Origin of the sequence: Glaciecola sp. 2405UD65-10, from assembly GCF_048820975.1 — a bacterium.
Taxonomy (GTDB): Bacteria; Pseudomonadota; Gammaproteobacteria; order Enterobacterales; family Alteromonadaceae; genus Glaciecola.
On sequence record NZ_JBMEUF010000001.1, the window covers coordinates 2,652,888 to 2,710,558 of the forward strand.

At 40.2% G+C, this 57,671-nt stretch carries 53 protein-coding genes (2 of these 53 cut by a window edge); 17 read left to right on the forward strand and 36 right to left on the reverse strand.

Features of this window, described 5'->3' with window-relative positions; all coding sequences use genetic code 11:
• The 12 genes from atpD to mnmG all read right to left on the reverse strand — a co-directional run.
• Window positions 1-958, reverse strand: partial view of a F0F1 ATP synthase subunit beta gene (gene atpD, locus ACOI22_RS11700; RefSeq protein WP_420672209.1) — the 5' portion only. It extends 425 nt beyond the left edge of the window; only the first 958 of its 1,383 coding nucleotides appear in the window; it begins with the start codon at window positions 956-958; the stop codon falls past the left edge of the window.
• 65 nt (window positions 959-1,023) lie between these two features.
• A complete protein-coding gene (atpG, locus tag ACOI22_RS11705) occupies window positions 1,024-1,884 on the reverse strand; it encodes a F0F1 ATP synthase subunit gamma (RefSeq protein WP_420672210.1) in 861 nt (286 codons plus the stop codon).
• A 59-nt stretch (window positions 1,885-1,943) separates the two neighbouring features.
• Window positions 1,944-3,485 carry a F0F1 ATP synthase subunit alpha gene (gene atpA / locus ACOI22_RS11710; protein ID WP_420672211.1) on the reverse strand — a complete coding sequence of 514 codons (1,542 nt, stop codon included), beginning with the start codon at window positions 3,483-3,485 and terminating at the stop codon, window positions 1,944-1,946.
• Window positions 3,486-3,499: 14 nt separating this feature from the next.
• Window positions 3,500-4,033, reverse strand: a complete 534-nt coding sequence (gene atpH, locus ACOI22_RS11715; protein ID WP_420672212.1) for a F0F1 ATP synthase subunit delta — start codon at window positions 4,031-4,033, stop codon at window positions 3,500-3,502.
• A gap of 12 nt (window positions 4,034-4,045) precedes the next feature.
• Window positions 4,046-4,516 carry a F0F1 ATP synthase subunit B gene (atpF, locus tag ACOI22_RS11720; RefSeq protein WP_420672213.1) on the reverse strand — a complete coding sequence of 157 codons (471 nt, stop codon included), beginning with the start codon at window positions 4,514-4,516 and terminating at the stop codon, window positions 4,046-4,048.
• Between the two features lie 48 nt (window positions 4,517-4,564).
• On the reverse strand, window positions 4,565-4,789 hold the full coding sequence (gene atpE / locus ACOI22_RS11725; RefSeq protein ID WP_297348786.1) for a F0F1 ATP synthase subunit C: 225 nt from the start codon (window positions 4,787-4,789) through the stop codon (window positions 4,565-4,567).
• A 58-nt stretch (window positions 4,790-4,847) separates the two neighbouring features.
• A complete protein-coding gene (gene atpB / locus ACOI22_RS11730) occupies window positions 4,848-5,681 on the reverse strand; it encodes a F0F1 ATP synthase subunit A (protein ID WP_420672214.1) in 834 nt (277 codons plus the stop codon).
• Window positions 5,682-5,876: 195 nt separating this feature from the next.
• Window positions 5,877-6,251, reverse strand: a complete 375-nt coding sequence (locus tag ACOI22_RS11735; protein WP_420672215.1) for an ATP synthase subunit I — start codon at window positions 6,249-6,251, stop codon at window positions 5,877-5,879.
• Between the two features lie 207 nt (window positions 6,252-6,458).
• Window positions 6,459-7,367 (reverse strand): ParB/RepB/Spo0J family partition protein, encoded by a 909-nt coding sequence (locus ACOI22_RS11740; RefSeq protein WP_420672216.1) that lies wholly within the window; start codon window positions 7,365-7,367, stop codon window positions 6,459-6,461.
• 87 nt (window positions 7,368-7,454) lie between these two features.
• Complete coding sequence (locus ACOI22_RS11745; protein WP_420672217.1) at window positions 7,455-8,240, reverse strand: ParA family protein; 786 nt, start codon at window positions 8,238-8,240, stop codon at window positions 7,455-7,457.
• A 118-nt stretch (window positions 8,241-8,358) separates the two neighbouring features.
• A complete protein-coding gene (rsmG, locus tag ACOI22_RS11750; protein ID WP_420672218.1) occupies window positions 8,359-9,006 on the reverse strand; it encodes a 16S rRNA (guanine(527)-N(7))-methyltransferase RsmG in 648 nt (215 codons plus the stop codon).
• The gene (gene mnmG, locus ACOI22_RS11755) at window positions 9,006-10,907 is read right to left on the reverse strand and encodes a tRNA uridine-5-carboxymethylaminomethyl(34) synthesis enzyme MnmG (RefSeq protein ID WP_420672219.1); all 1,902 of its coding nucleotides are present in this window, start codon (window positions 10,905-10,907) and stop codon (window positions 9,006-9,008) included. The genes rsmG and mnmG overlap by 1 nt, the downstream gene beginning before the upstream one ends.
• A gap of 635 nt (window positions 10,908-11,542) precedes the next feature.
• Here mnmG and ACOI22_RS11760 point away from each other — a divergent pair.
• Window positions 11,543-13,810 (forward strand): EAL domain-containing protein, encoded by a 2,268-nt coding sequence (locus ACOI22_RS11760; RefSeq protein ID WP_420672220.1) that lies wholly within the window; start codon window positions 11,543-11,545, stop codon window positions 13,808-13,810.
• Here ACOI22_RS11760 and ACOI22_RS11765 read toward each other — a convergent pair.
• The 9 genes from ACOI22_RS11765 to rpmH form a co-directional block, all read right to left on the reverse strand.
• Complete coding sequence (locus tag ACOI22_RS11765; protein ID WP_420672221.1) at window positions 13,807-14,670, reverse strand: ATP-binding protein; 864 nt, start codon at window positions 14,668-14,670, stop codon at window positions 13,807-13,809. The genes ACOI22_RS11760 and ACOI22_RS11765 overlap by 4 nt on opposite strands.
• Window positions 14,671-14,688: 18 nt before the next feature.
• Window positions 14,689-15,336, reverse strand: coding sequence for a DnaT-like ssDNA-binding domain-containing protein (locus ACOI22_RS11770; RefSeq protein WP_420672222.1), 648 nt, complete (start codon window positions 15,334-15,336; stop codon window positions 14,689-14,691).
• A 48-nt stretch (window positions 15,337-15,384) separates the two neighbouring features.
• Window positions 15,385-15,825 (reverse strand): flavodoxin domain-containing protein, encoded by a 441-nt coding sequence (locus tag ACOI22_RS11775; protein ID WP_420672223.1) that lies wholly within the window; start codon window positions 15,823-15,825, stop codon window positions 15,385-15,387.
• Window positions 15,826-15,835: 10 nt separating this feature from the next.
• Window positions 15,836-17,215 (reverse strand): tRNA uridine-5-carboxymethylaminomethyl(34) synthesis GTPase MnmE, encoded by a 1,380-nt coding sequence (gene mnmE, locus ACOI22_RS11780; RefSeq protein WP_420672224.1) that lies wholly within the window; start codon window positions 17,213-17,215, stop codon window positions 15,836-15,838.
• 6 nt (window positions 17,216-17,221) lie between these two features.
• The gene (locus ACOI22_RS11785; protein WP_420672225.1) at window positions 17,222-17,704 is read right to left on the reverse strand and encodes a YajQ family cyclic di-GMP-binding protein; all 483 of its coding nucleotides are present in this window, start codon (window positions 17,702-17,704) and stop codon (window positions 17,222-17,224) included.
• A 140-nt stretch (window positions 17,705-17,844) separates the two neighbouring features.
• Window positions 17,845-19,530, reverse strand: coding sequence for a membrane protein insertase YidC (gene yidC, locus ACOI22_RS11790; protein ID WP_420672226.1), 1,686 nt, complete (start codon window positions 19,528-19,530; stop codon window positions 17,845-17,847).
• Between the two features lie 11 nt (window positions 19,531-19,541).
• A complete protein-coding gene (gene yidD / locus ACOI22_RS11795; RefSeq protein ID WP_420672227.1) occupies window positions 19,542-19,832 on the reverse strand; it encodes a membrane protein insertion efficiency factor YidD in 291 nt (96 codons plus the stop codon).
• The gene (gene rnpA, locus ACOI22_RS11800) at window positions 19,823-20,182 is read right to left on the reverse strand and encodes a ribonuclease P protein component (RefSeq protein WP_420672228.1); all 360 of its coding nucleotides are present in this window, start codon (window positions 20,180-20,182) and stop codon (window positions 19,823-19,825) included. Before rnpA ends, yidD begins: the two co-directional genes overlap by 10 nt.
• 17 nt (window positions 20,183-20,199) lie before the next feature.
• Window positions 20,200-20,334: a 50S ribosomal protein L34 gene (gene rpmH, locus ACOI22_RS11805; protein ID WP_420672229.1), complete on the reverse strand. Its 135-nt coding sequence runs from the start codon at window positions 20,332-20,334 to the stop codon at window positions 20,200-20,202.
• Window positions 20,335-20,839: 505 nt separating this feature from the next.
• Between rpmH and dnaA the strand changes: the two genes are divergently transcribed.
• The 9 genes from dnaA (at window position 20,840) to rhlP (ending at window position 31,002) form a co-directional block, all read left to right on the forward strand.
• Window positions 20,840-22,336 carry a chromosomal replication initiator protein DnaA gene (gene dnaA, locus ACOI22_RS11810; protein WP_420672230.1) on the forward strand — a complete coding sequence of 499 codons (1,497 nt, stop codon included), beginning with the start codon at window positions 20,840-20,842 and terminating at the stop codon, window positions 22,334-22,336.
• Window positions 22,337-22,356: 20 nt separating this feature from the next.
• Entirely contained in the window at window positions 22,357-23,484 is a 1,128-nt protein-coding gene (gene dnaN, locus ACOI22_RS11815) for a DNA polymerase III subunit beta (protein ID WP_420672231.1), read from the forward strand.
• 40 nt (window positions 23,485-23,524) lie between these two features.
• Complete coding sequence (gene recF / locus ACOI22_RS11820; RefSeq protein WP_420672232.1) at window positions 23,525-24,619, forward strand: DNA replication/repair protein RecF; 1,095 nt, start codon at window positions 23,525-23,527, stop codon at window positions 24,617-24,619.
• Between the two features lie 2 nt (window positions 24,620-24,621).
• Window positions 24,622-27,036 carry a DNA topoisomerase (ATP-hydrolyzing) subunit B gene (gene gyrB, locus ACOI22_RS11825; RefSeq protein ID WP_420672233.1) on the forward strand — a complete coding sequence of 805 codons (2,415 nt, stop codon included), beginning with the start codon at window positions 24,622-24,624 and terminating at the stop codon, window positions 27,034-27,036.
• 380 nt (window positions 27,037-27,416) lie between these two features.
• On the forward strand, window positions 27,417-27,797 hold the full coding sequence (locus ACOI22_RS11830; protein WP_420672234.1) for a hypothetical protein: 381 nt from the start codon (window positions 27,417-27,419) through the stop codon (window positions 27,795-27,797).
• A gap of 117 nt (window positions 27,798-27,914) precedes the next feature.
• Window positions 27,915-28,436 carry a hypothetical protein gene (locus ACOI22_RS11835; RefSeq protein ID WP_420672235.1) on the forward strand — a complete coding sequence of 174 codons (522 nt, stop codon included), beginning with the start codon at window positions 27,915-27,917 and terminating at the stop codon, window positions 28,434-28,436.
• Between the two features lie 563 nt (window positions 28,437-28,999).
• On the forward strand, window positions 29,000-29,476 hold the full coding sequence (locus ACOI22_RS11840) for a hypothetical protein (protein WP_420672236.1): 477 nt from the start codon (window positions 29,000-29,002) through the stop codon (window positions 29,474-29,476).
• Window positions 29,477-29,628: 152 nt separating this feature from the next.
• Complete coding sequence (locus ACOI22_RS11845; RefSeq protein ID WP_420672237.1) at window positions 29,629-30,015, forward strand: hypothetical protein; 387 nt, start codon at window positions 29,629-29,631, stop codon at window positions 30,013-30,015.
• A 147-nt stretch (window positions 30,016-30,162) separates the two neighbouring features.
• The gene (gene rhlP / locus ACOI22_RS11850; RefSeq protein ID WP_420672238.1) at window positions 30,163-31,002 is read left to right on the forward strand and encodes a rhombotarget lipoprotein; all 840 of its coding nucleotides are present in this window, start codon (window positions 30,163-30,165) and stop codon (window positions 31,000-31,002) included.
• A gap of 41 nt (window positions 31,003-31,043) precedes the next feature.
• Here rhlP and ACOI22_RS11855 read toward each other — a convergent pair whose 3' ends face one another.
• Together ACOI22_RS11855 and ACOI22_RS11860 are read right to left on the reverse strand one after the other, a co-directional pair.
• Window positions 31,044-31,649 carry a peptidoglycan-binding domain-containing protein gene (locus ACOI22_RS11855; RefSeq protein ID WP_420672239.1) on the reverse strand — a complete coding sequence of 202 codons (606 nt, stop codon included), beginning with the start codon at window positions 31,647-31,649 and terminating at the stop codon, window positions 31,044-31,046.
• Window positions 31,650-31,750: 101 nt separating this feature from the next.
• Window positions 31,751-33,232, reverse strand: a complete 1,482-nt coding sequence (locus tag ACOI22_RS11860) for a choice-of-anchor L domain-containing protein (protein WP_420672240.1) — start codon at window positions 33,230-33,232, stop codon at window positions 31,751-31,753.
• 438 nt (window positions 33,233-33,670) lie between these two features.
• Between ACOI22_RS11860 and ACOI22_RS11865 the strand changes: the two genes are divergently transcribed.
• Window positions 33,671-34,009 (forward strand): P-II family nitrogen regulator, encoded by a 339-nt coding sequence (locus ACOI22_RS11865; RefSeq protein WP_420672241.1) that lies wholly within the window; start codon window positions 33,671-33,673, stop codon window positions 34,007-34,009.
• A gap of 58 nt (window positions 34,010-34,067) precedes the next feature.
• Window positions 34,068-35,276: an ammonium transporter gene (locus ACOI22_RS11870; protein ID WP_420672242.1), complete on the forward strand. Its 1,209-nt coding sequence runs from the start codon at window positions 34,068-34,070 to the stop codon at window positions 35,274-35,276.
• A 187-nt stretch (window positions 35,277-35,463) separates the two neighbouring features.
• Here ACOI22_RS11870 and ACOI22_RS11875 read toward each other — a convergent pair whose 3' ends face one another.
• Entirely contained in the window at window positions 35,464-37,446 is a 1,983-nt protein-coding gene (locus ACOI22_RS11875) for a sulfotransferase (protein WP_420672243.1), read from the reverse strand.
• Between the two features lie 109 nt (window positions 37,447-37,555).
• Window positions 37,556-40,210, reverse strand: a complete 2,655-nt coding sequence (locus tag ACOI22_RS11880; RefSeq protein WP_420672244.1) for a TonB-dependent receptor — start codon at window positions 40,208-40,210, stop codon at window positions 37,556-37,558.
• Window positions 40,211-40,516: 306 nt separating this feature from the next.
• On the opposite strand from ACOI22_RS11880, the gene ACOI22_RS11885 reads away from it, so the two are divergent.
• Both ACOI22_RS11885 and ACOI22_RS11890 read left to right on the forward strand, forming a co-directional pair.
• The gene (locus ACOI22_RS11885) at window positions 40,517-42,460 is read left to right on the forward strand and encodes a BCCT family transporter (protein WP_420672364.1); all 1,944 of its coding nucleotides are present in this window, start codon (window positions 40,517-40,519) and stop codon (window positions 42,458-42,460) included.
• 19 nt (window positions 42,461-42,479) lie between these two features.
• A complete protein-coding gene (locus ACOI22_RS11890) occupies window positions 42,480-42,953 on the forward strand; it encodes a MarR family winged helix-turn-helix transcriptional regulator (protein WP_420672245.1) in 474 nt (157 codons plus the stop codon).
• 13 nt (window positions 42,954-42,966) lie between these two features.
• Here the strand turns inward: ACOI22_RS11890 and ACOI22_RS11895 are convergent, their stop codons facing one another.
• Genes ACOI22_RS11895 through ACOI22_RS11905 form a run of 3 tightly spaced genes read right to left on the reverse strand, consistent with a single transcriptional unit; the run spans window position 42,967 to window position 45,903 of the window.
• Complete coding sequence (locus tag ACOI22_RS11895; protein ID WP_420672246.1) at window positions 42,967-43,887, reverse strand: glutaminase; 921 nt, start codon at window positions 43,885-43,887, stop codon at window positions 42,967-42,969.
• Window positions 43,888-43,932: 45 nt separating this feature from the next.
• Window positions 43,933-44,343: an alternative ribosome rescue aminoacyl-tRNA hydrolase ArfB gene (gene arfB, locus ACOI22_RS11900; protein ID WP_420672247.1), complete on the reverse strand. Its 411-nt coding sequence runs from the start codon at window positions 44,341-44,343 to the stop codon at window positions 43,933-43,935.
• Between the two features lie 24 nt (window positions 44,344-44,367).
• On the reverse strand, window positions 44,368-45,903 hold the full coding sequence (locus ACOI22_RS11905) for a DUF3612 domain-containing protein (RefSeq protein ID WP_420672248.1): 1,536 nt from the start codon (window positions 45,901-45,903) through the stop codon (window positions 44,368-44,370).
• A 213-nt stretch (window positions 45,904-46,116) separates the two neighbouring features.
• Here ACOI22_RS11905 and ACOI22_RS11910 point away from each other — a divergent pair, with 213 nt between their 5' ends.
• On the forward strand, window positions 46,117-46,569 hold the full coding sequence (locus ACOI22_RS11910; protein WP_420672249.1) for an energy transducer TonB: 453 nt from the start codon (window positions 46,117-46,119) through the stop codon (window positions 46,567-46,569).
• A gap of 32 nt (window positions 46,570-46,601) precedes the next feature.
• On the opposite strand, the gene ACOI22_RS11915 is transcribed toward ACOI22_RS11910, so the two are convergent.
• The 6 genes from ACOI22_RS11915 to ACOI22_RS11940 all read right to left on the reverse strand — a co-directional run bounded on the left by ACOI22_RS11915 (window position 46,602) and on the right by ACOI22_RS11940 (window position 52,292).
• Entirely contained in the window at window positions 46,602-47,057 is a 456-nt protein-coding gene (locus ACOI22_RS11915; protein WP_420672250.1) for a hypothetical protein, read from the reverse strand.
• Window positions 47,058-47,091: 34 nt separating this feature from the next.
• Complete coding sequence (gene glyS, locus ACOI22_RS11920; protein WP_420672251.1) at window positions 47,092-49,188, reverse strand: glycine--tRNA ligase subunit beta; 2,097 nt, start codon at window positions 49,186-49,188, stop codon at window positions 47,092-47,094.
• The gene (gene glyQ, locus ACOI22_RS11925) at window positions 49,188-50,099 is read right to left on the reverse strand and encodes a glycine--tRNA ligase subunit alpha (RefSeq protein ID WP_420672252.1); all 912 of its coding nucleotides are present in this window, start codon (window positions 50,097-50,099) and stop codon (window positions 49,188-49,190) included. The genes glyS and glyQ overlap by 1 nt, the downstream gene beginning before the upstream one ends.
• A gap of 143 nt (window positions 50,100-50,242) precedes the next feature.
• Window positions 50,243-50,692, reverse strand: a complete 450-nt coding sequence (locus ACOI22_RS11930; protein ID WP_420672253.1) for a DUF2489 domain-containing protein — start codon at window positions 50,690-50,692, stop codon at window positions 50,243-50,245.
• 9 nt (window positions 50,693-50,701) lie between these two features.
• Window positions 50,702-51,268 (reverse strand): Der GTPase-activating protein YihI, encoded by a 567-nt coding sequence (gene yihI, locus ACOI22_RS11935; protein ID WP_420672254.1) that lies wholly within the window; start codon window positions 51,266-51,268, stop codon window positions 50,702-50,704.
• A 403-nt stretch (window positions 51,269-51,671) separates the two neighbouring features.
• Entirely contained in the window at window positions 51,672-52,292 is a 621-nt protein-coding gene (locus ACOI22_RS11940) for a c-type cytochrome (RefSeq protein WP_420672255.1), read from the reverse strand.
• A gap of 172 nt (window positions 52,293-52,464) precedes the next feature.
• On the opposite strand from ACOI22_RS11940, the gene yihA reads away from it, so the two are divergent.
• Both yihA and ACOI22_RS11950 read left to right on the forward strand, forming a co-directional pair.
• Window positions 52,465-53,079 (forward strand): ribosome biogenesis GTP-binding protein YihA/YsxC, encoded by a 615-nt coding sequence (gene yihA / locus ACOI22_RS11945; RefSeq protein WP_420672256.1) that lies wholly within the window; start codon window positions 52,465-52,467, stop codon window positions 53,077-53,079.
• 272 nt (window positions 53,080-53,351) lie between these two features.
• Window positions 53,352-53,996, forward strand: coding sequence for a hypothetical protein (locus tag ACOI22_RS11950; RefSeq protein WP_420672257.1), 645 nt, complete (start codon window positions 53,352-53,354; stop codon window positions 53,994-53,996).
• 70 nt (window positions 53,997-54,066) lie between these two features.
• On the opposite strand, the gene ACOI22_RS11955 is transcribed toward ACOI22_RS11950, so the two are convergent.
• Together ACOI22_RS11955 and polA are read right to left on the reverse strand one after the other, a co-directional pair.
• Entirely contained in the window at window positions 54,067-54,612 is a 546-nt protein-coding gene (locus ACOI22_RS11955) for a redoxin domain-containing protein (protein ID WP_420672258.1), read from the reverse strand.
• A gap of 346 nt (window positions 54,613-54,958) precedes the next feature.
• A protein-coding gene (gene polA, locus ACOI22_RS11960) for a DNA polymerase I (protein WP_420672259.1) crosses the window boundary here: on the reverse strand, window positions 54,959-57,671 show its 3' portion. Its footprint extends 83 nt past the window's final position; the window shows 2,713 of its 2,796 coding nt (coding positions 84-2,796); its start codon lies beyond the right edge, outside the window; it ends in the stop codon at window positions 54,959-54,961.

Sequence of the window (57,671 nt, forward strand, 5' to 3'; positions counted from 1 at the left end):
TTGCATCTAAGTGAGCAAAGGTAGTAGCAGGTGAAGGATCGGTCAAGTCATCCGCTGGTACGTATACCGCTTGGATTGACGTGATTGAACCTGTTTTAGTTGACGTAATACGTTCTTGAAGTACACCCATTTCTTCAGCTAGTGTAGGCTGATAACCTACCGCTGAAGGCATACGGCCAAGAAGTGCAGATACTTCAGTACCAGCTAGTGTATAACGGTAGATGTTATCTACGAAGAAAAGTACATCACGACCTTCGTCACGGAACTTTTCAGCCATAGTTAGGCCAGTTAGTGCAACACGTAAACGGTTACCCGGTGGCTCGTTCATCTGGCCGTATACTAGTGATACTTTATCTAGTACGTTTGATTCATTCATTTCATGATAGAAATCGTTACCTTCACGAGTACGCTCACCAACACCAGCAAATACTGAGTAGCCGCTGTGCTCAATCGCGATGTTACGAATAAGTTCCATCATGTTTACGGTTTTACCAACTCCGGCACCACCGAATAAGCCAACTTTACCACCTTTAGCGAAAGGACATACAAGGTCAATAACCTTAATACCCGTTTCTAGTAGCTCAACTGAACTTGATTGATCTTCGTAGCTTGGCGCTTCACGGTGAATAGACATACGCTCTTCTTCACCAATTGGGCCAGCTTCATCAATAGGGTTACCTAGCACATCCATGATACGGCCTAGAGTGGCTGTACCTACAGGAACCTGAATAGCTGCACCAGAGTTCTCTACAGAAATATTACGGCGTAATCCATCAGTAGTACCCATTGCAATTGAACGTACTACACCGCCACCCAATTGTTGTTGTACTTCTAGAGTTAAGCCCGCTAAGTCACCTTCGGTCACTTTTAGTGCGTCATACACTCGTGGTACTGATGTTTGTGGAAATTCAATATCCACAACAGCACCAATGATTTGGACGACCTTACCTTGACTCATAATTTGTCCTCTTAATTCCTAAAATTTGTTCTTTACCTAAATAGCTCGCTTTGTACATACAGGGATTAAACCGCTGCTGCACCCGATACAATTTCACTAATTTCTTGTGTAATCGCCGCTTGGCGAGCCTTGTTGTATACCAATTGCAAATCATCAATCAGGTTACCAGCATTGTCGGTAGCTGCTTTCATAGCTACCATGCGCGCCGCTTGTTCTGACGCGACATTTTCAACAACACCTTGGTAAACCTGAGACTCAATGTAACGAACCATTAATGATTCCAAAATTTCTTTTGGATCAGGTTCGTAGATGTAGTCCCAACGATGTTTTAATGCTTTATCTTCTGATTTAGGCAAAGGCAACAATTGATTGACCTGTGGCTCTTGGGTCATGGTGTTTACGAAGTTGTTATAAACAAGGAATATCTTGTCTAATTTTCCTTCGTCGTATGCTTTAAGCATAACACGCACAACGCCAACAACGTCGCTAAGGCTTGGCTTGTCACCTAAACCTGATTCAGCGGCCATAACTTTGCCACCAAAACGGTTAAAGAATGCAACAGCCTTTGAACCTAATGCGGCGAAATGAACGCCAACATCTTGTTCGCTGTAAGCTTTAACTTGCTGAGTTACTAACTTAAATTCGTTAGTATTTAAGCCACCACATAAACCACGGTCAGTAGAAATAACTATGTATCCTACATTCTTGACTTCACGCTCTTCCAAATAAGGGTGGCGATATTCCAAGCTACCGTTAGCAATGTGACCAATCACTTTTAGCATATTTTGTGCGTATGGACGACCAGAGGTCATACGGTCTTGCGCCTTCTTCATTTTAGAAGCCGCTACCATTTCCATTGCACTGGTAATTTTTTGAGTATTCTTAATACTCCCAATCTTACCTTTTATCTCTTTTCCGCTAGCCATGACACTTTCTCCAATTACTAAACGACAAGCCCCAATACAAAATACTGAGGCTTATTGAATTACCAAGTTTGAGTAGACTTAAACGTGTTAAACGCTTCTTTCAACTGTGACTCGATATCGTCGTTGTAGTTACCAGTTTCATTGATTGTGTTCATAAGCGCGCTGTGCTCGTTATTCATGTATGAATGAAGAGCAGCTTCAAAATCTAGAACTTTATTAAGCTCTACATCTTTTAAGAAGCCTTTTTCAGCTGCGAACAATGATACAGACGTTTCCGCTACCGATAATGGTGCGTACTGGTTCTGCTTCATAAGCTCAGTTACACGCTCACCGTGTTCTAGCTGCTCACGTGTTTCTGCGTCAAGGTCTGAAGCAAACTGTGAGAAAGCCGCTAGTTCGCGGTATTGTGCAAGAGCAAGACGAATACCACCGCCCAGCTTTTTAACAATCTTGGTTTGTGCAGCACCACCAACACGAGATACTGAAATACCGGCGTTTACTGGCGGACGAATACCCGCGTTAAACAAGTCTGATTCTAAGAAGATCTGACCATCGGTAATTGAGATTACGTTTGTTGGTACGAACGCTGATACGTCACCCGCTTGAGTTTCAATAATAGGTAAAGCGGTTAAAGAACCTGTTTTACCTTTTACTTCACCGTTGGTGTATTTTTCTACGTATACATCGTTTACACGAGCAGCACGCTCTAGTAGACGCGAGTGAAGATAGAAAACATCACCTGGGTAGGCTTCACGGCCTGGTGGACGTTTCAACAATAGTGATACCTGACGGTATGCTACAGCTTGCTTTGACAAGTCATCGTATACAATTAGTGCATCTTCACCGCGGTCGCGGAAGTATTCACCCATTGTACAACCAGAGTATGGTGCTAAGTACTGAAGTGCTGCAGATTCAGATGCAGACGCAGCAACAATGATGGTGTGACCCATAGCACCGTGCTCTTCTAGTTTACGTACCACGTTCGCAATAGTAGAAGCCTTTTGGCCAATTGCTACGTAAACACACTTAACGCCAGTGCCTTTTTGGTTGATGATTGCATCAACAGCAAGGGCTGTTTTACCTGTTTGGCGATCGCCGATAATCAACTCACGCTGACCACGACCAATTGGAATCATCGCATCAACAGACTTATAACCAGTTTGTACTGGTTGGTCTACTGATTGACGCTCAATTACGCCTGGTGCAATTTTTTCTACTGGTTCAAAACCAGCAGCTTCAATTGCGCCTTTTCCATCAATTGGCGCACCTAGTGTATTTACAACACGACCTAGTAAGCCTGGGCCTACTGGTACTTCTAGGATACGACCTGATGATTGTACTTTTGTACCTTCTTGTAGGTCCGCGTAAGGACCCATCACTACTGCACCTACAGAATCTCGTTCTAGGTTAAGTGCAATTGCGTAGCGACTGCCAGGAAGCTCAATCATTTCGCCTTGCATAACATCGGCTAGGCCGTGTATGCGAATAATACCGTCAGTTACACCAACGATAGTTCCTTCATTTCGAGCTTCACTAACTACATTAAACTTTTCAATTCTATTTTTGATAAGTTCTGCAATTTCTGTGGAATTAAGTTGCATGCTCTTTATCCCCGTTATGCTTGCAACGCGTCTGAAAGACGGTTCAATTTTGAATTTACGGAACCATCTATCACTGTATCGCCGGCCTTAATAATGACACCAGCGACCAATGCAGGATCCACGTTACAAATAAGCTTCACTTTACGTGCTAATCTTTTCTCTAGCGCCGCGCTAATATTGTCTTTCTGTTCACTTGATAATTCAATTGCAGACGTTACATCTACATCAATCTCTTTATCATAATCTGCTTTAAGCGCAGCGAACATAGTGGCAATATCAGGCAAAGCTGATAAACGATTATTTTCAGCCAAAACTCTAATAAAGTTTTGACCCTGAGTGTTGAGTTGTTCTTCGCAAATGCTCACGAACAAGTCAGCTAGTTTTTCTGGTGCCATTGCACTAGATAGAACATTGCGCATGTCATCATTTTTGGTGACTTCTGCTGCAAATACTAGCATTTCCTGCCATTTCGCAATTTCTGCGCTCTCAACTGCAAAATCAAAAGCAGCTTTGGCATAAGGGCGAGCGATTGTTGTCAATTCAGACATAGCTCATCTCCCTTATAGTTCAGCGACAAGTTTTTCAACAATGTCGTTTTGTGCCGCAGCGTCAATTTCACGTGCTAAGATTTTTTCAGCACCAGCAATAGCTAAACCAGCTACTTGCTTGCGAAGATCTTCTCTTACACGGTTACGTTCAGCTTCGATTTCGGCATGACCTTGAGCGATAATTTTTTCACGCTCAGAATGACCACGCTGTGTTTCTTCATCAACAAGTTGATTAGCACGCTTCTTAGCTTGTTCAACAATTTCCGCTGCTTGTTGCTTAGCTTCTTTAAGCTGAGCCGTAGCGCGTTCTTGAGCAAGTTCGAGGTCTTTTTCAGCACGCTCTGAAGCAGCCAAGCCATCTGCAATGGTCTTTTGGCGGTCTTCGATGGCAGCCATTAACGGCGGCCACACATACTTCATACAAAATGCCACGAAAACGGCAAATGCAATCAGCTGACCAATTAGAGTGAGGTTCATATTCACCGCAGCTCTCCTTATTTAATGTTCGCTAAAACCAATAGTTCTTCTTAATTAACCAAGACCAACTGCGAACAATAAGTATAGTGCGATACCAACACCGATCATCGCGATAGCGTCAATAAGACCCGCTACGATGAACATTTTAACTTGAAGTTGTGGTGCTAGTTCTGGTTGACGAGCAGCAGATTCTAGGAATTTCCCACCTAGAATACCGAATCCAATAGCGGTACCTAGGGCACCCATACCGATTAGTAGTGCAACTGCGATTGCGATCATTGTGTATCTCCGATTTTAAGTTAAGTTTAAAGTTTAAAAAGTATTACAAAAACTGCTTTTAGTGGTCTTCGCTAGCCAAGCTCAAGTACACAATGGTCAACATCATGAATATAAAGGCTTGTAGTGGAAGTACTAAAATATGGAAAACCGCCCACATAAAGTGCAATGGCAACTGCCATAACCCAATAGTTGCGATTAGAATAAATATCAATTCACTTGCATATAGGTTACCGAATAAACGTAGTGCTAGTGATAATGGACGCGCAAACAAGGTAACAAGTTCCAAGACTAAGTTAACTGGAATGAAAGCCCAATGATTGAAAGGCTGTAAGCTCAACTCTTTTGCAAAGCCGCTAATGCCTTTCATTTTAATTGAATAAAAGATGATTAGAACAAATACACCAAGCGCCAAAGCGAGGGTTAAGTTCAAGTCAGTAGTAGGTACGGCTTTGTTGTATACGTCATGAGGGTCCATGCCAAATGCAACTTGACCAATCCAACCAGAAACAGAAGGAATTACGTCAACCGGTATTAAATCCATTAGGTTCATTAACAAGACCCAAACGAAAATAGTTAGTGCTAGTGGAGCAATTAACGCACTTTTACCATGGAAGGTACTGGTTACGTTGTCATTCACGAAATCAACAACTAACTCAACGAAAGCTTGCCCTTTAGAAGGTACGCCTGTGGTTGCTTTTGCTGCCGTGCGACGGAAAAGATAAAGAAATAAGATACCCAAGCCAATTGACCAAGCCATTGTATCAACGTGAACAGCCCAAAACCCTGCCTCAGAACATGCTTTGTTGAAAGCGACTTCGCCGTCAACCATACAAGCTGTTGCATTGGTTAAATGGTGTTGGATATATTCAGTAGTAGTATATTCAGATGCCATTGTTAAACCTAAAGTGTGTAATTTAAAATCTTTGCATGTTCGTGTTGCATTTGCATTACGACATTTGGCGTAATACTTGCTTGAGTTAACAATGCGCAATGCACTGTATTCTGAAATCCAACAATTAAATGGCTATTTACAAAAGCCAAATCCTCACAACGCAGGGAAATCCTGCATTCTAAGGATAATTGTTCGCTATTTCAGAACGAACATAGCCAGCCATTGGCTGACCATTATTGTTGCGTATGCACCTAAAAGAGGCAAAGGGTGCGCATTAAACTGAGAAAACGCAACAATAAATAAAACACTCGTCAGGATGAGTTTTATCTTCATTCCTTGACTTAAACTTTGCGCAACCAAGTTATTTTTAGTTGCACCGGCGTATCGGAACACCCAATACGCAAATATGCTATGCGGTATAACAAAACTTATACATCCAAGTAACACAGCATAAAGAATACTTGTGTTGAATACTAGTGCCAAAATGCATAACAAAAGGCTCGTAAAGATTTGAACTACAATACCTTTTAGCGCTAGTACTCTACCTGTGCTGGCTAAACCATTATTCATATTAAAAAACCTAATGGTAATACCCATTCAAAAAGCGGAAGAAGTATACTGTTTAACAAGAAAAATTCAACTATAAACATCAATTATAGCTTTTATTTTCAGTATTCCCCCAGCCGATACAACTACCTTCGTAAAGGTAAATTTACTTACCCAAATATTAATTAGATTTGCGAAAATAATTATTCACTCGGCATTAAGGGGTTTGAGTTACTCCGCCATGCCGATTTTGGCTAAAATTCCATCTAATTGTTCTAAATCGTTAAAATTAATCACCATTTTGCCCTTGCCTTTGGCGTTATGGTCAATTTTTACTTGCGTGCCTAAAGTATCACCTAGTTTACTTTGCAAACGCGCTACATCAGGATCTTCTACTTTTTGCTTTTTATCTGTTTCCGCTGTGCTTGTTTGCATAGCCTTTTTCACTAGCGCTTCGGTTTGACGAACGGTCATTCCTTGTTCAGCTACCTGATTCGCTAAGCTTGATTGTAGTTCGTTATCAATAGCTAAAAGAGCTCGGGCGTGGCCCATTTCAATATCACCATGCTCAAGTAGTCTTTTAACTGAATCTTGCAAACCGTTTAGGCGCAAAAGATTGGTAACCGTAGTACGAGATTTACCCACGGCATCGGCAACTTGTTGATGAGTTAGGTTAAATTCAACCATTAAACGATCTAATGCTTGGGCTTCTTCCATGGCATTTAAATCTTCACGCTGAATATTTTCAATTAGCGCAATTGCAACTGCGGCGTCATCAGGAATAGGCTTAACCAGGCAAGGTACAACATCAAGTTGCGCTATTTGCGCAGCTCGCCAGCGACGCTCACCTGCAATAATTTCATATTTGTTGTCATCAATAGGCCTAACAACAATGGGTTGAATAATCCCTTGAGAACGAATAGATGCGGCTAGTTCTTCAAGCGCTTCATCGGCCATGTCTTTACGTGGCTGATATTTACCGGCTTGTAAAAATTCAATTGGGATTTTTTTTAGTTCGTTATCAGTTTTGTTTTGGCCAGAATCTTGTGAAGCTAACTCAGCTTCCTTGTCGGCTACGCTTTTGCTAGTTGCAAGTAGGGCATCTAAACCTCTGCCTAAGCCTTTGTTTCGTGGAGCCATGTAAAAAAAACCTCTTTTATTATTTTATTTTTGCTTATGTAAGCGAGTGAAAACAATGCCTGTATGCAACAGCCTTATTTAATTTGTTTACGCCGTGGCACTTTCTATTTTCTTTTGCCTGCGTAAAATTTCGCCCGCCAAGGCTAAATATGCTTTAGCGCCATTTGATGATTTATCGTAGTACATAGCTGGCTCACCAAAACTTGGCGCTTCAGCTAATCTTACATTTCGGGGAATTACAGTACGATAAACCTGTTCGCCAAAATAACGTTTCAGCTGTTCTGACACATCATTCGCTAATCTATTTCGAGGGTCGTACATTGTTCGTAGTACGCCTTCAATTTTTAAACTTGGATTAACCACTGACGCTAACTTTTCAATGGTATCCATTAGGGCTGTTACCCCTTCAAGCGCGTAGTATTCGCACTGCATGGGCACTAAAACTGAGTCTGAAGCAGCAAGGGCATTCACGGTAAGTTGGTTTAACGAAGGTGGACAATCAATAAAAATGTAATCGTAATCTTGCTTGACTGTATCAAGCGCATTTCGCAAACGCACTTCACGCGCAAACACTTCCATTAGCTTTATTTCAGCGGCGGTTATATCAGAATTACCTGCAATTAAGTGATATTTACCGGTAGTTTCGGTAATTATGACCTCCTTAGCCGGTTTTTCGTCAATTAAGAGTTCATAACAGGTATTTTCAACATTGTATTTATCAATGCCGCTCCCCATAGTGGCATTACCTTGAGGGTCTAAGTCAATCAGTAATACTCTTCTTTTCGTAGCCGCCATAGATGCCGCAACGTTTACTGCAGTAGTGGTTTTCCCCACTCCGCCTTTCTGATTAGCTATTGATATGACTCTCGCCACTGGGCATCCTATTTCACAAGTAATTTAGCTTAAGGACACGTTTTAACTAACTGCTTATTAAGCCAGTCAAAAATAAAGTAAGTGTTCACTTACTATTACTCACACGTGTTTATTGTTTTTATTTAGAAAGGGCTGACTTTAATTTCACTAAATGCCTCTCACCTACTAATGATGGTATCAAAAGAGGGATGCTTTGTACTAGTACAAATTCAGCTGGTACTTGATTAATCTCATCTTCGTGAAGCTGCCCTTTGAGGGCTAAAAATTCTCCATCACTACCAAGCAAATGCTGGCACCAGTGTAGCATATCGTTTAGGGAAGCAAACGCTCGGCTAAGTACACCGTCAAATAAAATATCTGGTTTAAGATCTTCAACACGAGTTTGAATAGCCACAACGTTGTCTATTTTTAATTCATGTACGGCTTGCTTAATGAATCTAATTCTTTTTCCTAAAGAATCAATCAAGGTGAAATGCATGTTTGGCTGCATAATAGCCAAAGGAATACCAGGTAAGCCTGGGCCTGTGCCTACATCAGCAAAGTTTTTACCGTTTAAAAATGGGCTTACAACAATTGAATCAAAAATATGTTTAATCAACATCTCTTTGGGATCACGAACCGAGCTTAAGTTATAAGCTTTATTCCACTTGTTAAGCAGCAACACAAAACCAATAAGTTGCGACTTTTGGTGCTCACTTATTGCAAAGTCTAATTGCCTAGCGTGTTTGTCAAACTCAAGGCTAAGTTCGTTCTCAAGTTGATTCATTATGCGCTTTCACGCTCATGTTTAAACAACATATTATGTTTTTTCAAATACACCAACAGCAATGACACGGCAGCAGGTGTTATGCCTGAAATTCTAGAGGCTTTGCCCAAGGTTTCTGGGCGAGCTTGGCTTAGCTTAGCTACCACTTCGTTACTTAAGCCCGAAATTTTAGAATAGTCAAAATCAAGTGGGATAAGGGCAGTTTCATGGCGCTGTGATTTGGCAATATCTTCTTTCTGACGCGAAATGTAGCCTGCATACTTGATTTGAATTTCTACTTGCTCTGCGGTTTTTTCATCTTCTAAGCCGGGGCCAATTTCTTCAATTTGCATCAATTTTTTGTAGGTCATTTCTGGACGACGAATAATTTCTTCCAAAGAATGCTCTTTGGCAACAGGGCTTTTCAGCAGAGTATTAAGTTGCTCTGTTGCAGCATGGCCCGGATGAATCCAAGATGTTGCTAAGCGCTGTTTCTCTTTTTCGATGTTTTCCATTTTTTCACTGAACATTGCCCAGCGTTGATCACATACTAAGCCAAGGGCTCTGCCTTGTTCAGTTAGGCGGCTATCAGCGTTATCTTCGCGCAATAGTAAGCGATATTCGGCGCGGCTAGTAAACATTCTGTAAGGTTCTTTGGTTCCCATGGTGGCCAAATCATCTATTAAAACGCCAACATACGCTTGGTCACGCCCTAAAACAAATGGGTCTTTTTCTTGTACCTGCAAGGCAGCATTAGTTCCGGCAATTAAGCCTTGAGCACCGGCTTCTTCATAACCCGTAGTGCCATTTATTTGCCCAGCAAAGAACAAGCCTTGTATAAATTTAGTTTCCAAGGTTTGCTTTAGGTCGCGCGGATCAAAAAAGTCATACTCAATGGCGTAACCAGGGCGAATAATATGCGCGTTTTCAAACCCTTTAATTGAGCGTACTAAGCCCATTTGAACATCAAACGGTAAACTTGTTGAAATTCCGTTTGGATAAACTTCAATACTGTTAAGACCTTCAGGCTCTACGAATATTTGATGCGAGGTTTTATCAGCAAATCTAACAATTTTATCTTCAATAGAAGGGCAGTAACGAGGGCCAACACCTTCAATAACGCCAGTATACATGGGCGATCTATCTAAACCAGAGCGAATAATATCGTGGGTTTTTTCGTTTGTGTGCGTAATGTAGCAAGATATTTGTTCAGGATGATCTGAACGTTTACCCATAAACGAAAATACAGGTAGTGGTGAATCACCCGCTTGTTCTTGCATAACTGAATAATCAAGGCTTCTTGCGTCTAAGCGAGCAGGGGTACCGGTTTTTAAACGATCAACTCTAAACGGTAATGCGCGTAAACGTTCTGCTAGAGCAATAGATGGTGGATCACCAGCTCTACCACCTTTGTAGTTTTCAAGGCCTATGTGAATAGTACCACCTAAGAACGTTCCTACCGTTAATACAACTGTTTTAGCTTTAAATTTTAAACCCATTTGAGTAACAACACCGCATACTCTTTCGTTTTCAACAATTAGGTCATCACACGATTGTTGGAACAGGGTTAAATTTTCTTGTTGTTCTAGCATTTGGCGCACAGCTATTCGATACAAAGTTCGATCTGCTTGCGCGCGAGTAGCCCTTACAGCTGGGCCTTTTGAAGAGTTTAGTGTTCTAAATTGAATACCGGCTTTGTCAATTGCTTTACCCATAACACCACCAAGGGCATCAATTTCTTTTACTAAATGGCCTTTACCAATACCACCAATAGCAGGGTTACACGACATTTGACCTAAGGTTTCAATACTGTGCGTTAATAAAAGTGTTTTTGCACCCATACGTGCAGAAGCCATTGCTGCTTCTGTTCCTGCATGACCACCACCTACAACAATGACATCAAAATCTTGTTGATAAAACATCTAATAGAACCTCGATCAAAAAAACTATTTACGCTTTTGAGTTTTTAGCTAGCCTCAAAAAAAGGTCGCATATTGTATATGAAGTTTGTTTTTTTTGAAATGCTTATTTTTTCACCATGGAAAACGTAAAAACACCTCAAAAGTTAAAACATCCTCCGCTTTATAATTATATCTTTTTATATAGAGATCTTTATTACTATTATTATTAAGCAAGCGCTTTTCTGTTAATAAGGCTATTTTCGCTAGTAAATTCATTAGCTTACGGAACTTTTAATTTATGTATAAGCAAGATCATAAGGCGGTATAAATTGAGGATAAGTAGGCGAGTTATGCACAGCTTAAATTTTAACCAATCTTATTCTCAGTTAAAGCACGGTTTGATCACAGTTTATACATAAAGTTATCCACAATTGTGATCTTATTATGGGTAAGTTGTGGATAATATGGTGAGTAAATAGATAGACCATCAACACAGCGCCTGCTTTTAAAGATGTGCTCTAATAAAAGAAACTTATCCCGTCCAATTGACGAATTGATTGCTGAAATAATTCAAAATTGCCTGTAACTAGTCGATATAAACTTTAGTACACACAAAATTAGCACAGCCACCCCATAAAATAGGTCAATTTTCTTAGATGATGAGAGCAGAAAATATCAATAATGGAAGGAATCCTATAGCAAATTTCTTTATTGAAGCTCGTAATTCTAAATATTTATCTATTGTAAATATTACCAGCGTTATTTATACCATCGTGCTTATTCTGACCTTTATTGATGTTTACGGTGAAATACCCAAGTTAATTTTGGTCGCTCATGCATTAGGCCTAATAGTTATTTGGGCTAATCTAATTCTGCTTTATAAAACCAATAACGTGCCACGAGCAGCTGGTGTTATGTTGTTTTGCATGTTGATTATTCACCTTATTAACATATCAATTGTGGGGGGGATTACTAACCCACATTTTGCGTGGATATTCCTATTCCCCATTTTAGCGGGCAGCACCTTAGGCTGGCGCGGGCAAATATTCTTCTATGCTTTGTGTTTATTGGGAACTGTGTACTACGCGGTTTTTCAAGAAAGCATTAATGTGTTGTCTCAAAACGAGAATATAAGTTATACGTTTTTTACTCGTTTCATGTGCTTAACCGTTTTTACGCTTGTTATGTTTATTTATTACTTCACCTTAAAAGAGAAGATGGAGCACTTACAATATGCCCTAAACAAGGCTTCTTTTGAAAGTGACTTGTTTTTAGGGGTATTCAATACCAATGCACAAAGTGTATTTTTAATAGATGAATCAGGTTATATAGAGCGCGCAAATTCGAAAGCCCATACTTGTTTTGGCTTTGCTGACAACGAATTAAACAAACTGCCTTTTATAGATATTTGCCAAACCGGGCTGCACAGTATCTCTTTGCTATTGCTAGGAGAAAAGTATCAAGACAACACTGGCATTAAAACATCAGAAAATGAGATTAAACTTACAACAAATAACGGTGATTCTTTATGGGTTGAGTGGACATCATTACGAATTTTAGATGATAAAGAACGTGCTCACACACTTATTACGATGGAAGATATAAGTGATAGAAAAAATCACGAGTCTGAATTATCGTATTTAGCACGATACGACCAACTAACTCGTTTACCTAATCGTTTGTCTATTCATGAAAAATTAAACGCTATGATTGAAAAGTCTATGCGTGAAAAAACAGAATTTGCAGTAGTGTTTTTTGATTTAGATAAGTTTAAAAATGTAAATGACGTACAAGGTCATCAAACTGGTGATAAGGTGCTTAAGGCCGTTGCCCAGCGCATGCAAACTCATAAATCTAAAAATGACATAGTTGCTCGCTTAGGGGGTGACGAGTTTGTATTGCTAATTGAAAATGTTCATTCTTCAAAACAAGTTACTGACACCGTAGAGCAAATGCAAAGTAGTATTTGTGAAGCTATTTCCGACAATGGCAATGAATATTATGTAGGAGCCAGCGCCGGTATAGCGCTATACCCCAATGATGCAAATACGCCTGATGATCTTTTACAAAAGGCTGATATTGCTATGTATAAAGCTAAATCAGATGCCCGGGGACAGTACGAATTTTATAGCACAGAACATGACGATATAATTAAGCGACAAATTAAACTAGGCAGTGAACTTAATTTTGCCATTGAACGCGACGAACTGAGCTTATTATTCCAAGCTATTTACGACATAAAAGGAAATATTACTGGCGCGGAAGCGTTAATACGTTGGAAAAACGACGAATTTGGTAAAGTATTTCCTGATGAATTTATTCCAATTAGTGAAGATAATGGTCTAATTGTTCCTATTGGATTGTGGGTATTAGACGAGTCATGTCGAATTCTAAAGAGGTGGCACAACATGGGCTTTACGAATCTTGTTATGTCAGTAAATGTGTCTTATAGGCAAATTAACAGCTCTGATATGGTGAATGAAGTAACCCGTATACTTGATAAATACGAATTGAGTGGTGAGTCGCTCATTATTGAACTAACCGAACGTGTTTTTGCCGATGACTTGGCTTTGGTTCAGTCTAATATTGAGCAATTTTCAGCGATGGGCGTGAAGACAGCCGTTGATGACTTTGGTGTAGGTTACAGTAGTTTAAGTTATTTGAAGAAAACCAAATTCAGTGCAATTAAAATTGACCGCAGTTTTATTAAAGATATAGAAACAAACGTGGCATCACGTAAGCTATGTGCGGCCATAGCATCAATGGCCGATGGTTTAGGTTTAAGCGTAACGGCTGAAGGCGTTGAAACCGAAGCACACTTACGCATCTTAAAAGAAATGAATATAGATAAATACCAAGGCTATTTGATGTCAAAACCTATTAGTTATGAACAGTTCAACAGGCTTCTTGGTATTCAAGATTAAGTATTCTTTTTATAAATAATTTGGTTAGGTTGATAACCTTTGTTGGTGTCAGGTGAATAAGCGCTGGGCTCAACTATTTGCTGAGTTAAAGGCTTACGGCGGCTAGGCCCTTGAAACCTTACCTGGTAAGTTTCGTATTCTCGAATAGACTCATAACAATACTTTCCTAAGGCGGCTTCTAACTCGGGTAGCATATGGTTTGTAATCAGAATACTATTCTTATTTGCCGAACGGCGCTGCCTCAACAAATTACCTAACCAACTTTGCGCGTTCTTCTTAAGGACGGTTTCATTCACGCACACTTCATCTAGTATTAGTAAATCAACATCAAGGAGCTGCTGGGCAAGTTCACGGTAGCGAAGGGAGGCTTTATCTTCTGCTTGATAATCGTATGAGAACAAACGCATATCAAGCAAGGTTTGTAATTGGCGATATACCACGCTAATTTCAAATTTATTGATAAGTTCATGTGCAATGGCGCCGGCAATATGCGATTTACCGCGGCCATAATCACCGTAAAAAATCATCATATGAGAACGGCTTTTACGCCATTTAGGGTCTTTATGAGCGGCAATAAAAGAACGAGCAATACTAACCGCTTCAATTACGTCTTGTGCATCTTCGCGCAAGTTTTCAAAGGTCCAATTAGGGTTAAGCTCTGATTTACCATGTAACTGGTTAATACGCTTTAACTTATTGGTGGCTTGAATGCGTTGTAAATCGGCATTAGCCTGTGCTTCATACTGCTGGCGATTTTTTTTGTAGTCAAAGTCGGGTATTTCTACATTGTGCGCTGCGCTTTGGCGATCAAGCCCCATCACACCTTTTAATTCATTCAAACGTTCTTGTAATGTTTTCATATACCTGTATTACTCATATTAAATATGGTCTTTATACTGTTCAATTAGCTTAGCTACATTATCATCAAACACTATGCCTGCACTAGGGGTGACATACTGATGGCCACTCGCTGTTTTTTGTTCTGCAATTGGAATGCGCTGCCTGCGCTGTTTTAAATGAATCACTAGCTTTTGAGTCCACTGATACTCGGTGTGCTGGCTGTCTATTCTACCTATCCAGTAGGCTATAAATTCGCCCAGTTCATCGGCACTGTAGAAGGCTTCTAGCAGGCCTACCAGTTTACATAAGTCATTAAACACACTTTCAGTGGGGCGCCACGATACTTGCATAGCTTTGTGCTGGCTATGAAAACTCGGATCATTTAATGATTGTGGTAATTGTGACAAGGGCAACGACACTTCTTGCTTATGTAAACTTTGGCTAGGCTCAAGGCTTTCTGAAATTTCTACTAAACCTGCTTTTTTTAGTTCTTGAAAAATAGCCGTTATTTGCCTGCCCAAGGTAATCACTTCTTTTTTATTATTTAGCAGTGTCATTATCGCTTTATTATTTACGGTGACTTTTTGTGAACCCGCTTTTAACGAGGGCCGCAAATAAACGCAATATACTACTCTTGCCAAATTACTAATGGGCGTTTGTAGCGTTTCTAGTTCAAGAGGATTCAAGCAGGGTCCTTTATATAGTCAGTAGCATGGGGCAAAAACGAAGTTAACTTAAGATGCCAACAAGGTTTGATAGTGTTGCTTTAACCATTCTACCGCAGTTTCCTCTGGAATAGGGTGGTGTAGCACGTCTATTTGAAATACCGGAGCTTTAACCGTACCGCCTGCGTTTTTCACAATGTCTTCAATGGTTCTAGAGCCTTCACAAAACGTGTCATAGCTTGAATCACCTAATCCAATAATCAGTGTATTTAGGCTTGCTAAATTTTGGGTGGCAAGGGATTTTGCAAAGGGCTGAATATTTTCCGGTAGCTCGCCGGCGCCGTGAGTAGATGTGACTATTATTAATGGCTCTGATAAATCGAAGTCATTTATATTGGGTGTAAAGTGACAAACCGCAGTATGTCCCTGTTCTTCAAGCATTGCTTGGCAAGCTTCAGCTACGTATTCACTAGCACCTAATACAGAGCCTATTGCAATGTTAACATTCATAATAATTCCTTTATTTACCAATACAAAATGAAGAGAAGATTTTCCCAAGGAGATCATCTGATGTGAACTCACCGGTAATTTCATTTAAGAAGTTTTGAGCCAGCCTAAGTTCTTCGGCCAATAATTCCCCTGCCATGCTTAATTCTAATTGCTCTTTGCCGGTTAATATATGTGTTTCAGCACTCAGCAAAGCGGTAATATGGCGCTTTCTTGCAATTACTTGGTCTTCACCCGCTTGTTCAAAGCCCATGCATGCTTTTAAATGTTCGCTAAGGCTAGTTAGGCCTTCTTTTGATTTAGCAGAAAGGCGTATTAAAGGGTACTGGTGTGAGTTATCAATACCCACTTGTTCGTCGCTTAAATCACATTTATTTCTAACAACGGTAATTTGCGCGTCTTTTGGTAGCTTGTTATAAAATTCAGGCCATATGCTTTGGGGCTGCTCACCTTTTTCTTGCTGAGCATCAACAATAAATAATATTCTATCGGCTTGTTCAATTTCTTGCCAAGCTCGCTCAATACCTATTTGTTCAACCGTATCTGCGTTATCACGCAGGCCCGCGGTGTCAATAATATGTAGGGGCATGCCGTCAATGTGGATGTGTTCTTTAAGTACATCACGCGTTGTGCCGGCTATGTCTGTAACAATAGCCGATTGCTTCCCCGATAAAGCATTCAACAAGCTTGATTTACCCGCGTTAGGCCGCCCTACAATAACCACTCGCATACCATCACGAAGCAATGCGCCTTGTTTTGCTGTATGTTTAATATCACTTACTAAGGCAATTATTTTGGCAAGGTTCTCTTGCACTATGCCATCCCCTAAAAAGTCTATTTCTTCTTCTGGAAAATCAATAGCGGCTTCTACGTACATGCGTAAATAGATAATTGCTTTGAGTAAATCGTTAATTCGCTCAGAAAACTCGCCCTGCATTGAGCGCAATGCACTTTTGGCAGCTTGTTCTGACGACGCATTAATTAAATCAGCAATTGCCTCGGCTTGGGTTAAATCCATTTTGTCATTTAGGAAGGCTTGCTCACTAAATTCGCCAGGTTTGGCTAGGCGGCTTAGGCCTGTTTTCAAACAAGCTTCAATTAATAGTTGCATAACGACTTGGCCGCCGTGGCCTTGAAACTCAATAACATCTTCGCCGGTGAATGAATGCGGATTTTGAAAATAGAGCGCTATGCCTTGGTCTATCACCTTTGCATCTGCATCTTTAAATGATAAATATTTTGCTTCGCGAGGTGCTGGGCATTCCCCTAAAATTTGAATAGCAATTTCTTTAGCATTGGGGCCTGATACTCTTACAATCCCCACACCGCCTCGACCTGGCGCAGTGGCTTGGGCAACAATTGTATCTGATTTATTAGAGGGAATATCGCTCATTAATGCTTAGTCTCTGAAATTATTAAATTGTAAAGGTTGGCCAAAATCTTCAGCGCGTAGCAGGGCCATTGCCGCTTGCAAGTCATCACGTTTTTTACCCGTAATACGTAGTTTGTCACCTTGAATAGCCGCTTGTACTTTCATTTTCTTTTCTTTAATTAGCTTTACCATTTTCTTAGCAATATCTTGCTCTATGCCTTGTTTAAAGCCTATGGTTTGCTTAAAGGTACGGCCGGTATGGTCAATCTTCAGTGGGTCAAGTGCTGAGGTATCTACACCACGTTTAGAACAAGCATCACGTAGCATGCTTTGCATTTGCTGTAACTGAAATTCAGCCTGAGCTTTCATTACAACGGTGTCTTGAACGTATTCAAAACTGGCGTCTACACCTTTAAAATCGAAGCGGGTGCTTAAGTCACGGTTAGCGTTATCTACTGCGTTTTTTGTTTCTACGGTATCTAATTCAGACACAACGTCAAATGATGGCATCGTAATAATCCTGTAATTGTAATAATAGCTTTGCGTAAAGTACGCATTATAATATTGAGTATAGTAGTAAATTTTATATTTGATTAGCCCTGAAAGCAAAAAGCCTGCATAAAAGCAGGCTTTTCTTCAAAAACTAGGACTTACTTAGTTTTAATACCGCGCTTTTCCATTGAGGCATAAATCATTTTCGCTTGTGTAAGTGTAACTAAGTTGTTCACTAACCAATACAAAACTAACCCTGATGGGAACCACAAGAAGAACACCGTCATCGCTACTGGCATAAACTGCATTAGTTTTTGCTGTAGAGGGTCTTGAATGGTCATTGGCTGCAAGCGCTGTAAGAAGTACATGCTTAAGCCTGTTAATATAGGTAATACAAAGTATGGGTCTTTAACTGACAAGTCAGTAATCCAGAAAATAAAGTCAGCATGACGTAATTCCACACTTTCAAGTAATACCCAATAAAGCGCTAAGAATATAGGCATTTGCAATATAAGCGGAAAGCAACCGCCCATAGGATTTACTTTTTCTTTCTTATAAAGCTCCATCATAGCTTGAGACATTTTTTGGCGGTCATCACCAAAACGGTCTTTTAGCTGAGCCATTTTAGGGGCAAGGTTACGCATTTTTGCCATAGACTCATATTGTTTCTTAGTTAACCAATACATTGCACCTTTAACTATTAAGGTAATTAGTATGATTGCTAAACCCCAGTTGCCAGCGAAGCCATGTAAAAACTGTAGCATGGCAAATAAAAATTTAGATATGAACCACAGCACGCCATAATCAACCGTTAAATCAAGGCCATCAGCAATTTCCTCTAGGGTATCTTGGTCTTTAGGACCTACATATAACTCACTAGAAATAGTAGCAGTTTCACCAGGTTGTATATTAACTTGCTCGCCAGTAAAGCGAATAACTGCATATTTGTTTTGCAGCATAAGCGCTGAAATAGTGTTTTCTTGATCTTGTGGCGGTACCCATGCAGCTACGAAATAATGTTCAATCATTCCTACCCAACCACCCATGGTTGATTCTTTTAGCTTGTCATCGGCAATATCGTCAAATGATAGTTTGTCGAAACGGTCTTCTTTAGTTGAAAATGCCGCACCGCGATAGGTAGGCATAAACATACTGCCACCTTCTACATCATTTGTACTTTGAAGTAATTGAGCAAACTGTCTTACTTTAGCTACTTCAGATTTATTGTTTGTAACTGAGTAATCAACATCAATAAGATGGCTATCTTTGGTAAAGGTAAACGTTTTTGTTACTGAAACGCCATCGTTTGATTGCCAAGTTAGAGGAACTACTAAGGTGTTGTCAGTCAGGGTATAAGTACTGCTTGTGGCGCTGTACTGTGCACGGCCGGCATTTGTATCGGTTCCGTCTTTACCAATTAATCCACTTTGCGCTACATGAATAAGTGCGTCATCAGGTTTTAGTAAAGGGTAGGAGTCATTCGAGCCTTGAGTAAGGGGGTATTTTACCAAATCAGCTTGTACTACATCACCGCCAATCAAATCAATTTTGATAAAGAAGCTGTCAGTATTTACCGTAATGTATCTGTTCTCATTAGTTGAGCTTGGCAAAGTAGTTAATGGTTTATCATCTTCTTCAGGTACCAAACCGCCTAAATTGCTTTCATTTGTAGATGGAAGCGCTGAGGGCTGCGCCGAAGGAATCCCTAGGTTAGTTGGGCCGCTTTCAGTTTCTTGTGCCACGGGTTGCACAACTTTAGGTCCATACGCTTCTTGGTATTCAGTCCAGAGTAAAAAACTGACTAACAATAAACCTATGATTAATATACTTCTTTGGGATTCCATAACAGTCTCTATTAATTGGTGTTAATTTTTGATTTATGTATTGTGTGATTTTTTTGCTTAGCGGGTGGTACTAAGTCAATGCCGCCAGGATGCATAGGCTGGCATTTTATAATACGTTTAATTGCTAAATAACTACCCGTTAATGCGCCATGCTCTTTTAAAGCCTGATGCGCATAACATGAACAAGTGGGATGAAACCGACAATTTTGCCCTAAAAACGGGGATATAAACAACTGATAAAAACGTACTATTAATAATAAGGGGAAAGCTAATAGGTGTTTGATTGTATGACTTACGCACATCTTTTGCTAATCCTTCGCCACAAACTTTCAAGTTGCTTATTAAGTTGAGTATTATCTAACTCATTTATACCATGTTTTGCGATCACGATGATATCAACATTTGGAAACTTGTGGTTATTTAAGCGGAAACTTTCTCTTATACATCGTTTAATACGATTTCTATGTACTGCAAGCTTTACTTTTTTCTTAGGCACAGTTACACCTAAACGAGCATGGTCTAAGTCGTTATGTCGAGCGAGTATAGTAATAGTTTTGGATGTTGCAGGAATAGCTTGTTCGAAAACGTAAGAGAAGTTTCGAGGAGTCAACAGACGTGACTCCCTCGGGTATGTAAAGCTTTTAGCTTGCACGGTATAATATTACCGAATTAAGCTGATAAGCTCTTTCTACCTTTTGCTCTGCGATTAGCAATCACTTTGCGACCGTTTTTAGTGGCCATGCGAGCACGGAAACCGTGAGAGCGCTTGCGCTTTAAGTTACTTGGTTGAAAAGTTCTTTTCATGACCTGATTCTCATTAAGTTATAGTTACACTGACAAGTCTCATAATTCTGTAGCCAAACTGCTATAGCGATAAAACGTGCCTCATTAATTGGACGCGGAATAATAGAGATCTAGACCAGTAAAGTCAAGGCTTAAGTCGTATTATTCACTAAGTTTTCTGATTCTTTTTTAATCGACATATGTTTCATATGAAACATATGATTATTTACAGTCTAAAATTGCTGGTTTTATATGTAAATGTGTACAAAATAACTTATCCACAAAATTTATTTAAACTAAGGTATAAAGTAGCTTTTTATTCCTAAAATGATCTATAAAATTCTTTAGTTTCGCTAGTTATTAAGCATATTATAAAATATATAAGTAATTAAATTAATGGCTTATGAAATAATTGTGCATAACTTAGCTAAAACAATGCAATTCCCCTCATTTAATGTGGATAAAGCGTTTTATTTCACCTATTATAGCCGGCCCTCATTTCACCGTTAGCGATTAAGGAAGGCTTTTGGCTATAAACTGGACTGACTGTTTAGACTCACTTAAACATGATCTAGACGCAGAGCAATTTAATATGTGGCTAAAACCACTTAAATCCCATTTTGATGGTGAAACACTTCGCCTTTATGCCGCAAATAAGTTTATTTTGGGCTGGGTGAAAGACGAATACTATAATGTAATCACGGCAGTACTTAAGCAGCTATATGGTTCTGATGCTCCCATACTATCTTTAGAAGATGGTGTGCCACCCGTAGTGGCTCAGCCGAGTGCAAATGTAGAGCAGGCTAATACGAAAACAGCGCCTTCTAATTCACCTCAGCTTAGTGAAGAATATTCTTCAGGTATTACACCTAAATTAACCATAAACCCTGTGAATACTAACTCAGAGAAAGAGTACAACGTTTTCACTGCACCCCAAGAACTCGCTCCAGCTCCGCCGCCGGTGCCTGCTAGCAAGCAAGTTGTACCTAAGTTAGATAATCATAATAGTAACGTAAATGCTAATTATACCTTTGACAACTTCGTTGAAGGTAAGTCAAACCAAATGGCGCGAGCAGCCGCTACTCAAGTCGCTCTTAACCCTGGTGATCCATACAATCCATTGTTTTTGTATGGCGGAACGGGCTTAGGTAAAACTCACTTAATACATGCAATTGGTAATGAAATTTTAGCTAAAAAGCCAAATGCTAAAATTGTGTATATGCATTCTGAGCGCTTTGTACAAGACATGGTAAAAGCGCTTCAAAATAATGCGATAGAAGAATTTAAACGTTTTTACCGCTCAGTAGATGCATTGCTAATTGATGATATTCAATTTTTCGCAAACAAAGAGCGCTCGCAGGAAGAGTTTTTTCATACCTTTAACGCGCTGTTAGAAGGCAATCAACAAATTATACTTACCTCTGATAGGTACCCGAAAGAGATTGATGGTGTTGAAGACCGATTAAAATCACGTTTCGGCTGGGGTTTAACAGTTATTATTGAGCCACCTGAATTGGAAACACGGGTTGCTATCCTTTTATCTAAGGCAAAGCAAAACCGAATTGACCTAGCGCATGAAGTTGCGTTCTTTATGGCGAAGAAAATTCGTTCAAATGTACGAGAACTTGAAGGTGCTTTAAATAGAGTAATTGCCAACGCAAACTTTACTGGTAAACAGATTACCATTGATTTCGCTAAAGAAGCGTTAAGAGATTTACTTGCCTTGCAAGATAAGTTAGTTACTATTGATAATATAATAAAAACGGTAGCTGACTATTATAAGATTAAAGTATCTGATATTTTATCAAAAAGAAGAACACGAAGCGTAGCTCGTCCTCGACAAATGGCTATGGCTTTGGCAAAAGAATTAACTAATAATAGTTACCCTGAAATTGGTAATTCTTTTGGCGGCCGTGACCACACAACCGTAATACATGCGGTTAAAAAAGTAGAAGAATTACGCGGCGATTCTCATGATATTGCAGAAGATTACACTAATTTAGTTCGTACATTATCGTCTTAGTTTACTAACTTGGAAAACAAATGAATTTCACCATAAGTAGAGAAGCTTTTTTACAACCCCTTCAGTTAGTCGCTGGTGCTGTTGAACGTCGTCATACCTTACCAATTCTGTCAAACGTGTTAATACGCGTGAGCGAAGGTGCATTATGGATGACGGGAACAGACTTAGAGGTTGAACTTATTGCGAACATTAAGTTGTCTGGCAACAGTTCTGACGGGCAAATTACCGTTCCGGCTAAGAAACTTTTAGATATTGTGCGTGGCTTACCAGAAGACTGCACCATACTGTTTAGTGTTGACGAGAATAAAGCCTTACTTAAATCAGGGCGTTCAAAATATTCTTTATCTACTTTAAGTGCTGATGACTATCCTAATTTAGAAGACTGGGAAGGTGACAGTGAATTCGAGATTTCACAAGAATCTTTGAAGCAACTCATTGAATCTGTTCAATTTTCTATGGCTCAGCAAGATGTTCGTTACTACTTAAATGGTATGAGTTTAGAAACATCTGACAATCAAATTCGTACTGTTGCTACCGATGGTCACCGTTTGGCAATGTCATTGGTAGACTATTCTGCAGAATCTTTACCAAGCAAACAGGTTATTATTCCTCGCAAAGGTGTAATGGAAATATCACGATTAATTGATGATTCTGACACTAAGGTAAAAGTCCAACTTGGTGCTAACCATATTCGTTTGTTCAGCAATTCTTTCATTTTTACAAGTAAGTTAGTTGACGGCCGATTCCCTGACTACAACCGCGTAGTGCCTAAGGGCGCTGATAAAGGTTTAGTTGTTTATCGTGACGTGATCAAAGGCGCTTTTTCTCGTGCTATGATTTTAACCAACGAGAAATTCAAAGGGGTTAGGCTAAACCTAGAACCTGGCGAATTAAAAATTACAGCAACTAATCCAGAGCAAGAACAAGCTGAAGAAATTATTGATGTTGATTATCAAGGTGAGAGCTTAGAGATTGGGTTTAACGTTGCATACTTAATTGATGCGTTAAATGCTATACATACTGACTCTGTTATTTTCAAATTGTCAGATTCAAATGCCAGTGCTTTGGTGCACGGAATAAAAATGGTAGATGGTGAAGCAATTGATGATGATTCTTCTCAATACGTTATTATGCCAATGCGTTTGTAGTAAATACTAATAAGAACTTTTATTCTTGTAATTTCAAACCATGCATATTGAACAGATACGGTTGTTAAATTTTAGAAATTTTGCAACCGTTGATATGCAGCCGCATCCACACCTAAATATAATTTTTGGTGAGAATGGCGCGGGAAAATCCTCTCTTCTAGAAGTTATTCATGTACTAGGATTTGGCCGTTCGTTTAGAACATCTAAATCAGATACCTTTATTAGCCACAGTGAAAAGTCAGCTTCCGGCTTTTGTAAATATACTTTAAACAATGATGTTTCTTCTTTGGGCTTCACTCGCTTAAAAGGGAATGGTTTTGAATTTAGTGTAAATGGTGAGCGTACTAAGCGAATCATCGATATTGTTCGTTTGCTGCCTGTTCAAATTTTCACACCACAAAGTAGTGACCTATTACTAGGCGCGCCAGTAGGAAGAAGAAGATACATAGATTGGCTAGTGTTTCACGTGGAACACAATTTTCATAAGCAAAATTCGCGTTATCAATCGTGTTTAAATCAAAGAAATGCGCTGTTAAAAAAGTTTGATTTTAAACAAAGCAGTGAATTTTTGCAGCAAGACGTATGGCTAGAACAACTCGCTGATATAGGTGAATCTATATCTGAGCTAAGGGAAAGCTATGTTAAGCGCTTAAACGACGAAATAAGTGCCTTATATGCGCAATTTTATCCTGAGTTAAATGTAGTATTGAGGTATAATACTGGTTGGGAAAAAAATATTAGCTTAAAAGACAGTATTCAAAATAAAGTTGAGCGTGATTTATTTCGAGGTTCAACTTCAAGCGGCCCACACAAAGCAGACTTACAGTTTCTTGTTGATGGGCGAAATGCAGCGGAATATTTGTCACGCGGCCAATTGCGATTACTGGTTTCATTATTGCTATTAGCTGAAGTTCGCTTACTAAAAAAGTTAACTGACAAACCTAGCGTATTTTTAATTGATGATATATCAGCAGAGTTAGATGAATCTACACGAGATAAATTTATCTCAACTTTGCTAGAGCAAGACACCCAAGTATTTGTGACAGGGATTGAGAAACAACAAATGTCATTTATGCAAAATTACAACAACAAAAAAGTGTTTCACGTGAAACAAAATCACGTTTTTGAGGAGTGAAGATGTCAGAACAAAGCTACGACTCGTCGAGTATTAAAGTTTTAAAAGGGCTAGACGCAGTAAGAAAACGCCCAGGGATGTACATTGGTGATACAGATGATGGAACTGGTTTACACCACATGGTTTTCGAAGTTGTCGATAATTCAATTGATGAAGCTTTAGCTGGGCACTGCTCAGAAATCGTTATTAAAATCCATTCTGATAACTCTGTATCAGTTAGCGATGATGGCCGAGGTATTCCAACTGAGATTCATGAAGAAGAGGGCATTTCGGCTGCTGAAGTAATTATGACAGTACTGCATGCCGGCGGTAAGTTCGATGACAACTCTTATAAAGTTTCTGGTGGTCTTCACGGTGTTGGTGTTTCAGTTGTAAACGCTTTATCTAAAAAACTCGCACTAACCATTAATCGAAATGGCGAACGCTTTGAACAAGAATATGACATGGGCGTGCCAGTTGCACCGCTTGGTCCTGTAGGTTCAACTGACAAAACCGGTACAAAAATAAGATTTTGGCCAAGTGAAGAAACATTTACTAATGTTGAATTTCATTATGATATTTTAGCTAAGCGTATTCGAGAACTTTCATTTTTGAACTCTGGTGTTTCAATTACACTTGAAGACGAACGCGACGGACGCAAAGACAACTTCCACTACGAAGGTGGTATTAGAGCGTTCGTAGAATACTTAAATACCAATAAAAACGTAGTACACGGTAAAGCCTTTTACTTTACTCATGAACGTGATGATGGTGTAGCGGTAGAAGTTGCTATGCAATGGAATGACGGTTACTCAGAAAGCATATTCTGTTTTACTAACAATATTCCACAACGCGATGGTGGTACTCACCTTGCTGGATTTAGAGGCGCACTTACTCGTACTCTGAATAACTATATGGAAGCTGAAGGCTACAACAAAAAGAACAAAACGAACGCTAGTGGTGATGATGCCCGTGAAGGTTTAACCGCTATAGTTTCAGTAAAAGTGCCCGATCCTAAGTTCTCTTCACAAACTAAAGATAAACTTGTATCTTCAGAAGTGAAATCGGCCGTTGAAACAGCAATGGGTGAAAAGCTTGTTGAGTTTTTACAAGAAAACCCAAGCGATGCGAAAGTTATTGTTAATAAGATTATTGATGCTGCTAGAGCCCGTGATGCTGCACGTAAAGCACGCGAAATGACTCGAAGAAAAGGTGCATTAGATTTAGCTGGTTTGCCAGGTAAACTAGCTGACTGCCAAGAAAAAGACCCTGCGCTTTCTGAACTGTATATAGTGGAAGGGGACTCGGCAGGTGGTTCTGCAAAACAAGGTCGTAATCGTAAGAACCAAGCAATACTTCCGTTGAAAGGGAAAATTCTAAACGTAGAAAAAGCACGCTTTGATAAAATGCTTTCTTCACAAGAAGTTGCCACTCTAATAACTGCACTAGGCTGTGGAATTGGAAGAGACGAATACGATCCTGATAAACTACGTTACCACAGTATTATTATTATGACCGATGCTGATGTTGATGGATCTCACATTCGTACTTTGTTATTAACGTTTTTCTATCGTCAAATGCCTGAAATGATTGAACGCGGTCATATATTTATTGCCCAACCGCCGTTGTATAAAATTAAGAAAGGCAAGCAAGAACAGTATTTAAAAGATGATGATGCCTTAACTGGATTATTAACTAACATTGCTGTTGATGGTGCATCACTACACGTGAGTGAAGATGCTCCAGCTATTCAAGGTGTAGCCCTAGAAAACATGGTGACCTTGTATCAATCAACCATGATCATGATTGGTAGAATGCACAGAAGAATGCCTGAATCATTGTTAACGCAACTTATATATTGCGCGCCAATTACGTTAGCAACGCTTGAAGACAAAGCTACACTTACCACTGTTGGACAACAGTTGGTTGATTTACTTGCTGCGAGCGAAGATGATTCGCGAAGCTTTTTATTCAACGTTGAGTTGAGCGAAGATGGTAAAAACGAGTTAGTTATTATCATGCGCCAACACGGTATTGATTATAATTACCTTATTAATAGTGATTTTGTAAGCTCACCTGAATATGAGAAAATTAGAAAGTTAAACGAAACAATTAACGATTTAATGAGTGAAGGCGCGTACATTAAGCGTGGCGAAAAAACTAAGCCAGTAGCTGAGTTTAAAGAAGCACTTGAATGGTTAATGGCAGAAGCAAAACGCGGCCAATACATTCAGCGCTATAAAGGACTTGGCGAAATGAACCCTGAACAGTTGTGGGAAACAACTATGGATCCTTCACAACGTAGGATGCTGCAGGTAACCATTGAAGACGCTATTGGCGCGGATCAATTGTTCACTACGCTAATGGGTGACCAGGTTGAGCCACGTAGAGCCTTTATAGAGTCAAATGCGCTTAACGTTGAAAACTTAGACGTGTAGATTACAATGATAGAACCTTTTACTAAGTACTAAAAGATTTATCACTGTTACTAAAGGTGCTCATAACGAGCACCTTTTTTATTTATAAGGCCTGTCATTCACCGCCCCCAATTCATTCCTGCACCGTCTCTCGTCATTCTTGCGAAGGCAAGAATCTCCTAAACAGACAACTAAAGTAAAATAAAAGCTAACACACTGATTTAACGAAGTTATTTAAAAATTATTATGCGTAATTACTATGCATTCAATATAAATGCAGTAATAAAAGCTAGAAATACCTATAAATATCGAGGTAAGCTATTGAAATGAATTAACTATGAAGCGTTTAGGAAATAACAGGATGAAGTCTTCATAATAAGCTGTTATGTGAAGGTGGATGAATGAAAATTGGGCAAACTTACAAGGAACCGTCTGTTGATACCCAAAAGTTCTTCGATGGTATGGAGAATGAAAATCCGATATTTTCTTTCATTTGTGGTGCATGTCAACGGCGCATAAGACTCGATTTTTGGAAGTTTTTAGATGAAGCGAGCAATTGGGAAAATAATTTTTGTGACTCAGATTTACTAGAAATAAAGAGTAAGATATCGTTTCCGCAAGTTTCTGAGTTTATAAAGTCTCATGAGGGTGGTCAGCCATACTTGGCGATTACTGTTTGCGAGTATTGTGCTCATAAACACCTAGTATATGTTGGCTTTTATGAGTTTCAACCAGCTAGATATTTTGGAACTTTGCAGGGTGTATATGAAGCAATCACATAACAAGTCGTTAAAGCAGGACAAAAAACAGTTGGCTTTTGCTCCTTCGTCGCTAATTTTAGCCAACTATTTTATTGCCTCTTAACGAGCTGTTAGGTTTCTATGAAGTTAATCTCACTTTTGACATTGTTCTTTTTCATTTCCGGATGTACTAGCACATCAGACAAAGAGCGTATCGCTAAAGATGAATACTGGGAATATATCAAAGAAGTAACGGTAGCTATGAAAAAGCCAACGCCTAGCTCTGTCAAAGCTGGTGCAATATGGAATTTTATATACTTAAACTCAGATAAAGAAATAATACGCACGTTAACGGTCAGACTCACGAACGAAGAAATTAGAATGTGCTCTCCTATAAGTGCACTAAAAATGGAAATCTTATCCGAGTCAGTAGATGGAAAACCTAAATCACATGTACCAACTACGATTGCAGCTTATTCGGTGCTGGGAAGCAGGTTCCATTTTGCGCTAAACGCAATGGTATGTGATGGCTCAAAAGATGTTTATGGTAATGTTGATGAACTTGGCTTCATTGGTGAAGAGAGCATTTCAAATTGGTTTTGCCCCGAAATAGAGAAGTGTCCTGGACCAATTTACAACATGGTAGTTGGGGCTCCGGTAAAACCTAACAAACCACTATAGTCACTCGCTGGCGCTCGTTGGGACACAAACACGCAGGCTCTTTTCGCTTCGCTCCGTATTATAGCCTGCGTATTGGCGCCCCTAGGTGGGGCGTTAGAAGTTACAAACTGAAATGGAGTTTGATTTGAAATTTATCGTATTATTATTATTGTTCGCAGCGGTCAGTGGATGCAATTCGATAATCGGAATACCTACTGATTCTGAAGCTCAGCCATGGAGGAGTATATTTTTATTGTCATTCTTTTCTATTTTGACGATTACTTCTATATCAGTTATTTCACTAATCATAAGTAGATTCAAAGATGAAACTTTTCAATTGAAACTGCAAAATTTGTTAAATTACTCAATGATATTAGTTGCTTTCGTTTGGTTGATTGGTGAAATGTCATTATCACCAAGAACAAATATCAGAATTGACCTATTTATTACTTTACCTGTCGTCGGTATTCAATTTGCTACTGTATTTATTGGTTGGCTCTTAACTAGAAGAGTTAAAGTAAGTTCTAACAAGCTGTTAAAGCGGGACAAATTGTAAGGCGTTGTAGGCTGAAAAGGGTGATTGAGTGAATAAAGTTTTTAATGGATTTTTCTGGGGGATAGGCTTTTCTATAGCATTTGCAGCAGCTATGACAATTTGGGCTCTTACTGCTCAACCAAGAACTGAAGCCATATTTAATGAGTCATATAACGCAGTTAAATCGGATTACGAATTTTCATTTGTAAATGCACTGGGTATTGAAAAGATAAGCTCAACTTTAAAAGAAGACCATATTATTCTCAGTTACAAGATGATAAACCTAAAGTCATCTTCACAAGCATCTCTTTATACGATTAGATTCAGCCTTTTTTCAAAGGATGGCGATTTTATGGGTAACTGTGATAACCCAATACCGGAACTTTACACAGATAACGAACTTATTTATCTTACTAGTAAATGTGTAGATCTCCTTAAAGCTCCGAAAGAGTTTGGAAGTTCTGCTATTTCAGTTTTAAGAAATCGAGACCAATTAGAGTTTAAATTAGTGAATGAGGTAGATTGATTTATGAGCGCGTATAACAAACCGATGAAGCAGGACATTGCAGTTGGCTTTTGCTCATGCGTCACTTATTTTAGTCAGCAATTTTTAGCCGCTGAATGAGGCGTCATGTTTTAATGCTGAATAAGCCCAAATTCTAATCTCAAGGAGAGCTCATGAATGTTATACCATTAATTGGAGGCCTTGTTTTTAGTGGGGTAGGCGTATATATCTGCTATGATTATCGTCGCTTTAATAAAAACGCCTTGAAAACCACAGGTAAGATAATTAGCTATGATGAATACTTTTCAAAAGATAGCGATAATATTAAAAGAAAAGTGTATCGTCCAAATTATCAGATAACAGTTAATGGCTCTACCTATGTTATTAAATCTAAAACTTCATTTCAGTCAAAAATCATTCCCGTAGGTCATAATGCGGATGTTCTATACCAGCAAGGTGATGAAACAAATGCTCGCTTAGCTAAAGGGAATGGGCAGGGATTAGGCTTTTTATTTATAGCCCTCTCTTTTCCAGCATATTATTTTGGGTTGTTTCATTAATATATATGTTGTTACCTTGGAAACAAAGAAATATAACGATGCATTTAAAAAGACAAATAACAGTTGGCTTTTGCTCCTGCGTCGCTTATTTTAACCAACAATTACTCACCTCTTAACGAGGCGTTAGCACTAGCAAAAGGAATGTCGATGAAATCTAGAATATTAATCACAATACTAGGGATAGCTTTTTTAGCTTCATGTAGTTCGATACTAAGCCAAAATACTGGAAAGAAAACGCAATCGAGTAGCTTGATGGATTTTCTATACCCAGATGAAACAAGTCGTTCTGAACATAAACCAGAAATGCCAGTTTTAAAGTTGCCAGTTAAAGTAGGTTTAGCTTTTGTTCCATCTAAAAATTGGCAAAATGATGGAATTCACGGTAAGGACCAAGTTGAACTGCTTGAGACAGTCAAAAAATCATTTCTCAAATATGATTACATTGACCATATTGAAATTATACCAAGCACTTACTTAAATGGCGGTGAAGGTTTTTCGACTTTAGAGCAAGTTGGGAGGCTATATGATGTCGATGTGATGGCTTTGGTTTCCTATGACCAAGTATCTCAGTCACTAGAAAACAATGCTGCTTTACTCTATTGGACAATAGTCGGTATGTATATTATTCCTGGAAATGAAAACTCTATTCAAACCTTTGTTGATACGGCTGTTTTTGATATAAAGAGTAAGAAAATGCTTTTTAGAGCTCCAGGTATTAATAAAATTGAAAAAAGAACTACTGCTGTAGGAATTGATGAAACTCTTTCTGAAAAATCGTTAGAAGGTTTTGAGTTGGCAGTGACCGATATGACGGTAAACTTAGATGCTGAACTTGCTCGCTTTAAAACAAGAGTCAAAGAAGAAAAAATAGCAAAAGTTGAACATCGAGAAGGTTTTAGTGGTGGCGGTTCAATGGGGTATTCTTTGCTAGTTTTGGTGTTCGTAGTGCTAACAAGAAAATATGTCTTAAAAAAGGGTCAGTGTTAGTTCGCAAGCTATGTGATGCAAATTAATACTGACCTTTTTTTCTATTTTTCTGTGGGCTTTAAGAACAAGGCCATTAAAGTTGGCTGGTCAGGAATACCCGTTTCTCGTATGCCAATCGACTTTTGAAAAGCCGCAAACGCTTTAACGTCGTTATTGTCGTAATTAGCGTCTACATCGCCATTTAAAAAACCTAATGCTTTTAAACGCTTTTTAGCACGTAACAGTATTTCTGAGTAATAGTACGACTGTGTATTCTGCACATCAATTTTGGTCATTATTGAGTTCGCTTCTAAGCGAATAGGAAATAATGTTTTGATCAAACTATTGGTAGCAGTTAAAAAATGCATGTCGGAGTTGGTTTGGCAATGACGTTGTAACAAAGCAAGCATGAGTTCAGTAGATTGCCATGGGGTCACGTCATAAGTGTTTTCTTGGGTGCTATTAAAGTGACTTAAGTAGCCTTCCAACCAACCACCATACAAATAGTAGTCGGTGGTTTTAGCTTCACTGGCTTTTAAAAAATCACTACACATGCGCTTGCCCGCGCCTTTAACCGCAAACTTTCCTTCGGTATCAGCGGCATTAGCCACCAGCGACCCGCACATACCAATGGCACACGCCGTCACAATAGATATTAATTTATTCAAAACAAACTCTCTTGTACTTTTTAATCAAGAAAAAGGCCCGATGCTATTTGCGTCAGGCCTTTTATATTACTACCAATTAACTTAGTAAGGATAGTCTAAAACTATGCTTTCTTACTTTTACGTAAACCAGCAAGACCTAATAGACCTAAACCAAATAATGCAAGTGCACCTGGTGAAGATACGTCTGTTGGACCTGGTACAAATGTGGTGATTGGCAATTGCAATACGCCGAATTGACCTGCTTCTGAGAACGATACACCTGTCACGAATGCGCCGCCATCAGAAGGTGATAACATAAGGTCAGTGTCGATTCCAGTAATGGTAAAGGTAGATACTGGAATATCAAACTGAACAGTAGAGTTAGCCATTAAGGCCATTTCTACGGTGTCGCCTAATGAATTAACATAAGTCACTAAGTAACCGTTTGGATCATTTACAGTTAGCAAGGTTGGTGCCGTTACGCTGGCAAACAAACCACCGTCAGTAGCGGTGTAAGTATAGCCGGTCGCTACGTCAGGGTCGAACCAAATAGTTTCACCAGCTTCAACTTCAGGTAACTGAATAACAAACGCGCCTTCGTCGTTAGTTGGGTTACTTGGGTCGGGTAATACGGGTGTGAACTCAGAGTCGCCGCCGTCAGAATCAAAGTCACCAAAGCTGCTTAAAAAGATGGTGCTATCAAAACTAGAATCACCTGCATCAGCAAGGATTAGTTTGAATGTATTACCTTCGCTACCAGGAACAACTGGCACATCAAAGCGCATTAAAGGAATGCCATTCGGTGCAAGTACACCATTAAGTTCGGTACCTTGAATTGCGCTAAAATCAGGATGGTTGATATTTATTGCTAGAGGGCTTGTACCTGGCTCTGCACCAGTTTCTAAAGCACCAGCAACATTGGTTCCGTTTACAAACATGCCAAATCCATCAATAAATTCGGTCCCGACGAAATTAGGAAACTCTTCAGATCCAAAAGCAGCAATGAACGAAATTTGCTCTACGTCTTCAGCCACGTCAAATGTAATATTAAGTTCAACAGGATCGTAATGCTCGGTTTGTCCTGTTATACCTTCCAAAATTGCATTTTGCTCATCTGTAGCCGATGAGTTAAAGGAGCCTGAAAAACTTCCGCTAGTATTAGGGCCATCTTCATAGTTGTTTACATCGCCAGTACTGAATACAACACCGCCTGCAACTGGAAGACCATATACATCAGATGTATTGGTAAAAGTGCCTGATTGAGGTGTGATAAGCGTATCAGCTGCAAGTGTAGATATACTTGCAAGAATAGGTCCTTCACACTCTACATTATCAATGCAAGGATCAATAGGAAGTTGCACATCGCATTCAACTTCGTCATCACATTCTACAGGGGCAGGGCCTTCGCCTCCAACCATTACACCGCCAAGAAGACTGTAGCTAGTAATAGTTACGCCAGAATTAGGAATGATTAGTGTATTTGCGAGATCTTCAGCACTATTAGTAGAAGTAATTTCAATAGCACTAGCGCTAGTTGAACCAATTGCTAAAGCAACAGCACAAGAAATGCTAGTTAGCGTTGCTGTTTGAGTAAAATATTTCATTATTATTAAATTCCGTTTTAGATTAATGCAAGCCTCTTCTGAGGTAAATCAATCTATTTAAGTGTATTTTGTAAACAGGGTGTGGGCTACCTAAAGTATCCAGAGGTAAGGTGTAGCAATAAACGAGCCATACAAAAATAAGGTTTTAATTGCATGATAATTATCAACTTTTTCATAAAGCAATATAGTTTTCTTAAGTGAAGTGTAAAAATAATTGACAAAAATATCAGAAGTTGAAAATTGTAAAAATGAATGTAGGTCGCTCAATGCTCAATTCGTAGCAAAATCTGAAAAAGTACAGCCCAAAAACTAAAATAGCTTTGTGTAAGAACTTAAAATGTTTGTCCTAAGTTTGCTAAATATTTGTTTGCATTTTGTTGCTCAATTGTGTCAAATTCAATGCCCGAATATAATGCAATGCACAGAAGTGAGCCATTGATGAAAAAAATTGAAGCAATAATTAAACCCTATAAATTAGACGATGTTCGTGAAGCCTTAAGTGAAGTTGGAATATCGGGCGTAACGGTTTCTGAGGTAAAAGGTTTTGGCCGCCAAAAAGGGCATTCAGAAACCTACCGTGGAGCAGAGTATAAAATTGACTTCCTACCTAAGTTGAAACTTGAAATAGCGGTAAGTGATGCTTTAGTTGAGCGCTGCATTGAAATTATTGCTCAAACAGCAAGAACCGGCAAAATTGGCGATGGAAAGATTTTCGTTATAGATCTAGAAAGTGCAATCCGCATAAGAACAGGCGAGCGAGACGACGAAGCAGTTTAAAGCGCAGTACCTCTACTAGTTGCTCACAGCACAAACAACACCTATATCGAGACACAATATGAATGAAGTTAATAGCGCCATAGAAACCTTGGTGCAAAGTTCTAATACCTATTTTTTATTAATTGGCGCCATTATGGTATTTGCCATGCACGCAGGATTCGCTTTTTTAGAAGTGGGCACTGTGCGTCACAAAAACCAAGTAAACGCGCTAGTTAAAATTATCACTGATTTTGCAGTATCGTGCATTGCCTATTTTTTCATTGGTTATTACATAGCTTATGACACCACCTTTTTCGCAAATGCCGCAGATTTATCAGCAAACAATGGCTATGACCTAGTTAAGTTTTTCTTTTTAATGACATTTGCAGCCGCCATACCCGCAATTATATCGGGGGGCATTGCTGAACGAGCCAAGTTTTATCCATTCTTAATTGCTTCGGCACTAATTGTTGCCTTTGTTTATCCGTTTTTTGAAGGGATAGTGTGGAACGGAAACTATGGCATTCAAGCGTGGTTAGAAGAAACAACCGGTGCTGCTTTCCATGACTTTGCAGGTTCGGTTGTAGTGCATGGAGTAGGGGGTTGGTTAGCCTTAGTTGCTGTTTACTTCTTAGGCCTGCGTATGGGCCGTATTAAAGATAATCGCTTAGTTGCCTTTGCCCCATCTAACATTCCTTTTCTTGCTCTTGGTACATGGATACTCAGCATTGGTTGGTTTGGCTTTAACGTGATGTCAGCGCAATCTATGGATGGCATTAGCGGCCTAGTGGCTATGAATTCACTTATGGCTATGGTGGGCGGAATACTGGCTGCCTTATGGTTTGGTAAGAACGATCCAGGATTTATACACAACGGCCCTTTAGCTGGTTTAGTGGCTGTATGTGCAGGCTCTGACGTAATGCATCCTATGGGGTCGTTAATGGTGGGTATAGTGGCAGGCTTTATTTTCGTTAAGCTATTTACGGTAATGCAACAAACTAAGAAAATTGATGATGTGCTAGGTGTGTGGCCGCTTCATGGCGTGTGCGGTGCTTGGGGCGGTTTAGCGGCGGGTATTTTTGGTCTTGAAAGCTTAGGCGGCCTTGGCGGTGTTTCGTTTATGGCTCAGCTAATTGGCACCGTTGCGGGCATAGTTGTTGCGCTAGTAGGCGGCTTTATTGTATACGGGCTGGTTAGTAAACTAAGCACTATTAGGCTAAGTGAAGAAGAAGAGTACCAAGGTGCTGATTTGAGTATTCATAATATTGGTGCTACGGGTAAAGATTAAGCGTTGTGGTGATGTTTGGAGCTTGCAGCCTTCGCTGCAATGACGGAGGCGGGCTGCAATGACCAATATACCGGTCATTGTGGCGCAGGCCACAAACTCCAAGCGCAGGGCTGCAATGACGGAGGCAGGGCTGCAATGACCAATACACCGGTCATTGTGGCGCAGGCCACAAACTCCAAGCGCAGGCTTAGGCCGAAAACATTGCTTTTAGCTCGTCTAAGTAGGGGGCATAGTGCTCCCACTGTTTTAGGCCCGATGTATAAATAGGTTGCCTAACTTGTTGTGCGCTGGGGGTTTTAACCGCGCGTTTATTCTGATGAAAGTTAAGGCATGCGTTTTCAAACGGTAATTCGCAATAGTCTAGTAAACGCCTAATTTCAGCTTCGGTGTTATGCACCATATCTTCGTGTTGAACCTGCAAAATTTCACCAGGGAACACGGTTTGCCAATGATCCATTAAGCGCACATATTCTTGATAATAGCGGCCAATGTTATGTAACGAATAACTAAACTCTTGGCCCTCGCCAAATTGCTGTTTAAAGCCGCTAAAACAACAGGCCATTGGATCGCGCCTTGCGTCTATAATTTTAGCCTTGGGTAAAATGAGTTTTATCAAGCCAATATGCATATAGTTGTTGGGCATTTTATCTATAAAATACAATGCTCCTTGGCGGTACACCTTAGTGTCAGCAATAAATTTTTCACCAAAGGCTTTAAAGTAATCTTTAGGAATACTTAGCATATTGTTTGGATACACAACCTTGCCATTAGACTTTTTGCTCAAATTTGCCGCTAGTCCAAGAATTTCGTGCAGTTCCATAGTGCCATCTACTTGTGAGTGCGACGCTAATATTTGCTCAAGCAAAGTAGAGCCCGCGCGGGGCATACCTACTATGAAAATAGGCGCTTTATCATTACAACCTAGGTCTTTGAGTTGTTCTGCTAGTTCAGGTGTAAAGTAATCTATTTGATTTTGCACAAAACCTGCGTGTTCATCACTTGAGTAATGCAATGTACTGTTTTTAAGTTCATTGCCCTGCTTATAATGATAAAACGAGGTGTCATATGCTTGGGTATCTTCAAAAGCTTTACCTAAAGCAAAATGCATATGAATTTTGTCAGTAATGCTGACCGCATCTTTTTTAGTGGCGGCTAGCATCTGCTCAACTTCTTCAGCACTAAACGTATAAGTTTTTACGTTTGCTAAGCTCCAGAGAGCATCGCCGTAGTCTTGGTTATGAGTATAAGCATTCTTGTATGCACTAATACACGCGTCAACACTTCCTGCGGTTTTATAAGCATGCCCTAATAATAAGTGAACATGAGATTTTGCTGGGTGCATTTTTAATATACACTCGTATATCTCAATCGCTTCATCTAATTCACCCAAACCCACTAATGACGTGGCTTTAGCTACTTCATAAAATATATTGTTCTTATCTTGCTCCACAAGTTCATTCGCTAGGTTTAAGGCCTTAGCAAACTTACCAAGCTTTGTATAAACTCGGTATAACTCGTACTTGGCTTCACTATTTTGAGGCTCTAACTCTGCGCATGTTTCTAGAATAAACTCGGCTTCTGATACATATTTAAGCTCTAATGCAATGTCTGCCAATAGCATTAAGGCAATAACAGAATGTTTATTCTGCTGTAAATATTGCCTACATATTCTGTCAGCCAAGGCAATATTACCTGAATGCAAAGCATCGGTGGCCGCTAAAATAGGTTTGGGCAGTTTACTCAAGCGGTCAATATTACGCTTGCATAGGGCTTCTGCTTCTACCTGCTTCTGTTGTGTATAAATAGGCAGTAATGCTTGCCACGCAGAAAGCAAAGCCGGATTAATTTGTGTCGCTTTATAAAAATTAACGCTGGCGTCTAATAATTTATTAAGCGAACGATAGTTGTATCCCTTTTCCTGATACGCCCTTGCATGCTCAGGAGCCAATAAAATGAGTTCGTTAAGCGCTGCTAATGCATCTGAAAAACGCGTTTGCATACGAAAACACACGGCTAATAAATAATAGTATTCTACTTTTTGTGGCGCTTGGTCTAAAAAGCGAAGGGCGTTTTGCGCTTCACTCTGTGCTTTTTGAAAGTCACTTTGTTGAATAAGCGTTTGTATCTCATTAAGAGATGCAACATGGTTTTTCGAAGAGTTTGCTGACATAAAAATACAATACTGTTTGAGGCTGCCTAAACGGTGAGTTTAGCATAAAAAAGCCCCTACAAGAGGGGCTTAATATGATTACATAATGCTACAAAGTAGCAATGTAAGGCTAGTAGAAATCGTAAGACAATCTGAAGCCAACTGTTCTTGGGCGGTTGGTCACAACTTTAGGCGTATATTGTTGTTTATCAATATACAAAATTGCACTCTCGTCAAAAACGTTATCTATGTAAAGTTCTGCTTTCCATTCATCGTTAGTTACACCAAACGCTAGGTTAGCTAACACGTAACTATCTTGAATGTAGCGGCCGCCTGCAAATGTGCTGCCGTCAGTGTCGGTGTAAGTAACGCCAGCGTAATTTGCGGCTTCATTTTGAATGCTTAAGCCACTGCCCGTTCCAAAAATCAGGTTAGTTGAACTTTCTAATACATATGCATCCATTTCCATGCCTGCTAAGCGGTCACCTGTATATGCCAATGAGCCATTTACAAATGCTGTTAAACCGTTCTCAAGTTCATAGAAATAACGTGCACGTACGTTTCCTGAAAACGATGCAGAGTAAGGTAGTTCGCTGCCCTCAGGTGGCGCTATGCCTGCTAGTTCATCATTAATACGTGTTAACTCAGTATCAAGTAAACTGAATGACGCATCAATTACTAGGTTGTCAGTTGCTAACCATGTTAAATCACCGTCAATACCACGTATTTCAGCATCACCCACGTTGTCGGTAAATACTAAGAAGCTAATATTGGTTGGGTCATAGCGCGAGGTTTGCAGTTCAGTAATTTCAGAGAAATACGCAGTTGCGTTTACACGCAATATGCCTTCAAAGAAATCACCTTTCATACCAAGCTCATAGTTCTTCAAGGTATCAGTGGTTGAATATACTGGAATTCTAAAACCTTCAAACGCACCTTGTTGGTTAGTGGCTAATCCACCACCTACACGGTTTGTTACTGGGGGTCTAAAGCCTTCACTGTAGCTAGCGAAAATCAGTAAGTCGTCATTAGCTTTCCAGTCAATAGACGCTTTATATATAGTGTCATCAACAGTAAGTACGCCATCGTCATCAAGTAATGACACTTCAAGTTGGCCGCTATCAATAGCTGCATTAATAACACTAGCATCTTCACCTACCGCAGCTAAATCAGCTGGGTCTAGGGTACCGAAAGCACGTAATCTGCCAGCAACGTCAACAGTAGTAGTGGCACCTTTAAATGAATCTTCAATTTCGTACCAACGCGCACCTAAACTAACCGTGACGGTATCAGTTAAATCGTATTCAGCTTGTCCAAATAAAGCAATTTGGTCTATACCGTGTGAAATGTCATTTACGAAACTGATTTCAGATGGGAAAATAATTCCGCCGCTGTTAATACCTTCTCCGCCTTGAAGTTCACGCTCTAAGTCTGTAAATTTTTCTGTATTGGCAATATTAAATAAACCTACTGAGCTTAAATCTTGCGCATCATAGAAAATACCAGCCGTAATGCGCCAATCATTTTCAGCATCAGTGTTAACTCTAAATTCATGTGTTTGACGCGAAGTATCCGTAGATTCTTTATAGAATTTAGTAGGATCTAAACATGCTTCGTCAGCCGCAGCGGTGTCACCACCATAGTTACAAACGTAATACGCTGAGAAAAGCCCGCCGTTGGTATAGCCTGTGTAGTCAATAGTTGAAGTAATTTCACGGTCAAGGTAACCACCGGTGTATACAACTTCAAGCTGCGCTAAACGGCCGCTTAAGGTCCATGTTGTTAAGCCAAATTTGTCAGAATTTTCGTCTGGCACGAAACGGTTAACAGAACTAGTACCTTCTAAAGTAGGGTCATAAGAAAATACGCCTTCGGTATCAAGTTGCTGCCTTGTATGTTGAACCAGTAAATCCCAGTCTTCATTGAATTCATAAGCAACACCTACACGTACACCAGCATAGCTTGCATCATTAATATCTTCTTCAACTAAGCTTGTGTTATCAGGGGCTACCGTTGGTGTGTTTGCTGGATCACTTAAAACACCACCAGAAATACGGTCAATAACTACAGCGCTACCGCCGTATCCGCCGTTACTAGGATCATTTAGGATGTTATCAATCCAACCGCCTTGGTTGTCATTGTAAGCGGTAATTCTAACCGCTAGGTCATCGGCTAATGTGAAGTTCATGAAAGCTTCAAGTGAGTTACTCATTTCACCGCCTTTGGTGAAACTAGCGTCTACATCTACGCCGCCTGAAAAACCGTTGAAATCAGGTTTGTTAGTAATCATTCTAACAGTACCTGACTGAGAACTAGCGCCAAACAAGGTTCCTTGTGGACCAGGAAGCACTTCAACGCGCGCTATGTCGGCGGCGTATACGTCAAGGTTTCTACCCTGCATCGATACAGGCTGTTCGTCTAGGTAGAATGCAACTGAAGGTTGCAAGGCTTGAACGCTAGAAACTGAGATGGCTGTTTGAGTGGTAGCCGCGCCACGAATATAAATTTCGTTTTGACCAGGGCCCGTGCCTTGGAATACAACATTTGGTAAAAATTCTACGTAATCTTGAAAGTTATCAACACCCAAATTTTCTAGTGCATCACCACTTAGTGCGCTAACGGTTACGGGCACATCTTGAATAGATTCTGCACGTTTTGTAGCGGTTACTTCAATGGTTTCTATTTCTCTTGACGAGCTAGAAGATTCTTCAGCTTGTTGGGCGATGGCCACCGAAGAAGCGCCTAGCGCTGTGATTATGGCGTAGCTCAATTGTTTAAGTTTCAATGTATTCCCCTGCATTAACTTAGTTGGTACGTTTTTGAATGTGCTAATTATTTGTGTGCTAATAATTAGTTGTGTACGCTTTTTATAATACTACAAATACCGGCATACTGGAAATTAGCCTTATATATTATGGCAAGGTGCATGTATTTAGCTAAAATTTGTGCTTTATTATACCGCTTAAGGTTATAATCGAATTTAATTCTATTGAATGTATTGGCTGGTGAATTTTTAATGCACCGTTAATTATGTGTTTGTACGTTAAATTCGCTCAGCTAAGGAGTGTTTTGCTTGAGTAGCTCTAATCAAATGAAATTAAATAAAGCCGTTTTTATTCCCGCTTCGGTTTTAGTTATCTCGCTTTTATTATTCACTTTAGTTTTGCCCACTGTTTCGGCAAATTTCTTCGACTTGTTACAAGCCACTATTGTTGAAAATGGAAGTTGGTTTTACGTCTTAATTGTTGCTTTAATTCTAATGTTTACTCTTTATTTAGGGTTTTCGCGTTTTAGTGATATTAAGCTAGGGCCTGACCACGCCGTCCCCGAATACTCTTACTTAAGTTGGCTTTCAATGTTGTTCGCCGCGGGCATGGGCATTGGATTAATGTTTTATGGGGTTGCTGAGCCTCTTATGCATTACTTGGCGCCGCCGGTTGCAGAAACTGGCACCATAGAAGCGGCTCGCGAAGCTATGAAAATTACCTTTTTTCACTGGGGTCTGCACGCTTGGGCTATATACGCCATAGTGGCCTTAACCTTGGCTTATTTTAGCTTTCGTCATGACTTACCGCTTACATTACGTTCTGCCTTGTATCCTATTATTGGTGATAAAATTTATGGCTGGCGTGGCGATGTAGTAGATGTGTTTGCCGTAATTGGTACTTTGTTTGGCGTGGCAACATCGTTAGGCTTAGGGGTAATGCAAATAAGCTCAGGCTTAAGCTATTTATTTGATTTTACTCCCTCTACTACAATGCAGGTTATCTTAATTGGCGCTATTACCTGTGTTGCCATAGTGTCGGTAGTGAGCGGGCTTGATAAGGGCATTAGGCGTTTATCTGAATTCAATATGATTTTAGCTGTAGGCTTAATGCTATTGGTATTGGTGCTTGGTCCAACGGTGTTTTTATTAAAAGCTTTGATGCAAAACACGGGTGGATACTTATCAGACATAGTACAAAACACATTTAATTTGTTCGCTTATCAAAAAACCGATTGGATAGGTGGCTGGACCATTTTCTATTGGGGCTGGTGGTTGGCGTGGGCGCCATTTGTTGGTTTGTTTATTGCGCGTATATCACGCGGTAGAACCATTCGCGAATTCATTTTAGGCGTAATGTTAGTACCTACCGTGTTCACACTGGTATGGATGACTATTTTCGGCAACACCGCTATTGATATGGTGCTAAACCAAGGCAATGACATGTTGGCGTCTTTAGCGAATGACAATACACCTGTTGCGCTGTTTTTATTCTTAGAGCAATTCCCATTTGCGAGTTTCCTGTCAGTAATTGCTGTGCTAATGGTAGTTGTGTTTTTTGTGACCTCGTGTGACTCAGGCGCCATGGTTATTGACATGCTATGCAGCCACGGTAGCAATAACACGCCGCTTTGGCAGCGTATTTACTGGACTGCTGGTGTGGGGATTATTGCGGCTGTATTGTTATTGTCAGATGGCATAAGTGCTTTGCAAACTATGACAATTGCCAGTGCTTTGCCTTTTGCCATAGTGTTGATTATTGCGCTTTACGGCTTAATAAAAGCTTTGCGAATTGAAGCTTATAAGCGTGACAGCATGAACATGCCGCCCACGCAATTACAGCTAAGTAATAATAAAGAAGGTTGGAAAGAGCGCTTAAAAAGCATAGTAGATTTCCCAAGTAAGCAGCGTGTTATCCAATTTATTCAAGATGAAGGGTATCCGTCGTTTCTTGCCGTTAAAGAAGAGTTGTTGGCGTTAGGCATTCAAGCCGAAGTAGAAAAAACCGACAGAGACATATCTATTACGGTAGGCCAAGGTGATGACCAAGCTTTTGTTTATGCGATACGCCCTAAGCGACATTCACAGCCTGATTTTGCCTTTGAACAAGATGATGATTCTGATGCTGATAAGGTGTATTATCGCGCCGAGGTGCATTTGGGTGAGGGTGGACAAGACTACTGCGTAATGGGATGGTCAAAAACTGCCTTAATTAATGACGTAGTTGACCAATACCACAAACACCTGCATTTCTTACACCTAATGCGCTAAGTTACAGAAGTAGATTATTATGAACAAAGATGAAGAATTATTAGTTGCCTTGCGAAAAGTTATTAGAGCTATTGATATGCGCTCTCGGCAACTCAGTAAAGAAGTAGGGTTAACGGGCCCGCAGCTGCTTATTTTGCAAAAAGTGGGCAAGCAAACTGGCGTTATGGTACGTGAAATTGCAGATGATATTAATTTAAGCTCTGCAACGGTTACTAATATACTCGATAGAATGGAAGCCCGTAAATTGGTTGAGCGTATTAGAAGTACACAAGATAAGCGTAAAGTAGGGGTGTTCTTAACTGAAGAAGGCAGTAAGGCCTTGGAAACTGCGCCTTTACCGCTACAAGAGCACTTTACCAACCGCTTTAATGCGATGGAAGAGTGGGAGCAAAGCCAAATGGTGGCAACGCTCCAGCGAATAGCTTCTATGATGGATGCGCAAGATGTAGATGCGTCACCAGTGCTGGAGGTAGGCAGTATTCTAAATAGCTAAATAAGTGTAATGCTTATTTAGCAAAAACTGACCAAGACGTTTTTTCGGCAAGTAGCTCAAGCGCCTTGGTCCCTAATTTACTATTGCCAATGATATCTAAGCCAGGTGACCACACCGCAATAGATGCTTTACCCGGTGCAATGGCTAATATTCCGCCTCCCACACCACTTTTACCCGGCAAGCCCACTCTAAACGCAAATTCCCCTGAGCCGTCGTAATGTCCGCAGGTTAACATAAGTGCGTTAATGCGTTTTGCACGCTCGCTAGATACTACTGGGTATCCTGAACTTGGATGAATACCATTGTTGGCTAAAAACAAACCCGCATTCGCCAAATTTTTAGTACTCATGGCAATAGAGCAATGATGAAAATAAGTACCTAATACTTTATCTACCGGATTTATAAAGTGACCAAACGAAGCCATAAAATGCGCAAGCGAGGCATTTCTTGAACCAGTAGCCAGTTCTGATTTAGCCACTTCTTCATCTATTAAAATAGAATCATCATTACTAATGTAATGAATAAACTGCAAAATTTCAGCTAGGGTCTCTTTGGGTTCATGGCCTTGCATAATTAAATCGGCAACCGCAATAGCCCCCGCATTGATGAATGGATTGCGCGGCTTTCCGTGCTCATGTTCAAGTTGCACAATAGAATTAAATGGGTCTCCAGAGGGTTCGCGACCAACGCGATGCCATACGTTTTCACCCAATTTACCCAGGGCTAAGGTTAAGGTAAATACCTTGGAAATACTCTGAATTGAGAACAGCGTATTGGCACAGCCTGCATGATAGTGTTCGCCATTGCAAAGCGAAACGCTTATCGCAAATTGATTAATATCTACATTAGCTAAAGACGGTATGTAACTTGCCACTTTGCCTTTGTCTTTAATTGCCATCATTTCTTTGGCAATCTCATTGAGTATATCTTGCAAAGTGAGCCTCTGTTCTTAAGTTAATATTGGTAGGTAAGCGGTGTATTAAAAATCGACCTTTTTACGCAAAGATTTAGTCGCGCCATTGCGTTTTTTGCTATCTACACGCTTTCGCTTAGCATTTAAGCTTGGGCGCGTTGCTTTGCGGGGCTTGTCTTCATGTAGGGCTGACACTATAAGTGCTTTTAAGCGTGCTAAGGCGTCTTCTCGGTTCTTTTCTTGGGTACGGTGGCTTTGTGCTTTTATCACAATAACGCCGTCTTTACTGATGCGGCTATCAGCAAGGCTGAGCAGTTTTTCTTTGTATTTTTCAGGTAAAGATGACGCTGCAATATTAAACTTCAAGTGAATCGCACTTGAGACTTTATTCACATTTTGCCCACCACTGCCCATTGCACGAATAGCAGACATACTGATTTCGCTGTCATCTATAACAACATTTGGCCTTATTTCCACAGGGCATCCTTTTGAGTAATTACACTAGCCCGCGCACGAGCCCTTATTAGCATAACAGCTTGGTTGCCTTGGGCATACCGCCCCGCGTGAACAAATAAGGCGTGCGTCGCTTTCAATGCCGCGTTCTACCCAATTTATGTTTAAAATACGCGCTACGCTAGAAAGCCTGTCTTTAATATTTTGAGGAATAGGCGCTGAGCCGCCGTGATCAACGCACACCTGCTTTAATTGTGATGCTATATCAGCGGCACTTTCGCCTTGCGCTTCTATAGCGGGATTTAGGTCAATACCGGTACATAGAACATGGTTGTTGTTAGCTAAATCTTTTACGTTAGTTGATTCGCAGCAATAAATTCTAGGCTCTTCTTCTACATTTAAAATAGATATTTGCGCCGATGTACCACTTACCGGTGCGTTGATCATTCTAAACACCGCCCAGTGGTGGCATGGGTCTTGTACTTCTCGCATATTTCCCCACGGTAAGGGGATGCCGTTACCGCGATAAACGGCTTTTAATTTGCCTGGCGCATAAGCATCAAAATAATGCCAATGGCGATAAGACGAAACCGCAGTCATGCGGCGCATGGCAACTGAGGCCGATACTCCCAATTGCTCGCCTACACTAATTTCATAGCCGTGGCGGTCAAGTAATTGGCGAAAAGGCACTTTGGGACAAAGCAGTGCGCCAGCAAAGAAACTTGATTCAAAGTCACGCCAAGCATGCAGTATATCTTGCGCGTTAACCGTTGACGAAGTGGTAATTTCGTTTGAGTCGTCTATTAATGAAGTGTTGTGGGTTTGCCCCGTTACTAACACACTTTTTAAGCCGTCACGGTTATGTAACACACAGTGCCCAATGTGGACGGCTAAATCATATTTTAAGCGCTTGGGGTGTTTTTTTAGCTCTTCATTCACATGAATGGTGCCTGGCGGATCATAAAACGAGGTCACTAGGCTTTTGCCCTTTACGCCTAATTCGCTGCGAATTTCTTCAGGCATTCGCGTAAACCAATTGATAGACAAGCCCAGTTGTTTGGCAATATCGAATAGGTCTTCTACACTCAGGGGCATGCGTTTTAAGCCCACTTCCTCAGCCGCGCGCTCAAGATCAGGAAAATGGTTTTGATGGTGTTCTTGATGCGCACGTATTAATAAGTGCGCAAATTGACGCCCACTAATACCGGTTTGCGAAAGCATTTCTGGTATCGCAATTTGCAGTATTTCTTTCGAAAAAAGAAAGCTTGGCTCTAGCGCCATGCCGCTTATGCCGCCTCGGCTGCCTTTATCGGGTGTAATTGATTTTTGCTCGGGGATATCATCTAAAAACCAATCCACTTTCTTTTGAAACACAGCAGCTATTACGCCTAGCATTTCACTGCCAGGTACTCGTTTACCGCGTTCAATCATTGATAAATATGAAACCGAAGGGGCCAGCTCAGGGTTTATTCGAACGCAGCGTGCCGATAAATCTTCCATGGTAAGGTTATTGCGCTTACGCAAATTTCGTATTTTAGTACCAAGTAAGTGCGATTTACGGCTTAAGCTTTTCGCTTGCTTCATAATGTAGGCCTTTGTTAATCATGTGGTGAATTTTCACTTTTAATCATTGTAAACAAATTGCTGTAAAAAATAAGGTGTAAAATTTTAATTTACAATAGCAAAACCATTAAATCCAAAGTCATCTAGGCTAAGAAGGTCCGCAAGTAGACACTTGTGAAAGCACTTCAACTCATGTAATTTATAAAGCCTAAACAACACTAAATGGAATTAGACATGAAAAAATTCGTTAGTTTACTTATATTTACCAATTTGTTATGTGCCTGTGGCGCAACTGATCAAAATGAAGCAACACTCGCTAATGATGTTGATTATGTGGATACCACAACTGACGATGGCTCATTCGGCAAGCTGTGGGAAATATCAAAACAAGTTGCACCTGAGTATCCTTTTGAAGCTGCTAAAAATGGAATTTCTGGTTGTGTTATGTATGTAATAGGTGTTGAGAAAGATGGCACTATTGGCCATGCCAAAATTACAAAATCTTATCCAGAGGGTGTGTTTGAAAAAAATGCAGCCAAGGCCCTTATGAAGCATCGATACGAGCCTACTCCTGAAAACACCGAGCGAACAGCGGCTTTAACTAAAATTAAATTTACCTTTGAGTTAAAGAAGTCGGGTAATGCCGAAGAGGCCGAACAACTTTGTCAATTTGATGAGTTGTTTTAAAACTTTAAGCTTTAGTTAATAGCGCCTGGCTATTAATTACGGCGGGCTATGCTTAACTCAGGTTCGTCATTATCAGACACATCTAAGGTAAAGGTGTAAAAGCCCGTTTCCGAAGGTGTGAACTGTAAATTTAATGAATCTGAGGCGCATACTAATTCTACGCTGTCGTTCAACTGCATTGGAACGGCACCAAAGCGATTGCCACAATTTAAGGCCATTGACCAAATGTTATCAGCCACCTTAAAGTCATAGGGTTGCCCATCAGCAATGAGTTCTATGGTTACACTGTATTCATCTGAGCTTTGTGCAATTAACTTATAGTCATCACCCGCTTCCCACCAATTAAATACTCCGCGTAAGTACATGTTACTGTAGTCTTTTTGGGTTTGTTGCGTAAAAATATCACTAGAACCCGACGAAGCGCAGCCCGCTAATACACTTATGCTGAGTATCAAAGTTACCCATTTTAAACATGATGATTTTTGCATAATAGCGATTACTGCCTCGCATGGTTCTATAAGATTAAATATTAAGTACTGAAATATCAGCAACCGATAAAAACTGCTTACGCACATGCGACGCTAGGGCAATTCGATTTGCCTTAACCGCGTCGTTATCAGCCATTATCATAACTTTGTCAAAAAAGGCGTCTAAAGGTTCCTTCATTGTTGATAACTGCGCAAGTACTGCAGAATAATCGTTCTTAGCTGCTAGAGCAGGTATAGCAGTAGCAATGCTTGAATAACTGGCGAATAAAGCCGATTCTTCATCTTGCTCAAATAAGCTTGGGTTAACATCAGCAAGTTCATCAAGGCTAATTTTATTCTTAGCTAAAATATTACTTACCCGCTTGTTTGCGTTAACTAAACTTTCTGCGCTGCTTGAGCGAGCAAATTCGGCAACTGCCAGTACGCGCTGGTTAATATCACTTAAAGATTGCTCTGTTTCACAAGCAAGTACAGCACTTATTACATCGCCGCTTATGTCTTTATCAGCGTAGAATGGTTTTAGGCGGTCTAGCAAGAAAGAAACAACTTGGCTTTCTACCTTATCATTGCTTAGCTTGCTGCCAAACAATGCAGCAACTTGCTCAACAATTTGGCCTAAACCTACATTCACGTTAAAGTTAAGCAGAATACGCAAAATACCAATTGCACTTCGGCGTAAGGCAAATGGGTCTTTGTCACCTTTAGGTAATTTGTTGATACCAAAAATACCCACTAGGGTATCAAGCTTCTCGCCTAGCGATACCAGCATACCTGCTGTGGTTTGCGGTAATTCATCACCGGCGAAGCGCGGTAAATACTGTTCTTTAATGGCGGTTGCAACGGCTTCGTTTTCCCCGTCATGTAGCGCATAGTGATAACCCATTACACCCTGAACACTTGGAAATTCCATCACCATGTTACTGACCAAATCGGCTTTTGCTAAATTAGCTGCTCGTTTGGCATCGGCAAGTTCTTGTTCAGATGCATTAATCAGCCTTCCAATTACTTGAGTGATTTTACTCACGCGTTCAGACTTCTCGGCAACCGTACCTAATTCTTTTTGGAATAAAATGCTGCTTAATTTGTTAGCCTTGCTGGCTAGGGTCGTCTTTTTATCAGTATCAAAAAAGAACTTAGCATCAGACAAGCGCGGGCGTATTACCTTTTCGTTGCCATCAATAATTTGTTGAGCGTCTTTACTTTCAATGTTGGTAACAAATAAAAATGTTGACGAAAGTTCGCCGTCAGCATCAAGTAAAGGCACGTATTTTTGATCATCCTTCATGGTGTAAATTAAGGCTTCTTTAGGTACTCCTAAAAATGCATCTTCAAACTTAGCTTGAAGAACAACTGGCCATTCAACCAATGACGAAATTTCTTCTAGTAATGCAGCATCGTAACTTGGTGTTAAACCTAGTGCGGTAGATTGCGAGATGAGTTGTTCTTCAATTGCCTGCATACGGCTTTGATAATCAACTAATACATATTGGCTGCGCATAAGCTCAGCGTAGCTATTAGCATGATCTAAAATGGTTCTATGATCACCGTGAAAACGGTGGCCAGATACTTGGTTAGACGAGCTAAGCCCAAGTAAATTAATGGCTAATACTTCACTGCCATACATAACGGTTAAGGTATGCACAGGGCGAATAAATTCGCTGGTGTTATTTCCCCAGCGCATAGGCTTAGGAATAGGAAGTTGCTTAATAGTACGTTCAAGCGCCGCTTGTAATTGACTGTCTAAGTTTTGGCCAGGTACGGTGGCCTTGTGCAACAACCATTCGCCTTTGTCGGTAACTAAACGCTCAGCTTGTTCAATGCTAATGCCATTACCACGTGCCCAACCTAAGGCAGCAGGTGTTGGTTCGCCTTGTTCATTAAAGGCAGCAGAAACCGCTGGCCCGCGTTTTTCAACTTGTTTGTCAGCTTGGGTGCGTTGGCAATCATTAAATGCCACAGCCAAGCGGCGAGGTGCGCCAAACGTTGTACAATGTGAATATTCAAATCCGAGTTTATCAAGCTCGTTTTTAAGGCCTTGTGCAAAGCTATCTGACAATACCTTCAACGATTTTGGTGGGAGCTCTTCGGTTCCCAATTCTACCAATAAAGTGTCGCGTTGATTAGTGCTCATTACTGCTCCTCCTTTGACTTGCACAAAGGAAAACCTAGCGCTTCGCGTGAATCATAATACATTTGCGCGCAAGCTTTTGATAACGCGCGAACTCGTAAAATATAACCTTGACGTTCTGTTACAGATATTGCGTGGCGTGCGTCTAATAAGTTAAATGCATGCGATGCTTTCATAACCTGCTCATACGCAGGTAAGGGAAGTGCTTTTTCAATCAATAACTGGCTGGCTTTTTCGCATTCATCAAAGGTGGTAAATAGAAAATCCACATTGGCATGTTCAAAGTTATAAGCTGACTGCTCAACTTCATTTTGTAAGAAAACATCACCATAGGTCACTTTGCCAAAAGGACCATTAGTCCACGTAAGGTCGTAAATTGAGTCAACACCTTGCATGTACATGGCTAGGCGTTCTAAACCATAAGTGATTTCACCTGTTACCGGTTTACACTCAAGGCCGCCTACTTGTTGGAAATAAGTGAACTGCGTTACTTCCATACCGTTTAGCCAAACTTCCCAGCCTAAGCCCCATGCTCCTAGAGTAGGAGATTCCCAGTTATCTTCAACAAAACGAATGTCGTGAACGAGTGGGTCGAAACCTAGCATTTCTAATGAGCCTAAATACAGCTCTTGGATGTTGTCAGGAGAAGGTTTCATCATTACTTGAAACTGATAATAATGCTGAAGTCTATTAGGGTTTTCACCGTAACGTCCATCAGTAGGGCGGCGGCAAGGCTGCACGTATGCACTGTTCATTGGCTCGGGGCCTAAAGAACGCAAAAAGGTCATGGGGTGGAAAGTGCCTGCACCTACTTCCATATCAAGAGGTTGAATAATTACACAACCTTGTTGTGCCCAATAATCTTGCAGTGCCAGAATTAACCCTTGGAAGGTTTGTATATCGTATTTTTGCATGTACCTACGCGTCTTTACTGTGTTCTATTCAATAATAACTGCCAAGTATACCTTGAAGTGGGGCGCTTTGGTAAGAGGGATTTCACTGCTAGGGCATACAATTTGCCTTAGCAGTGTATAAATTGCGATTGTATTGGAATTGATTAGGCTTGAAAGTGACGCAGAGCTTCTGTTTCTTTCAAGATGCCGCTTTCCAGTTCACTTTCAAATTGCTCTCGCTCTTTGTCCTGTGCTCTGCGCTCGCTTTTTGAAAGCTGGGCTCTAGCCTCGTGAGTAGGGTAGTTCTTTACCTTCTCAAAAAGCGCGTGTACTTTGGGATATATTGCCGGGTAGTCAGGATGTGGTGAAACAGGCAAAGCCTCGAGCAAATTACAAATTCGTATAACTCCTTCTGACAAATCGCATTGTTGTTGCTGCATAGCAAAAGCAATGGTTTGAATAGAGTCTTGCATAGAAGCTATTCGTTTATTTCTAATAGCTTGTTGTTGTGTACTTTGAGCTTTCACTAAAAATAACAACTTGCCTGCATAAACACCTAACGCAATTATTACTATTACAGCAAGCACTAAGGCTATAAGAACACCTGTTTCCATATTTTTTAATTAATCCTCGAAATCTTCTAGCTTTATTGCGTCTAAACTATCGAAAGGATCATTTGATTTCTTACTTTGTTCGTTATAGTCAGTATCTTCATAATCATAGCCGTCTTCATCTACGTCCATTTCAATGCCTAGCAACTCGCATAGAACTTGGTATCGGGCGGTTAATTTATTAACGTAAGCTTGCTCGCCAGGGCTTAGCACTTTTGTTAATTGTTTTTCCAATAACTGCTCAAGCTCAATGTTATTCTCAATAGCTTCAAGCTCAGCTTGCGGAGTTTTGTATTTAACCTCTTTTGGTGCGGCCGCTTTACTTACTTTTTTGGCGCCGGGCTTATATGCGTCTAAGTTAATAGGGGTTTTGCTACCTACCTTTGGATCTAACTTCTTCTTTTTCTCGGCTTGAATAATTGACTCAGCAATATTTTGGCGGGTACCTGACTTGTTACCTTTGGTTTTGCCGCCTTTGCCTTCCGGGGCTACATTTCGAGATTTTTTCTCTGGTCGAGGTGCGTCAGTTTTACGTACGCCAATTAAACCAATTTTTCTAGATTTTTTTCTTTTCGCCATGATGTGCTCAGTGAATTAACACGCCACTTTTTAATAGCGTGTTAGATATTAGGGAATTCTACAAGGGGGATTATAACTGATGCGTAAACATTCAACAATTTTGTTTGGTATAGAGTAGAGAAGAAAAAAGGTGATAGTCTAAACTATCACCTTAATTTAATGAGTGTCTTTAGACACCTCTCCCGTTTCGACACATCCTGTGCACTTGTTCTTGCTAGTGTTTAACTTTTTATTATTTTTATCTAAATTAGCGAACGTATTTTTTTGTCGTCCTTTTCGCTTTTTATTATTTTAAAGAGTACTCGCTAACAGCAGATTTTCTAATCTGTGCTAGAAAGTTGAGTAGATAATACGCAAAAAAATAATTATTACAATAAAATTAACAATTAATTTACAATATTTGTTAGTTCAAACCTTCTAAGTACTGAGAAAGTATAGAAATATCTTCGTCAGTTAACTTACCCGCGATACCTCGCATCATGCCATTTAGGTCATTATTTCGCCCACCTGAACGGAACATTTCTAGTTGAGATTTGCTGTAAGCGGCATGTTGGCCACCAATTACAGGGAAACCAGCTAAGTTCATTCCATTACCAGAAGGGCCATGACACGCAATACAAGCCGTAATGCCTCGTTCTGCATCACCACCGCGGTATAGAGCTTCACCTTGTGCAATTACATCTTCTGGTGCACTACCTACCTGTAAGGTTTGGCCTGAGAAGTAAGCTGCTAAATCTAGCATGTCTTGATCTGACAACAATGCAGCCTGACCATTCATAATAGCGTTATTACGACCTTCTTTGCCGCCAGTTTGACTCGCTAGTTTGAATTCTTGTAGCTGCTTGAGTAAATAGCCTTCGTGCTGCCCTGCTAATTTAGGGTTTATGTTAATCGCACTATTGCCATCAGTACCATGGCAGGCTGCACAAACAAGAGACTTGGCTTTTCCTGCTTCAGCATCGCCTTGTGCCTGGGCTACAGAACATCCAATAAACAAAGCTAGAAGCAAACAATATTTTTTCATACTTACTCTCTCTAAACGTGAGGTTTGACCGATCACACTATGTGATGGTCGGGTATTTTACACAAATAATGCCTTAAAAAAACATTATCCTTGATAATACTATGGATTTACACAAAACAATTTTGTGTTTTAGGTGTAAACTTATCGGCAATTTGAACCAATTCATTTGATTATGTCATACTTTTCTCAAGCTAAATTTCTAACAAGTGCGCCAGATATCGCTCACTTAGACCCTTTTGACGGCGGTGAAATTGCATTTGCTGGGCGTTCAAACGCAGGTAAATCAAGTGCCTTAAATAAGCTAACTCGCCAAAAAACCTTGGCGCGAACCAGTAAAACGCCTGGACGTACGCAACTTATCAATTTATTCGAGCTTGATGAAACACGCCGTTTAGTTGATTTGCCCGGTTACGGTTATGCAAAAGTACCGTTAGCTATGAAGCAGAAATGGCAAAAATCGTTAGGCGAGTATTTGCAAAAGCGTGATTGCTTAAAAGGTTTAGTGGTATTAATGGATATTCGCCATCCACTTAAAGATCTTGATCAAGACCTAGTATACTGGGCGGTAAACGCCAATCTACCTGTACTTATTCTACTCACTAAAGCTGATAAGCTAAAAGCAGGAAAACGTAAAAGCCAATTATTAATGGTACGTGAAGCCTGTATTGCATTTAACGGTGATGTAACTGTGCACGTTTTTTCTTCTTTAAATGGCCTAGGTTTACCAGAAACCGAGAAAAAGATTAGCGAATGGTTAGACATTCCCCGCCCCAATAGCGAGAGCTAATCTTTACAAGTAAACATGTTATTACACGTATTAGTTTTATTTGAGTACAGGGCCTTACTATAAGGCCCTTATGTGTCACCTTTCTTTACACTTTAGTATAGCTTTCTTGCAGCTTCAGAATTAATTGCTTAAAAAACATACAGGCTTTATATGTGGTTTAAATATTGCACTTATCCAATTGCAATAAAATCTCGCCTTATTTAGTACTAATCTTATGCCGTGTTTAGAAGAAGTTTTGGCTTTACCAAGCAACATAGCTTTAAGGGAAACACATGAAACTAAGAAAAAAATTACTAATATCTGCGTTTATGACGCTGGTATCAACACAATTGCTAGCCACGCCAATATTTAGTTTTGAAATAGATGGTGATACTTTTTTAAATTCTTTCTCTATTCAAAATAACTCAAATGCAGGCGAAAGTGTGACTCGTTTTCAGTTGGAAATTGGAAGTACAGACACCTGTTTTGATACCTTATTTGCGGGCAGTGATGACATTAACCCCTGCTCATTTAGTTCTAATGCCGCTAAACAATTCTCCCCAGCAAATGGTACCGATTTTGCTACCGGTTTAGTTGAGCCGGTATTGGTGCCCGATGCAAGCACCTTGCTGGATATATCTTTCACTAGGTTTACTCCCGGCAACAGGTTTAATTGGGATATTGATGTAGACTTTAATGATGGCGGAGTTGCAGTAGCGGGGTCTGACTTAATAGGTGCTACTGCGCTAATTGATTTCTCAGATGGCCAACGCTTGATTGGTGAGTTAATAGGCGTAGCCGGGAATCCAAACGCTTCAGTATTTGTGGTGTCGGGAATTGTGCCAGTGCCAACAGTGTCTGTTCCTTCAGGCGTGGGAATTTTCTTGTTGGGTATATTTGCATTGGCGTGTAGAAAATTCAGAATAACTAGAATTTAGGGCGATAAATATAACAATGGCTTCTTAAATTTAAGAAGCCATTGTTACTAAGCTAGTAACTTAACCGTGTTTATTCGTACGTTCCACGAATAGGGTAGTCATTCTCACGAGTGTACTCTAACCCACCCAACAGTATGTCTAAGTCAGGGCGAACAAACGGCGCATTAGCAATTTCAAGTAGCTGAACTTTGCGTTCGCTGTTGACCACAAATATAGCGGGCTCTGCGAATACATGGTCTGTTTCAGCTGATGACATGGGCTCAGATAACAATAAGCCAAGATTTTTTGCCACATCTTGCTTCAAGTTTCCGTATACAGGGAAGGTCACATCAGGCACTTTCTCTTCTAAAAATGTGTTTAGCTGCTCAACTGAGTCTAAAGATGCCGCTACCACGTTTACGCCTAAATCTTTAAATTTACCTAATTTAGATTGAATTTGTGACAAGTATTTTGCACATATTGGGCAATGTACGCCTCTGTATATAACTACAAGGTGCCAATCGGTTTCGTTTTTATCAGGAAGATTGCCGGTCGCGCGGGGTATAAGTGATACTTCTTCGCCGTCTTTTGTACTAACTTGAATGTCAGGAAAAATAGAACCTGCTTTAATAGTCATGTATTACCTCCATTTGGTATTCATTAGTTATTTAATAACTTTGTTTCTCATACATACGGGAGCAATTTACGTTCCATTAATTAAGTTTTTGATTTTATGCGTTATTTTCATCTTCGCTAGTGGTGGAACGCAATATCGTGAAATAACTACAAAGGTAAATGGGGCAAACTTACATGAAGTGGGGGGTTGCTATAAACGAACAGCGCTAGGCTTAATTTTAGGCAAAAAAAACCCCGCTACACACAAAGCGGGGTCAATTTCTCGGGGGAGAACAACACATTCATAAGTAAGAGTGTGCTATTTCCAATTAGTTCATCTAAAGTATAAAAAAAGTAATTTTATTTTTTTAGTGCGCTTCATCCCAGTTTTTACCTGTACCGGCTTCTACTACTAAAGGCACGTCTAAATTTACACAGTTCTCCATCAAGCCATTGATTATATCCACATATTCTTCAACTTTTTCGTTCTTGATTTCAAATACTAGTTCATCGTGGACTTGCATGATCATCGCTACATCATTTTTATTTTCTAATTGCTGCATCCATTTACTAACAGCAATCATTGCTTTTTTAATAATATCAGCGGCTGTGCCTTGCATCGGAGCATTTATGGCTGCGCGCTCTGCGCCTGCGCGTCTAGCGCCATTAGTGGCTTTAATATCGGGTAAATACAAACGGCGGTCAAACACGGTGGTTACATAACCGTGTTCTTTGGCAAATGCTCGTGTGGTTTCCATATAATCAAGCACGCCCGGGTATCGAACGAAGTACTTATCCATATAAGCTTGAGCGTCGTTTCTGGATATATTGAGCTGTTTTCCTAAACCAAATGCCGACATTCCATAAATCAAACCAAAGTTAATTGCTTTAGCGCTGCGTCTTTGGTTGTCAGTGACCTCGTCTAAAGATTCTCCGAATACTTCTGCTGCAGTGGCTTTGTGTACATCAAGGCCGTTAGCAAACGCATTTAATAAGCCTTCGTCTTTACTCAAATGCGCCATAATACGTAATTCAATTTGGCTGTAGTCAGCCGCAACTACTGTGTAGCCGTCGCGTGCAATAAACGCTTGTCGAACTTGCCTGCCTTCGCTGGTTCTAATAGGAATGTTCTGCAAATTAGGATCGGTAGATGAAAGGCGGCCCGTAGCGGTAACAGCTTGGTGATAAGAAGTGTGTACGCGATTCGTTCTATGGTTAATCATGCGCGGAAGCTTATCAGTATAAGTATTCTTAAGCTTGGTTAAACCTCTATACTGCATAATAAGTGCGGGTAGCTCATATTCTAAGGCTAGCTCTTGCAATACTTCTTCAGAGGTAGAAGGTGCGCCTTTAGGTGTTTTCTTTTTAATAGGCAAGCCCAGCTTTTCAAACAATATGTTTTGCAGTTGCTTAGTTGAGCCTAAGTTAAATGACTCACCAGCAAGTTCGTGTACTTGGGTTTCAAGCTCAACTATACGCTTAGCTAGGTCTTGGCTTTGCTGTGCAAGTTGCTGAGAATCAATAAGTACGCCAGTTTGTTCCATTGTTGCAAGCACTGATGATAAAGGCACTTCTATTTCGTTTAGCAATTCACTTAAGCCACTTTGCTCTTTTAATAGTTCGCTTATGGCAAGATATAAACGCAGGGTAATGTCAGCATCTTCAGCTGCGTATTTAGCCGCAATATCCAAATCTATTTGATTAAACGTAATTTGCTTTGCGCCTTTACCTGCTATTTCTTCGAAGCTTATGGTTTTATGGCCTAAGTATTTTAATGAAAGGCTGTCCATATCATGGCGAGTAGCGGTGCTGTTTAATACGTACGATGCTAGCATGGTGTCACATAGAATGCCTTGCAAGGCTATGTCGTAATTAGCAAGTACGTTTTTGTCGTACTTAATATGCTGCCCAATTTTCTTCGGCGCTATATCTTCTAGCAAGGGTTTTAGGGTTTGCAGCACTGCATTGCGGTCTAGTTGCTCAGGTGCACCGGGGTAGTCATGTGCAACAGGAACATAATAAGCGCTTTGGTCTACAAAGCTAAAAGATAAACCTACAATTTCAGCCTGCATGTAATCAAGGCTAGTGGTTTCGGTATCAATAGCATAAAACTCAGCGCTTTTAATCTTATTCACTAAGGCATCAAAATCACTTTGGCTGTACACGGTAGAGTACTTTGATGTGTCAATGGCTAGGGCTTTTGGGCTAGCGCTTTGTTCGTTAACGGCTTGTGCGGTTGGCGTACTAGTAGATTGGCTAGCACTGGCTTGGGCCAGAGTGTCAGCATCGCTGACTTCACTTAACCAGCGTTTGAATTCTAAATCGGCAAACATGTCACGTAATACCGGTTTGTCCATTGGGTCTAGCGTGAAAGCGTCTAAATCAAGTTTTAAATCGAGTTCTGTAGCAATGGTTGCCAATTCATATGAAAGCAGCGCTTGTTCTTTATACTCGGCCATTTTCTTGCCCATTGTTTTCGCGCCACGAAAATCAAGCTCTGCTATTTTATCTAGGTTTTCGTATATTTCATGAATGCCGCCAATCCCATTTAACATGGCTACCGCGCTTTTATCACCCACGCCAGGAACACCCGGAATGTTATCTACTTTGTCACCTTTTAAAGCAAGGTAATCAATAATTAATTCAGCAGGCACACCAAACTTTTCAACAACACCGGGAATATCCATTGCCGAACGAGTCATGGTGTTAATTAACGTAACGTGCTCGGTAACCAGTTGGGCCATGTCTTTATCGCCGGTACTTATTACACAGTTAATGCCTTGTTCACTTGCCTGGCGTGCTAAAGTGCCAATTACATCATCAGCTTCTACGCCAGGCTCAACAATCATTGAAAAGCCCATTGCTTCCACTATTTTATGCAAGGGCTCAATTTGCCCTCTTAATTCGTTAGGCATAGGGGGGCGGTTAGCCTTGTACTCAGGGTAAATATCATCACGAAAGGTTTTTCCTTTGGCATCAAACACCACAACCATATGGCTAGGCGTATAGTCGTTAACCAATGAGCGGAGCATATTCACTACGCCATAAATTGCACCCGTATCCATGCCCTTAGAATTTGTT

Excerpts from the sequence above, each read along its gene's own strand:
- atpG (WP_420672210.1), bottom strand. The coding sequence starts at position 1,884 with ATGGCTAGCGGAAAAGAGATAAAAGGTAAGATTGGGAGTATTAAGAAT.
- atpA (WP_420672211.1), bottom strand. The coding sequence starts at position 3,485 with ATGCAACTTAATTCCACAGAAATTGCAGAACTTATCAAAAATAGAATT.
- atpH (WP_420672212.1), bottom strand. The coding sequence starts at position 4,033 with ATGTCTGAATTGACAACAATCGCTCGCCCTTATGCCAAAGCTGCTTTT.
- atpE (WP_297348786.1), bottom strand. The coding sequence starts at position 4,789 with ATGATCGCAATCGCAGTTGCACTACTAATCGGTATGGGTGCCCTAGGT.
- atpB (WP_420672214.1), bottom strand. The coding sequence starts at position 5,681 with ATGGCATCTGAATATACTACTACTGAATATATCCAACACCATTTAACC.
- ACOI22_RS11735 (WP_420672215.1), bottom strand. The coding sequence starts at position 6,251 with ATGAATAATGGTTTAGCCAGCACAGGTAGAGTACTAGCGCTAAAAGGT.
- ACOI22_RS11740 (WP_420672216.1), bottom strand. The coding sequence starts at position 7,367 with ATGGCTCCACGAAACAAAGGCTTAGGCAGAGGTTTAGATGCCCTACTT.
- rsmG (WP_420672218.1), bottom strand. The coding sequence starts at position 9,006 with ATGAATCAACTTGAGAACGAACTTAGCCTTGAGTTTGACAAACACGCT.
- mnmG (WP_420672219.1), bottom strand. The coding sequence starts at position 10,907 with ATGTTTTATCAACAAGATTTTGATGTCATTGTTGTAGGTGGTGGTCAT.
- ACOI22_RS11760 (WP_420672220.1), top strand. The coding sequence starts at position 11,543 with ATGATGAGAGCAGAAAATATCAATAATGGAAGGAATCCTATAGCAAAT.
- ACOI22_RS11765 (WP_420672221.1), bottom strand. The coding sequence starts at position 14,670 with ATGAAAACATTACAAGAACGTTTGAATGAATTAAAAGGTGTGATGGGG.
- ACOI22_RS11775 (WP_420672223.1), bottom strand. The coding sequence starts at position 15,825 with ATGAATGTTAACATTGCAATAGGCTCTGTATTAGGTGCTAGTGAATAC.
- mnmE (WP_420672224.1), bottom strand. The coding sequence starts at position 17,215 with ATGAGCGATATTCCCTCTAATAAATCAGATACAATTGTTGCCCAAGCC.
- ACOI22_RS11785 (WP_420672225.1), bottom strand. The coding sequence starts at position 17,704 with ATGCCATCATTTGACGTTGTGTCTGAATTAGATACCGTAGAAACAAAA.
- yidC (WP_420672226.1), bottom strand. The coding sequence starts at position 19,530 with ATGGAATCCCAAAGAAGTATATTAATCATAGGTTTATTGTTAGTCAGT.
- yidD (WP_420672227.1), bottom strand. The coding sequence starts at position 19,832 with ATGTGCGTAAGTCATACAATCAAACACCTATTAGCTTTCCCCTTATTA.
- rpmH (WP_420672229.1), bottom strand. The coding sequence starts at position 20,334 with ATGAAAAGAACTTTTCAACCAAGTAACTTAAAGCGCAAGCGCTCTCAC.
- dnaN (WP_420672231.1), top strand. The coding sequence starts at position 22,357 with ATGAATTTCACCATAAGTAGAGAAGCTTTTTTACAACCCCTTCAGTTA.
- recF (WP_420672232.1), top strand. The coding sequence starts at position 23,525 with ATGCATATTGAACAGATACGGTTGTTAAATTTTAGAAATTTTGCAACC.
- gyrB (WP_420672233.1), top strand. The coding sequence starts at position 24,622 with ATGTCAGAACAAAGCTACGACTCGTCGAGTATTAAAGTTTTAAAAGGG.
- ACOI22_RS11830 (WP_420672234.1), top strand. The coding sequence starts at position 27,417 with ATGAAAATTGGGCAAACTTACAAGGAACCGTCTGTTGATACCCAAAAG.
- ACOI22_RS11845 (WP_420672237.1), top strand. The coding sequence starts at position 29,629 with ATGAATGTTATACCATTAATTGGAGGCCTTGTTTTTAGTGGGGTAGGC.
- rhlP (WP_420672238.1), top strand. The coding sequence starts at position 30,163 with ATGAAATCTAGAATATTAATCACAATACTAGGGATAGCTTTTTTAGCT.
- ACOI22_RS11860 (WP_420672240.1), bottom strand. The coding sequence starts at position 33,232 with ATGAAATATTTTACTCAAACAGCAACGCTAACTAGCATTTCTTGTGCT.
- ACOI22_RS11865 (WP_420672241.1), top strand. The coding sequence starts at position 33,671 with ATGAAAAAAATTGAAGCAATAATTAAACCCTATAAATTAGACGATGTT.
- ACOI22_RS11870 (WP_420672242.1), top strand. The coding sequence starts at position 34,068 with ATGAATGAAGTTAATAGCGCCATAGAAACCTTGGTGCAAAGTTCTAAT.
- ACOI22_RS11875 (WP_420672243.1), bottom strand. The coding sequence starts at position 37,446 with ATGTCAGCAAACTCTTCGAAAAACCATGTTGCATCTCTTAATGAGATA.
- ACOI22_RS11885 (WP_420672364.1), top strand. The coding sequence starts at position 40,517 with ATGAAATTAAATAAAGCCGTTTTTATTCCCGCTTCGGTTTTAGTTATC.
- ACOI22_RS11890 (WP_420672245.1), top strand. The coding sequence starts at position 42,480 with ATGAACAAAGATGAAGAATTATTAGTTGCCTTGCGAAAAGTTATTAGA.
- ACOI22_RS11905 (WP_420672248.1), bottom strand. The coding sequence starts at position 45,903 with ATGAAGCAAGCGAAAAGCTTAAGCCGTAAATCGCACTTACTTGGTACT.
- ACOI22_RS11910 (WP_420672249.1), top strand. The coding sequence starts at position 46,117 with ATGAAAAAATTCGTTAGTTTACTTATATTTACCAATTTGTTATGTGCC.
- ACOI22_RS11915 (WP_420672250.1), bottom strand. The coding sequence starts at position 47,057 with ATGCAAAAATCATCATGTTTAAAATGGGTAACTTTGATACTCAGCATA.
- glyS (WP_420672251.1), bottom strand. The coding sequence starts at position 49,188 with ATGAGCACTAATCAACGCGACACTTTATTGGTAGAATTGGGAACCGAA.
- glyQ (WP_420672252.1), bottom strand. The coding sequence starts at position 50,099 with ATGCAAAAATACGATATACAAACCTTCCAAGGGTTAATTCTGGCACTG.
- ACOI22_RS11930 (WP_420672253.1), bottom strand. The coding sequence starts at position 50,692 with ATGGAAACAGGTGTTCTTATAGCCTTAGTGCTTGCTGTAATAGTAATA.
- yihI (WP_420672254.1), bottom strand. The coding sequence starts at position 51,268 with ATGGCGAAAAGAAAAAAATCTAGAAAAATTGGTTTAATTGGCGTACGT.
- ACOI22_RS11940 (WP_420672255.1), bottom strand. The coding sequence starts at position 52,292 with ATGAAAAAATATTGTTTGCTTCTAGCTTTGTTTATTGGATGTTCTGTA.
- yihA (WP_420672256.1), top strand. The coding sequence starts at position 52,465 with ATGTCATACTTTTCTCAAGCTAAATTTCTAACAAGTGCGCCAGATATC.
- ACOI22_RS11950 (WP_420672257.1), top strand. The coding sequence starts at position 53,352 with ATGAAACTAAGAAAAAAATTACTAATATCTGCGTTTATGACGCTGGTA.
- ACOI22_RS11955 (WP_420672258.1), bottom strand. The coding sequence starts at position 54,612 with ATGACTATTAAAGCAGGTTCTATTTTTCCTGACATTCAAGTTAGTACA.